Genomic DNA, 41,263 nt, shown 5'->3' on the forward strand with positions numbered 1-41,263 from the left:
GACACACCGTGCACCTCGCCGTGCTGGAGGAGGGCGAGGTGCTCTACATCGACAAGGTCGAGAGCCGCTACCCGGTGCGGATGTACTCGCGGATCGGCAAGCCGGTCGCCGTCACCGTCGCCGCCGTGGCGAAGCTGCTCCTCGCCGACCTGCCCGAGCCGGAGCGGCGGGCCCTCGCCGGCCGGCTCGACTACCCCATGTACACGGCCCGTTCGACACCGAACGCCGAGGCGTTCCTCAGGGAGCTCGCCAAGGTGCGCGAACAGGGCTGGGCCACCGACCTCGGCGGCCACGAGGAGTCCATCAACTGCGTGGCCGCACCGGTGCGCGGTGCCGACGGGCGCGTCGTCGCCGCGCTGTCGGTCTCCGCGCCCAACGTCGTCGTCACCGCCGACGAACTCCTCACCCTGCTCCCGCAGGTGCGCCGGACGGCGGACGCGATCAGCGGCGAGTACTCAGGCAGAACCCCGATCCAGGAAGCCGGCAACAGATGACCGAGAAGACCGCTCTCACCCCGAAGACCCACACCACCCCGCCCGCGAAGTTCTCGCACGGCGTCCGCAAGGGCAACCTCCTCCAGGTCGCCGGCCAGGTCGGCTTCCTGCCCGCCGAGGAGGGCAGGCCCCCGACTCCGGCCGGCCCCACCCTGCGCGAGCAGACCCTGCAGACCCTCGCCAACGTCAAGGCGATCCTTCAGGAGGGCGGCGCCTCCTGGGACGACGTGATGATGATGCGCGTCTACCTGACGGATGTCGGCCACTTCGCCGAGCTGAACGAGATCTACGACCGCTACTTCGACGAGCAGGGCCTCACGCAGGCCTACCCGGCGCGAACGACGGTGTATGTCGGCCTGCCCGCGGGACTGCTGATCGAGATCGACGCGCTGGCCGTGCTCGACTCACCGGACCAGGCATCCTGACGGCCTGTTCGGGTAGGCGTCTCATAACGAAGTTGGGGTCGACTGTGTCCGGCACAGGTTCTTCGACCATACTGCCCGCTGTGGAGCAGCGCATAGGAGCCAACAGCCAGCCCCTGGAGGGCGCCGGATTCGACCCGGCCTTCATCCCCGGGCTCACCTCACCCGCGTCCGCCCGGCCGCAGGACGCGGAGCCGCAGGACGCGGAGCCGCAGGACGCGGAGGCGAAGGCCGTCGAGGCGGCGGACGCCGAGGTCGCCGAGGCCGGCACCGTCACCGACGCGGCCGCACCGGCCGCACCGGCCGCGGAAGCCGGGGACGAGGCCGAGCGGGCCGACGCCGAGGACGCCGAGGGCGAAGGGGCCGAGGCGTCCGCCGAAGGGCCCGTCTTCGAGGCCGCCGACCGCCGTGCGCGGATAGTGGCGGACGCGACCGGTGTGCGGCTCAGTCTCGACGAGGAGAAGTGCGAGTTCCGCTGGGACGAGATCGGCGCGGTCGAGACCGAGACACCACGCTTCGGCAAGCGCTTCACGATCACCGTCCACACCCCGGACCGCCGCTGGTACCCCATCGAGATCGAGGCGACGTCCCGCTCCCGCTTCCAGGAGTGGGAGGAGCAGCTGGACGCCGTCCTGGACGCGTACTTCGAGGACGGCGGGGACGGCGGGGACGGTGGGGAAGCCACCGACGCCGAGTCCGACTGAACGGCGGCCGGCCCGACGGCCGCCGTGCAGAAGGGCCGAACGAAAGCGCCGCACTATAGCCCACCCGCAGCCCGGGGACCCGGCCCTTCCCGAAGTGCACTCGCCGGCGTGACCTCCGCCTGTCCCTCCTCGGCCCACCACGGCACCGTGGACCCACGGCCAAGAGGAGGGCTCGCTGATCATGGGCGGACCGGCGCCGAGCGGGGGCTGCCACCTGCCGGTCGAGACGACCAGCTTCGTCGACCGGCGGGACGAACAGGCCGCCGGCCGTGAGCTGCTGGCGAAGGCCCGCCTCGTCACGCTCACCGGCCCCGGCGGCGTGGGCAAGACCCGGCTCGCCGCACACATCGCGGCCCGGGTCGCCCGCGCCTTCCCCGACGGCGTCCGCCATGTCGCCCTCGCCGGCCTGCACGACCCGGAACTCGTCCCGCTCGCCGCCGCCGACGCCCTCGGACTGCACGACCACTCCGCCAGGCCGCCCCTGGACGCGCTGGTGGCGCGGCTGCGCGACCGCCGCCTGCTGCTCGTCGTGGACAACTGCGAGCACCTGCTCGCCGCCTGCGCCGGTCTCGCCGCCGCCCTGCTGCACGGCACCACCGCCGTCCGGGTCCTCGCCACCAGCCGGCACCGCCTCGGCCTCACCGAGGAACACCTGCTGGAAGTGCGGCCGTTGGCGGTGCCCGACCCGGACGGCGACCTCTCGGCGGCTGGCTCCCACCCCGCGCTCGCCCTCTTCGCCGACCGCGCCGCCGCGGTAGTGCCCGGCTTCCGGCTCACCCCCGCCAACCGGGCCGCCGTCGCCCGGCTGTGCCGTCGCCTGGACGGGCTGCCCCTCGCCATCGAGCTCGCCGCCGTCCGGATGCGCGTCCTCGGCCTCGACCAGCTCCTCGCCCGCCTCGACGACCGCTACCGGCTGCTGACCGCCGGCAGCCCCGCGGCCCTGCCCCGTCACCAGACGCTGCGCGCGGCCGTCGACTGGAGCCATGAACTGTGCACCGGTCCTGAGCGGTCGGCGTGGGCGCGGCTCTCGGTGCTGGCCGGCGGCTTCGACCTGGAGACGGCCGAGGCCGTCTGCCACGACCTGCGCCCGCCGGACGTCCTGGAAGCCGTGGCCGGGCTGGTCGACAAGTCCGTCCTCACCCGGGAGGAGGGCCCGGCCGGGGGCGCCGCCCGCTACCGGCTCCTCGACACCCTGCGCCAGTACGGTCTCGACCGGCTCCGGGAGCGCCCCGGCGAGGAGGCCGCCGCCCGGCTCCGGCACCTGAACCGGGTCCAGGAACACGCGGACGCCTGCGAGGCGGCCTGGTTCGGGCCCGGGCAGCGGGAGACCGTCGTCCGGCTCCGCGCCGACCAGGACAACCTGCGCGCCGCCCTCGACTTCAGCCTCGCCGCCCCCGGCCGGGCGCACGCCGGGCTGCGGCTCGCGGGCACCCTCTGGTTCTACTGGCATGCCTGCGGCGCTCCGCGCGAGGGCCGCTACTGGCTCGACCGCGCCCTCGAGGCCAACCCCGAGCCGACCCCCGAACGCGCCCGTGCCCTGTGGGCCTCCGCCCTGCTCGCCGGCAGCCCCGAGGACCTCACCCGGGGCCTGCGCCGGGCCCGCGAGGCCCGTGCCCTCGCCGAGCGGCTCGGCGACCCGGCGGAGGCCGCCCACGCCGACTACGTGATCGGGGTCGTCCAGCTGTTCGCCGACGACCTGCCCGCCGCCCGCGCCCACTTCGAGACCACCGTCGCCCGGGGCCCGGTACCCGGCCAGCACCTCAGCCTGCACGGCCTGGACCTGGTCGAACTCGCCTGCGCGCACGCCTTCCTGGGCGGTGCGGAGCGGGCCGTCGCCGTCTGCGAGCGGGCCCTGCGGCTCTGTGCGGCGCACGGCGAGGACTGGGTCCGCTCCTACGTGCTGCGCATCCTCGCCCTCGCCCACGCCGTCCGCGCCGACTGGCGCCGGGCCGAGCCGCACGCCCGCGAGGCGCTGCGCCGCAAACTCGACGTCCACGACGTGATCGGCATCGGGCTCACCCTGGACCTGCTCGCGAGGATCGCCGACGGACTGGGCGCCGCCGAGCGCACCGCCGTACTCCTCGGCGGCGCCGACCGCGTCTGGGCCGACATCGACCGCGACCGCTGGGGCTCCACCGCCCTCAACTCGGCCCGCCGCGCCTGCGAGGAGCACGCGAGGACCGCCCTCGGGCGGGACGGGTACGAGGCCGCGTACGGCAGGGGCGGCGCGTCGGCTCTGGAGGAGATCGTGGCCTACGCGCTCGACGAGCGGCCGTCGAGGTCCCGGACGGGGCCGGGGTCCGGGACGGCTCCGGTCCGGCTCACCCGCCGGGAGACCGAGGTCGCCGAACTCGTCGCCGAGGGGCTCGGCAACCAGCAGATCGCCGACCGCCTGGTGATCGCCCGCCGTACCGCCGAGGGTCACGTGGAACGCATCCTCGGCAAGCTCGGCTTCCGCAACCGCAGCCAGATCGCCGCCTGGGTGACCGCCCGGCGCTGACGCACAGGAGACCCGATGAGCAGCAGTACGAGCGCCCGCCCCGCCGCGGCCCAGGGGCGGTTCGACCACCGGATGGCCGTGTTCGGCTCGGACGACGCGTTCCTCGCGGCCGCTCTGCCCTTCCTCGCCGAGGGCCTGGCCGCGCCGGACGAGCCGCCGCCGGTCGCCATCGCCGCACCGGCCAACCTGGCCGTGCTGCGCGACGCGCTCGGCACCGGCGCCAAGGACATCGGTTTCATCGACCACACCGACTGGTACACCGGCACGGCCGCCAACGCCGTCGCGCAGGGCGCCGGTTTCCTCGCGGCGAACGCCGGACCCGGCGGCCGTGTCCACCTGCTCATGGAGCCCGACTGGGCGGGACGCGCGGGCCGTTCGGTCCGGGAGAGCGCCGAGTGGATCCGCTACGAGTCCCTCGCCAACCTGCTGTTCGCCCCCTTCGCCACCACGGCCATGTGCGCGTACGACACCCGGACGGCGGGCGAGGCGGTGGTCGACGCGGCCCGCCGGGCCCACCCCGGCACCGGGGTGTACGAGCAACCCGCGGTGCTGGTCAAGGAGTTGGACGCGGTGCCGTTGGCGCCGTCACCGCGGTCGGCCGTCCGGCTGACGGCTCCGGAAGGGGTACGGGACTGGGCTGCCGGGCGGGGTCTCGCGCCCGCGGAGGCGGAGCTGTTCACGCGGGCGGTGGCCGAGGCGGCCGAGGCGCACGGGCCCGTCATCGAGTTCCTCGCCTGGGGGGAGGCCCCGGGCTGCGTCTGCGAGCTGCGGCTGTGCCGGGCCGTGGCGGATCCGCTGGCCGGGTTCGTCCCGCCGGGGAGCGGGGACCCGGAGCCCGGTCAGGGGCTGTGGTTCACCCGCCAGGTGTGCGCGTACGTCGACGTGCGGGACGGGGTGATGGGCGACGGGGCGAGGATCCGCGTCCAGTACGCGTGAGCGGGACGCCGTACGCGCGTACTGCCCAGCCCCGGCGGACGCGGGTACCCGATCAGGTATTCCTCCCCCTGCGCGGGGAGCCGGGCACCGGCACGCTGGAGGGCATGCTGCAACCCTTCGGTGGCCGGCTCCCGGACACCGGCCCCCAGTACGCCGCGTATCCGCAGCCACCCACCCGGGCCGGTCACCTGAGTGTCGAGTACGAGCCGCGTCCGACGGCGGCGGGCGACGCCCGGGCGGCGGTGCGGCGGCAGCTGGAGGAGTGGGGGCTGGCCGACCAGGACGACGTGGCGTACGTGTGCGAGCTGCTGGCGGGCGAGCTGGCGGCGAACGCGCTGTGCCATGCGGCGAGCCGGTTCCGGCTCACCCTGTCGGCCTCGCACGGACTGCTGCGCTGTGAGGTCACCGACGAGGACCGCCGCCCGCCGCGGGTGCTGGACGCGGGCCTCGCGGAGGGCGGCAGGGGGATGTACCTGGTGGACGCGCTCGCCCGGCGCTGGGGCTGCCACCAGGACGGGCCGGGCAAGACCGTGTGGTTCGAGCTCGGCACCTGCGGGTGCGACGGCTGCGGTCGGGGGCAGCCGTAGCGCCGTACGGCCCGGGTCCCGGCGGCGCGGTCGGCCGCCGGGACCGCTCGGCGGTTACGGCAGGGCGTGCACGTGGGCGCCCACCGAGGACGACCACGCGTTCCCGGAGGCCGCGTCCCAGTTGGTCGACCAGGTCATCGCACCCCGCAGGCCGGGGTACGTGCCGGACGGCTTGAAGGAGCCGCAGTTGGTGCCCTTGGCGAGGCAGTCCAGCGCGTTGTTCACCACGGTCGGCGACACGTAGCCGCTGCCCGCCGCGCTGGTCGAGGCCGGCAGCCCGAGGCCCACCTGGGACGGGGCGAGCCCGCCCTGCAACTGGATGCACGCCAGCGCGGTGAGGAAGTCCACCGAGCCCTGGCTGTACACCTTGCCGTCGCAGCCCAGCATCGAACCGCTGTTGTAGTACTGCATGTTGACGACGGTGAGGATGTCCTTGATGTTCAGGGCCGTCTGGAAGTACGCGTTGGACGTCGACTGCATGTCGATCGTCTGCGGGGCCATGGTGATGATCAGCGACGAGCCCGCCTTCGCCGACAGCGCGCGCAGCGCCTGGCTCATGTAGGTGGCGTTGAGGCCGTTCTCCAGGTCGATGTCGACGCCGTCGAAGCCGTACGTCTGCATCAGCGCGTAGACGGAGTTGGCGAAGTTCGTGGCGGACGCCGAGTCGCTCACCGAGACCGTGCCGTTCTGGCCGCCGATCGAGATGATCACCTTCTTGCCGGCCGCCTGCTTGGCCTTGATGTCGGCCTTGAACTGGTCGACGGTGTAGCCGCCGAGCCCGGCCGAGTCGAGGCTGAAGCTCACCGCGCCGGGGGTGCCGGTCGCGTCCGCGAAGGCCACGGCGATGATGTCGTACGAGGACGGCACGTCCGAGATCTTCTGGACGGTGGCGCCGTTGTTGAAGTTCTGCCAGTAGCCCGTGACCGCGTGCTTGGGCAGGGCGCCGCCACCCGTGCCGGTCGCGGTGGTCGTCGCCGTCACCGCCGACGACTTCGCCGACTCACCGGCCGAGTTGGTCGCGGTGACCTGGAAGGAGTACGACGTCGACGCGGCCAGTCCGGTGACGGTGGCCGAGGCGCCGGTGATCGCCGAGACCTTGGTGCCGTTCTGGTAGACGTTGTAGCCGGTCGCGCCCGAGACGGCGCCCCAGGACAGGGACGCCGAGGACGACGTCGTACCGGAGACCGCGAGGCCCGCGGGGGTCGCCGGGACGGTCGGGGCAGGTCCTGAGCCGCCACCGCCGTCGGGGCCGTACACCGAGACGTCGTCGGCGTAGTAGGCGGCCTGGCCGTACCAGCCGTGGGTCCAGACCGTGACCGAGGTGGTCGAGGAGCCGGTGGTGAACGTCGTCGACAGCTGCTTCCAGGACGCGGAGTCCGGGGTCCAGGTCGAGACGTCCGTGGTGCCGGTGCCGGTCACGCCCAGGTAGGTGTAGCCGCCCTGCACCCAGGCGCTCAGTGTGTACGTCGAGCCGGGCTTCACCGCGACCGTCTGGCTGCACTGGGCGTAGTCCTGCCCGGCGGGGGTCGCCTTCAGCGCGGCGCTGCCCGAGTGGACGGGTGAGGAGACCGTCGTACCGCTGCCCGCGGAGCAGGTCCAGCCGGACAGGGACGACTCGAAGCCGGGGTTCTTCGCGTTGTTGACGTCGGCGGCGGAGGCGGGGGCGGCGGTCAGTCCCGCCATCGCGAGGGCCGTGGCGAGGGTGGCCACGGCCGACCAGGTGCGGATGCGTCGCCGTCCGGTGTGGGGGGACGCCGGTCGGGGGATGAGTCTGGGCATGACAAACAAGTTGGTCCAGACCAATTCGCCTGTCAATAGGTCCAGACCAAATTCGTACCGCCTCAGGCCCCGGTCATATGCTCAACCTGTCCCGATTTGGCGCTGGTTGTGTGGTCACAGATCCCAGACAGCTGCACAAACGCTGTTCTCCGGCCACAGAGGCGTGGTTACAGTGCTGAGGTAGTCACGCAATGAAGTCGTCCCGGCTCTCTGGAGTAACACCGGTGAGCCGCCGGGGTGTGAAGAGCGGGGAGCTGCGCGTGCCAACTGCCATTGCCGTGACCAGCGCCGACATGGCGCTGCCGGTGCAGGACGAGCGGACCATGCCCGCGGTCGTCCTCAAGGACCTCGACAAGCGCCCGCTCGAACAGACCCTCGCCGAGTTCGTGGCCCTCATCGAGCAGCACGGACATGTGGTCGTCGTGTACTCCGGCGCCGTACCGGACGCCGTCACCCGGCGCCTGCACACCCTGCGCTCCCTCCTGGAGAGCGACCGGATCGCGCTCTTCCGCCCCGACCTGCCGCCCCTCGGCATCGCCGTGCTGGCCCGGCAGTTGCGGCAGCTCGCCACCTGCGACCTGAGCCCCGGCGTGCTCGCCTCGGCCGGCCGGCTGCTCACCCACTACCTCCACTGCGGCGCCGTCCTCGGCTCGGTCGCCAAGCTGGACCGGGTCCCGGTCACCCTCAAGGCGCACGCCAAGTCCTGGATGCCCGGCACCCAGTTCGCCGTCGTCGCGCATCCCGAACCCCAGCTGGTCCGCGTCGGCCCGGACGCCGTGCTGGGCGGCCCCGAGTTCAGCACCTGGATGCTCGTCGCCAAGGGCCAGTTGCAGTCGGACTGGATCGGCGGCCTCGCCAAGTCCTGGGGCGCGCACGGCCTGCGCGAGACCCCGCTGCCCGCCGAGTCGGCCGAGTGGTGGGGGACCGGCCGGCTGATCGAGTTCACCAGTTACCTCGCCGACCTGTCGGTCCTCTACCAACTGGTCACCTCCGTACGGCAGACCAGTTGTCACTGGTGCGGTATCGACGTCATCGGCGACCGCTGCGTCTTCTGCTCCGCCACCCCGCCCGTCTACGATCCGCCCGCGCCCCGCGTCCTGGAACAGCGCACGCCCGCCTGACCGCCGGGGCGGCGGCCGCCCCGGACGAACCCGTACCGCCCACCGCACGGTTCCCCCACATCCTCCGCTTCCCCGATGAGGTCGCACGGTCCATGAACTCCCGTCAGCGCCGCGGCGTGATACTCCTGATCCTGTCGGTGATCTGCGCGCTCGGCGCGTTCGCCGGCGTGCTCTCCGTCATCGACGACGTGAAGTCGCAGGTCGGCCCCGAGGTCACCGCGTACAAGGTCCGGTCGGACGTCAAGCCCTACACGACGCTGACCGCGGGGCAGTTCCAGAAGGTCCAGATGCCCAAGCGGTGGCTCTCCGCCAACGCCGTCACCAGCCTCGGTGAGATCCAGGGCAAGATCGCGGTCACCACGTTGAAGAAGGGCTCCCTGCTCCAGACGGACATGGTCGTCGACCAGCCCGAGCTGAAACCGGGCGAGCAGGAGGTCGCCATCATGATCGACGCGGCCACCGGCGTGGCCGGCAAGATCACCCCCGGCGCCCTGGTCAACGTCTACGCCACCTTCCAGGGCAAACAGTCCAGCATCCCCGACCAGTCGAAGATCATCGTGACCAACGCCCGGGTCCTGGACGTCGGCGCCCAGCTCAGCTACGTCGACCCCGACAACCGGAACCAGCAGCCCACCGACGCCGTCCCCATCACCTTCGCGCTGTCCACGCTCGACGCCCAGCGCCTCACCTACGCGGAGTCCTTCGCCCAGCGGGTCCGGCTCGCCCTGGTCGCCCCCGGCACCACGACCAGCGTGCCGGACAAGGACCGTACGTACGAACTCGCGACGGACAAGTGAGAGGCGCCTCGCATGCCCATCAGGATCCTCCCCGCCGTCGGTGACGCGGACGCCGCCCGGTCCCTGGTCTCCCTGCTCAGCCAGCTCCCGGACGCCGAACCCCTGGCCCCCGTCGTGGACTCCACCCAGCTCGTGGACCTGCTCGCCCGGTTCGCCGCCGAGTCGGTCGACGAACTCCCCGAGGTCGTCGTCGTCCACGAACGCATCGGCCCGGTCCCGGCCCTGGAACTGATCCGCGAGGTCGCACTCCGCTTCCCCGCCGTGGGCGTCGTCCTCGTCACCACCGACACCAGCCCCGGCCTGTTCGCCGCCGCGATGGACTCCGGCGCCCGCGGCCTGGTCGGCCTACCGCTGAGCTACGAGGAACTGGCCGGCCGCGTGCAGGCGGTCGCCCAGTGGTCCACGGGCGTACGACGGCACCTCGGCCACGGCGCCGACGTCTTCGCCGGCGTCGGCGGGACCGTGGTCACGGTCAGCGGAGCGAAGGGCGGCACCGGCGCGACCCTGGTCGCGGTCCAGATCGCCCTCGCCGCGCAGGCCTCCGGCCACCCCACCGCCCTGGTCGACCTCGACCTCCAGACCGGGGACATCGCCTCCTACCTGGACGTCCAGTTCCGCCGCTCGGTCGCGGACCTCGCCGCGGTGGGCGACATCTCCCCGCGCGTCATGGCCGAGGCCGTCTTCCGCCACGACTCCGGGCTGGCGCTGCTGCTGGCGCCCGCCGAGGGCGAACGCGGCGAGGAGGTCACCGACCGCGCCGCCCGCCAGATCCTCAGCGCCCTGCGCTCCCGCTACGAGGTGGTGGTCGTCGACTGCGGCGCCCAGCTCGGCGGGGCGGGGGCGGCGGCCGTGGAGACCGCGGACCTGGCCCTGCTGGTCACCACGCCGGACGTGGTCGCCGTACGCGCGGCCAAGCGCACGGTCCGGATGTGGGACCGGCTGCAGATCCGCAAGGCCGAGGAGACCACGGTGGTGGTGAACCGGTACACGAGGGCCACCGAGATCCAGCCCGCCCTGATCCAGCGGATCACCGGGACGGCGGTCGCGGGCACCCCGGTCCCCGCCAACTTCAAGGAACTCCAAGGGGCGGTGGACGCCGGGCGGATGCACGAGCTGGACGCGCGGAGCACGGTGCGGCAGGCGCTGTGGGCGCTGGCGGGGGAGCTGGGGCTGGTGCGGACGGGGGAGCGGACGGTGCCACGCAGGGCGGCGGTGGGGTTCAGACGACGGAAGGAACTCCCATGAGGGGGCGGCGGACGGGGCGTGCGGGTCGTCGGTCGGGTGCGGGTGCCTGGGGGCCGATCGCACAGTTCCCCGCGCCCCTGAAAGCAGGGCGCCAGGGTGAGCGCCCCTCCAGGGGCGCGGGGCTGTATCGGATGTGCGGCTGCCGCCGCGTGGGCGCGAGCAACCGCCACCGGGCCGCACCCGACCGACGACCGCGCGACCGCGGTCAGGTCTCCATCGAGCTCATCGGCATGACGCCGGTCATCATCCTCACCCTCGTCCTCGTCTGGCAGGCCGTCCTCACCGGCTACGCCTTCACCCTCGCCGGGAACGCGGCCGACGAGGGCGCCCGCGCCGGCACGGCCGTGCCGAGAGGCGAACGCTTCGGCGTCTGCCAGGCCGCCGCCCTGAAGGACCTCTCCAGCGCCTGGCGGGAAGGCGCCACGGTGGACCGCTGCGGCGGCACCGGCACGGTCGTCGCGGACGTCTCCCTGCGCGTCCCGGTCCTGTTCCCCGGCACGATCGACTTCCCGGTCACCGTGCACGGCCACGCCGGCACGGTGGAGGAGGTGAAGCGCTGATGAACCCCCGTCCGCACTCCCGTCGGCGGCCCCGCGACCGCGGCCAGGTCGCCGTCGAGTACCTCGGCTTCGTCCCGATCCTCCTCGTCGTCGCCCTGGCCGGCATCCAGCTCGGCGCCGTCGCCTACGCCGCCGAGCAGGCCGGGACGGCGGCCCGGGCCGGTGCCCGGGCCGCCTCGCTGCAGCAGGACGTCGGCGCCGCCTGCGCCGACGCGGTCAGCGGCGGGATCGACGTGAGCTGCGCCTCCTCGGGCGGCGGCGACTCCGTCACCGTCACCGCCACCGTCCACATCCCGAAGATCGTCTGGGACCTGGGCAACGCCACCAAGTCCGCCACGATGCCCGTCGACCACGGAACGAGGAGCACGGCACCATGAGCGTCTCTGATCAGCCAAATGATCCTGTGTCAGACGTAGTGTCCGGGATCGTTTCCCACCGGGGCGGGGATGCGTGAGCGTGGAGATGGAATCCTGCGCCCAGTGCTGCTCCGCGTGGCCTGTGTCGGCCGTATGGCGGTCTCCCGGGCCGGAGGCCGGTGGTGGGTGTGCTGATCGTCGTCACGCCCTGGTGCCGGTGGGCTGCGCGGGGCAGCCGCATCCGGCCCGATGGTACGTGCCCCTCCGGACCCGAAGGGCTGGTGGGGGAGGGTACCCTGCGTCGCCTGGGCGCGGGGCGTGTGCTTCGTCGCCGGGTGGGACCTGTCTGATGATCGGAGACTTCGCCGATGAGTCGCCGGTAGTGGTCGGCTTTGGCATGCAGACACTCGGACAGTCGGCGCAGCCTGTGTTGCTTGGCCAACACGCCGGCGGCCCGGAACTGTGCGCCGGTGCCGAGGGCGGTGATGCGGCCGTCGTCGTGCAGGTGGGCGGCGCCCGCGCTGAGGAGCGTGTTCAGGCCCCAGTCCACGCCCAACGCGACCCGGTGGCCGGAGCGCTGGGCCTTCGGGACGGCGTGGGTGTAGGCGACGTCGGCGCGAACGACTCCCTGGTGGAGGCGCAGGGTGGGCAGGTGCAGTACCGCGTGGGCCGGGATGGCGGGCGGCAGTGCGATTGGGCAGGACACCCACGTCCAGTCCCGGTAGGAGCGCGGGTCGGGGCAGGTGGGCAGTTGCAGGCGCAGCAATGCCCGCGCGGGGTCGTCGCCGCGTTCGATGGTGGCCTGCTGTCCGTCGCAAGCGGACAGCAGCAGCATTCGCGCGGCGCGCGGCACTGCCTCGGCCTCGAACACGTCGCCAGGCAGTCGCCCGTGCTCGCGCTCGAAGGCGGCGATGTGCCGGGTACGGGACTTGATGACGCTTCCCGGCAGATGCTGCCCTCCCGGCACCGCCGCGCGGACGGCATCCCACTCCTCAGGAGTGCGCCTGCCCGGATCGGCGGGCCACGTCGCCAGCACACCGGAGGTGAGGTCGGCCCGCCACTTCGCGGAGCGCAGAGTCCGCCCGGCCTGCTCCTGCGCCATGCGCACGAGACGGTCGTTGACCTGGACGCCTTCCGGCGCGGCAGTTGCCCAGCCCAGGCGGCGCAGTGCCATGGCATTGGACGGCAGCTTCCTGCCGCCCGCGTCCTGACCGGAGGCCAGCACGTCCACATCGGTGCTGTTCCAGTGCGCGGCCAGCACGTCGGACACCAAGCCGGACACCAGGTCGGAGGCCCAGCCGACCCTTTCAGCCAGCACAGCAGCAGACAGGAGTCCGCCGCTCTTCTCATCCCGCCCTGTACGCAGCACACCTGGGGCACAGGCGGTACGGGATGTCTCGCCCTCGGCGACCAAAAGTCTCCGGCTCATTGCTGCCCCCTCCCACCCGTGATGCTGTCATCCGATCAACGACACCCGCCCTGAAAGGTCACGCATTCGACCCGCGCACTTACATACGCCCCCGACCTCGGTGCCGTACATACGGCATGAGTCCGATGGCTGAGGTGCAACTACAGATGCCGAAGGAAACGCATGAGCCTGCGGGCACGCATCAACTCCCCCGAGGAGAACGGCAGCCGGGGCGAGGACGGCCACCTGGTCTCCTCGTACCGGGCCAAACTCCTGGAGGAGATCGACCTCGCGGAGATGAGCGCGCTGGCCGCCGCCGAGCGCCGGGCCCGTCTCGAACGTGTCCTCGGTCACATCATCAGCCGCGAGGGCCCGGTCCTCTCCACCGCGGAACGCTCCCAGCTGATCCGCCGCGTGGTCGACGAGGCACTCGGTCTCGGCATCCTGGAACCGCTCCTCGAAGACGCGTCGATCACCGAGATCATGGTGAACGGCCCCGACGCGATCTTCGTGGAACGCGGCGGCCGGGTGGAGCAGCTGCCGCTGCGCTTCGTCTCGGCGGACCAGCTGATGCAGACCATCGAACGGATCGTCTCGACGGTCAACCGCCGCGTCGACGAGTCGAACCCCATGGTCGACGCGCGCCTGCCCTCCGGCGAACGCGTCAACGTCATCATCCCGCCGCTCTCGCTCACCGGCCCCACCCTCACCATCCGCCGCTTCCCGCGCTCCTTCACCCTCCAGGAACTGATCGGCTTCGGCTCGCTCGACCAGCACATGGTGTTCCTGCTGGCCGGCCTGGTGCAGGCGAAGTTCAACATCATCGTCTCCGGGGCCACCGGCACCGGCAAGACGACCCTCCTCAACGCCCTCTCCGGTCTCATCCCCGCCCACGAACGCATCATCACGATCGAGGACTCCGCCGAACTCCAGCTCCAGCAGTCGCACGTGGTCCGGCTGGAGTCCCGGCCCGCGAACGTCGAGGGCAAGGGCCAGGTCACCATCCGCGACCTCGTCCGCAACTCGCTGCGGATGCGCCCCGACCGGATCGTGGTCGGTGAGGTCCGCGGCGGCGAGTCCCTCGACATGCTCCAGGCCATGTCCACCGGCCACGACGGGTCCCTCGCCACCGTCCACGCCAACAGCGCCGAGGACGCCCTGACCCGGCTCCAGACGCTGGCCTCCATGTCGGACGTCGAGGTCCCCTTCGTCGCCCTGCACGACCAGATCAACAGCGCCGTCGAAGTCATCGTCCAGCTCACCCGGTTCGCCGACGGGGCCCGCCGGATCACCGAGATCGCCGTACTCGACAGCCACGGCAGCGAGCCGTACCGGATCGCCACGGTGGCCCGCTTCGACGCCCGGCCCATGACCCACGACGGCCGGGTGCACGGCTCCTTCCAGTACTTCCCGCTCCCGCGCCGCACCGCCGACCGCCTCTACATGGCGAGCCAGCCGATCCCGCAGGCCTTCGGCGTGGCCCAGCACCTCGACCAGCTCACCACCCGAGAAGCGAGGTAGCCCCATGCCTCTGCACGACCTCGTCACCCTCACCACCGGGGTCACGCTGCTGGCGTGTCTGCTGACCGTGGCGGGCCTGCACAGCTACGCCTCCGGCCGGGCCGAGCGCGCCGCCCTGGTGGACCGCCTCTCCCACACCGGCCAGGTGCCGTTCTCCGGCCGCCGGCGCCGCTTCCGCACCCTCGACCGCCGGCTGCGCGGCACCGGGATCGGCCGCCGCCTCGAACTCCGCCTGGCGGCCACCGGCCTGGACGTGACGCCCGGCGAGTTCTTCGCCTACATGCTGGCGGCCGTCGCGGCCCTCTGGCTCATCGGCCAGGCCGCCCTCGCCCCCTTCTTCGGCCCGATCGCCGGTCTGCTCGGTGTCTTCGCCGCCGTCCAGTTCCTCAACTGGCAGCGCCAGAAACGCATCGAGCGGTTCATCGGGCAACTCCCCGAACTGGCCCGCATCCTGGCCAACGCCACCCACGCAGGCCTCGCGCTGCGCACCGCGATCGGCATGGCGGCGGAGGAACTGGAGGCCCCGGCCGGCGAGGAACTGGGGAAGGTCGCCGACCAGTTGGCGGTCGGCCACTCCCTGGACGACGCGCTCGGTGAACTGGCCGAACGGCTCCCGTCCCGTGAACTGGTGGTCCTCGTCACCACCCTCGTCCTCTCCAACAGGGCCGGCGGCCAGGTGGTGTCCGCCCTGCGCAACCTCACCGAGACCCTGGAGGAGCGCAAGGAGACCCGCCGCGAGATCCGCACCCAGCTGTCCCAGGTGACGATGACGTCGTACGCCGTCCCGGTGCTCGGCATCGGCGCCCTGTTCCTGATGAACGGGGTCAAGAGCGGCACGCTGGACCGCATGACGGGCTCCGCGCTCGGCCAGGGAGCGGTCATCATCGCCTTCGGCCTGTACGCGGTCGGCTTCGTCCTCATCCGGCGCCTGAGCCGGATCGACGTGTAGGGGATCGTGACGATGGCACTCCTCCTGGCCCTCCTGGTGGCCCTCGGCGTCTACGGGGCGTTCGCGGGCGTCCGCATGTACCGCGCTGAGGTCAAGCTCCCCTCCGACCTGGCGATAGCCCTGGAGGTCGGCGCCACCCGCACCGGCGCCGCCAACTCCCTCATCGACCGCATGGGCATGCGCTACGCCCCCGCCGTGCTCCGCCTGATGGGCCCACGGCTGGTCGCCAGATACCGCCGCAAGATCGACCTGGCGGGCAACCCCGGCGGCCTCACCATCGACCGCTACGCGGCCCGCCGCGCGGTCTACGGCGCGCTCGGCGGGACCGGGTTCCTGGTCTTCCTCCTGCGCGGCCAGTACCTGATCGCCCTGATCCTGCTCCTGTTCGGCGCGTTCTGGACCGAGGTCGGCATCTGGTCGGCGATCCGCGTCCGCAAGGACGTCATCGAACGCACCCTGCCGGACTTCCTGGACGTCCTCGCGGTGGTGGTGGGCGCGGGCCTCGGCTTCCGCCAGGCACTGGACCGGGTCGCCACGCACTACGAGGGGCCGTGGGCGGACGAACTGCGCATCACCCTGCGCCAGATGGACCTGGGGATGAGCCGCCGCCAGGCCTTCACGGAGCTCAGGAGGCGGAACGACTCGGAACAGGTCGCGATGTTCGTGACGGCGCTCCAGCAGGGCGAGGAACTGGGCGCACCGATCGTGGACACCCTGGTCGCGCTGGCCAAGGACATGCGCCGCACGGATGCCCAGAACGCCCGCCGCAAGGCGGCCCGTGCGGTCCCGAAGGCGACGCTGATGATCACCACGTTCATGGTCCCGGCGACGATGCTCCTGCTCGCGACGGGCCTGCTGCTGGGCTCGGGCATCAACTTCGGGTCGGTCACGGGGAAGTAGACGGGGGTGACGACGACCGTGACGACGGGGGTGGCGACGACCGTGACACCGGGGGAGGAGGACGAGCGGGCCGAGCGGGGCACGAAGGTCGAGGTCCGGGCCCTCCAGGCGATGTGCCGGCAGGTCTTCGGCTTCCGGCTCGCGATGATCGCCGTGGCGACCCCCGCGGCCCTCCTCAACGCCACCCCCGGCCTGGGCGTCCGCCTGGCCGGCTCGGCGGTGGTCGTCACCTTCATGGTCTCGTACGTCCTGTTCCGGGACTGGCAGCGCTTCGGCCCCCTCCTCCTGCGCCACCCCGCCCTGCTGGCCGCCGACGCCCTCTTCGGCTCCCTCCTCCTGGTCTCGGCCGGGCCCGACACCACCCTCGCGTACGTCAGCGTCTGCACCCCGCTCCTCGCCGGCCTCCTCTACAGCTGGCGCGGAGCGGCCGTCTTCGCGTCGCTCGAATCCCTGATCCTGCTGCTCGTCCAGGCGACCCTGCGGCACCACACGGTCGTGGCCGAGTCCCTCCTGCTGCCCGGCCTGTGCGTCATCACCGGCGCGATGGGCTCGACCCTGCGCACCCTGATGCTCCGCTTCGGCACGGCCACCGAGGCCCTCGCCGAGACCAGGGCCCGGCTGGCCGCGACGGAGGCGGTGAGCGCCGAACGCGTCCGGCTGGCCCGCGAGATGCACGACTCGGTGACCAAGACGCTGTACGGCGTCGCCCTGATCGCGGACGGCCTCGCGCGGTCGGCGGCCGCGTCCCCGGACCGGCTGGACCCCGCCCTGATCGGCCGGCAGGCGGAACTGGTGGCGAACGCGGCCCGCAGAGCGGCCGCCCAGTCCCGTGACCTCCTGACGGACCTGCGCGCACAGCCGGACGCCGCGGCTCCCGACGTCCTGGCCCAACTGAGCACGCTGGTCACCGACTTCACCGCGCGTACGGCCCTGCGCGCGACGTACGACGGCCCGGCCACTCCCGTCCCGCTGCCCGCCGCCACCTCCCGCCAGTTGCTGAGCATCGCGGCGGAGGCGCTGGAGAACGCGCACCGCCACGCGCGGGCCACCCGGGTCGACGTACGCGTCGAGACGACCGCGACCCACCTGCTGCTGACCATCCACGACGACGGCCGGGGACTCCCCGCGAACGCGACGCCCGAAACGCTCGAAGACCTGGGCCGCGCCGGACACTTCGGCCTGCTCGGCATGACGGAGCGGGCGGCGTCGGTGGGCGCCCGTATCGAGTTGTCCGCGGACCGGGGCACGGAGGTCCGAGTGGAGCTCCCCCTGCCATGACGGAGACGAGAGGAGGCCCCCCGATGCCGCAGCACCCCTTCCCGGAGCACGCGGAACCCCCGCGGCCACCCCTGCGCGTCCTGGTGGCCGACGACAACCCGGTGATCCGCGCGGGTCTCACGACGGTCCTCTCCGCACCGGACGACCTGACGGTGGTCGCGGAGGCCGAGGACGGACGCGCGGCCTACGAGGCGGCCCTGCGCCACCGCCCCGACGTCGTCCTCCTCGACGTCCGCATGCCGGTCGTCGACGGCATGACGGCGCTGCCCCACCTGGTCAGGATCGCCCCGGTGATGATGCTGACGTACAGCGACGAGACGGACCTCGTCCAGGAGGCCGTACGCCTGGGCGCCGCCGGCTACCTGATCCACGGCGAGTTCACCACCGCCCAGCTGACCCAGGCGGTACGGGACGTGGGCGCGGGCCGACCGCACTTCACCCCGACGGCGACGAACGCGTTGCTGGCGCACATCAGGAGCTCTGCTACTGCACACGAGGGAGGAGAAATACTCTCCTCTCGGCGGGATTTCGTCCCCCGAATAGCTTCGCAAGTGCAACCTGATGTGAGACAGTCCCCTCAGTCCCGGTTTCAACTGAGCGGCAGGGAGGCGGAGATCATGGACCTCATCGCGACCGGCATGGACAACCGGCAGATCGCCGCCGTCTGCTTCATCAGCGAGAAGACGGTCAAGAACCACATCAACCGCATCTTCGCCAAGCTCCACACCACCACCCGCGCCCAGGCCACGGCCAAGTGGCTGGGGGTGAGCTGAGGATGAACTGGGTCCGGATTTGGGTCCTGAGACCCTCCGCCGAAGGGTATGTTCCGCCGTACGGTGCCACGATCGGTACCGAACCCGGAGGGGAGCACCATGAGCGACCTGATGCTGAGGATGCTTGTCGCGATGCAGCGGCGCACAAACGACCGGGGTCAGACCGCGGTCGAGTACCTGGGGATCATTGCGGTGGTGGTGGCGATCGTGCTGGCGGTTACGGGAACCAGCATCGGTCAGACGATCCTCACCAAGATCACCGCGCAAATCAACAAGATCACGTGACACGTCTGTGCCGTTACGGAGACTCAGGGCAGGCCTTCCCCGTCTACATCACCGTTGTGGGGGGCCTGCTCTTTCTCGCGTTCGCCTACCTCGCGGTCGGCCAGGCCGCGGTGAACCGGAACGGTGCCCAGACGGCCGCCGACGCCGCGGCGCTCGCCGCGGCCGTGAACACCCGTGACGAGCTTGCGGACCAGTGGGTGAAGGACGTACTCGACCCGACCAAGTGGCAGGACATCTTCGACGGGCACGTGGACGTCGCCGACTCCTGCTGGCGGGCCGCCGAACTGGCGGCACAGAACGATGCGACGGCCCAGTGCACGCCCGAGCCTCCGCTGAGTTACAAGGTCGATGCCGAGACGAACAAGACCGTCGGCGACTCCGTCGTCCCCGGTACCGAGAACATGAAGTCGACGGCAGCAGCCACCGCCGTGATCGAGCCGCTCTGCACGTTCACGCTGTCCGGTGCGGCGGGCGTGCTGCCCGAACTCACCTGCAGGGACCGGAACTGGACCCTGGACCCGACCGATCTCACGCATCTCCCGGGCCCCGAGGACCTCTTCGACGTCCACCTGGCCGACTGACAAGCGAATCGACGAGTGAAGGAGGAGGCTGAGCGATGAGTGTTCGGTTCACTGCGAAGGCTCGCAGGGGGATGGTCGCCCTGGCCGTTGCGGCCGGTCTCGCCGTGGGCGCCGCCGGTTGTGGCGGCGGTGGCGGGGGTGACGCCAAGAGCCCGAAGGCGTCCGCCTCCGCGTCCAAGAGCAGTGGATCGAACACGAGCGCGCAAGAAGGCCAGTCCGAAGCTCCGTTGGCGGAACTCAAGGGAACGGACGGACTGCTCCTCCAGGTCACCTCGGCTCAGCGGGACTCGGGCGGCTTCGTCACGGTGAACGGCGACATCAAGAACGACGGGGCCAACTCCGTCGTGATCCCGGCGCAGGTGAGCGGCGACGAAACAGAGATCACCAAGCACGGCTTCTCCCTCGGCGGGGCCACCTTGGTGGACTCCAAGGGCAAGAAGCGCTACTACGTCCTCCGTGACACGGAGGGCCGACCGCTCACCAGCACCGGCATCACGAACGTGGACGCCGGCCAGACCATCCCCGTCTTCATGCAGTTCCCCGCACCCCCCGCCGACACCACCGACGTGACCCTCCAGCTCCCCACCTTCTCCAGCGGCACGATCAAGATCTCCGGGTGAGGGCGAAGTGACCACACCACGCCTGCCCCTGACCCTGGGCGCCGCCACGCTCCTCCTCGTCACGAACCTCTACGGCGCGACGGCCGCCCGCGCCGACGGCGGCAGCCCGAGCGTCCCCCCGGGCACCGAGCCCTCCGCCTCCGCCCCCGTGAAGATCGACCCGACCGACCCCGACCTCAAGCTCCCCGAGGGCGCCACCCTCGCCGCGCCCAAGGTCCTGGACATCAAGTCGGTCGTGGAGGACCAGAGCGGCGACGAGCGCAGGGAGGACACCAACGCGGACGTCACCTTCGCCCTCCAGGCCGAGGTGCTGTTCAGCAAGGACAGCGCCAAGCTGAGCGACGCCGCGAAGTCGCGGATCTCGGCGATCGCGGACGAGGTCAGGAAGCAGAACGCGACCCAGGTCCGCGTCTTCGGCTTCACGGACAACCTGGGTTCCTCCGCCCACGGCGACATCCTCTCCCGCCAGCGCGCCAACGCCGTAGAAGGCGTCCTGGACCAGGACCTGAACGACCCGAACATCACCTTCGACGTCCGCGGCTACGGCGAGCAGTACCCGATCGCCGACAACTCCACGGAGGAGGGCCGCAAGAAGAACCGCCGGGTGGAGGTCACGTTCCCGAGGACGGACGGCTGACCGGGGTCACGGCACCTCGACGCCGACCCGGGCACCCACCACCACGCCCCACCCCGCCATGGTTCCGGCCTCCGCCTCCAGCACGTGCCGGGAGCGGAGGCGGGGAAGTCCGAGGCGGCCCGGTGGCATCGTGCGAACGGCGATGACGGTCAGGCGGCGGTCCAGGTAGGCGACGTCGATCGGCATCCGCATACGGAAGGTGTGCACGCTGCCGGCCGGTGAGAGCAGCATCGCGCCGTCGATCGAGTCGCGCCCCAGCAGCCCCTTCGTACGCGCGCGGTACGAGGCCGCGATCTCCAGCGGTACCCCGACGGGTTCGCCGTCCCCGTGTATGAGCAGCAGCCCCCGTCCGTCCCGCCAGCGCCCCACGCCCGACCCCTTCCACGGTGGTGACGCAGGCGATCGTACGGCCTGACGCGTCCCCCGGGGGCCGGCATGTCACCGAAGCTCCGCGGCGTCGTTGAACGGATCATGAGAGCTCCGGCCCCGCCTGCGGAGGGGCGCACATGGCGGATCGGCTGAAGGTCGACGGCACCGAGCTGGACAGGTTCTTCAAGGACCTGAGGAAGGCGCGGGAGTCGTTCACGGCCGTGCGGAAGGCGCTGCACGATCAGGGGGTCGAGGGCCTCGGCACGGACGACCTGGACAAGGCCTGCGACCGGTTCCAGGAGGACTGGCGTCACGGGGCCGAGGAGATCGCCGAGCAGATCGGGGAGCTCGCCGACATCACGCGGAAGGCGAAGGACGACTTCCACGAGGTGGACGTGGCCCTGGAACGGGCGTTGGCGAAGACGCGCCGGAAGGGCGGGGCCGGGTGACGGGGCGAGCGCCGGGGCGGGTCACGGTCGCGGACCGCTGTCCGCATCTCGGCTTCGACCCGGCGCCCGGCGACCCGGACCTGGTGCGGGACATGCACCGCAAGCTGTCCGACTGCGCCAGGGAGATGGAGCGGGCGCACTCCAAGGTCACGAAGCTGATGGACGGGAGCTACTGGGAGGGAGACGCCGCGGTCGCCTTCCGGGAGCGGTTGGAGGGCGGTCCGCTGCCGCTCACCCTGGAGAACGGCGCCCGCTCCGTCGGCGAGGCCGCCGGGCAGCTGGATCTGTGGGCGGCCGAACTGGACGAGTTCCAGCGGCGGGCGAGAAAACTCGACGGTGAGGCGAAGGACGCGCGCGAGGCGCTGCGGCGGGCCCGGCACCACGCTGAGGGGGCCGCCGCCCGTACGGTCACGGCGGCGCAGGGCGACCTGGACGACGTACTGCGGCGCGCGCGTTCCCTCGCGGGCGAGCACGAGGAGACCGCGCGCAAGCGGGCCCGGTACATCGGCGACGCCGCGTACAGGTCGGCGCCGCGCGAGCCCGGCGCGTGGGACAGGTTCACGGACTGGGTGGGCGACAACCTGCCGGACATCCTGAGCGCGTGCGCCGCGGTGCTGGGGGTGATCGCGCTGCTGGGTCTGACGGCCATCGCCCCCTGGATGCTGTTCCTGGCGGCGGGCCTGCTGAGCGCAACGGCCTTCACCCTGCGCGTCGGCGACCCCGAAGTCCTGGCGTCCCTGGAGGACGGCTTCACGAAGGGCGAACTGGACATCGACTTCTGGGGCAACCTGCTCGGAACCGCAGGAGACTTCCTGGGGATACTGCCGGGATTGGGGGCGGTGGCCAAGGGAACCATGAAGGCTCCCGAGCTGCTGTCGGCCACCGCGGGAGCGGCCGGTGGAACCGACGAGGTGCTGACTCTCGAACAGAGAATCGTCAGGGCCGGGATCAGAACGGGGACCTCGATCAAGACCGTGGGCGTTTCCATCCGGACAGAGGCTGAGGCGGCCGAGGGTGCTGTCAGCGTTCTTTCCCATCCTCGTGTGTTCGGTGGACGGCTCGCACCGATCGTCGAGAGGGTGGACAAACCGGCGACCATCCTGGGGGCCGGTACCGCCGTCTACGGTGTCGCGAGCAGCTTTGTCGACGCCTTGGACAACGACACGGCCAAAACGCTCACCAGTTTCCTCGACGGGCCCAGAACTCTCGCAGTCGACGTCCCGGCGACCGCGGGTGCGCTCCACTTCCTGCTGCGTGGTGCGGGTGAAGCTTCATGAGCGGTGGTGGCTACGTGATCGATGTCTCGGCCCGAAGCCCGGACGCCGATGTCTGGTTCGCGATGCCCCCGGGATTCGTGCCGATTCCACTCCAGGAGCTGACGGCGGCGGCACACGAGCCGGTACGGACGGCAGGACCGCTGACCGGTCTGGGCCCGGTACTCCGGTTGGCCCGACTGCTCCTGGGGGTCGGGGCGGTGCACTGCTGCCTGGGTCTCCACGCGGACGACCAGACGGACGGTGGACCACTGCTGTCGCTCTTCACGCTTGCCTGGCGTCCCACCGAGTGGGCTCCGCGCAGTGTCCTCGCGGCCCGCGCGGCCACCGCCCCCGAAGAGGCGGAGCACCTCGAAACCCTGGACCTGGCGTGCGGTCCCGCCTCGCTCGTACAGACAAGAGTGGCGGTGCCCTCGGAACTGGGTCTCGATGCCCCAGGTGGCCTGCTCCAGGTCACGGCACACGTACCGTGCCTCGACGGCCGGCGCATCGCGATCCTCTCGTTGGCCACGACGGCTGTCGAGCACGCCCGGCACTACCGCGATCTGCTCAGGGACATCGCCGCCACGGTCAGCTTCGAAGACCCACTTCGCGATGTGTCCGACGTACCCGACAAGGACTGACATGCCACCCACTCACCACTTGACGGCCTGGGACGACCCCGCGACCCGCCGCGCCTGGGCGAAGCTGGTCACCTGTGCGTTTCTCGGCCAGGCTCTATGGCCCGCCGTGTGGCTGGGCCTGCTGGCCTGGTACGTGGTCATGTCGATCAGCTGGACGCTGTGGCTCTTCTTCGTTCCCCTGCTATACACGTTCTACCGGGCGTTCCTCCAGCCCGCCTACATCTCCGGGGCCTTCCACACCCGGCGGTTGCTGCGCGCCTACCCGTGGCAGGTGTTCAAGGAGCCCGAGAGCGGAATCGGTGACATCCCCGGAGCCACCGCCGGGGACGTCTGGCTGCGTTTCCCCGATCCCGAGCAGCCGGCCGAGACACTGCCGATGATTCTCCAAGCGCACGTGCGGTCCATGTGGTGGCGGCGGCGTCTCGGACGCGGTTACACCACTGAGAAGACCGCGCAGGTCAGGGAGGTGTGGTTCGCCGGCGACCCGCGCTTCGCAGCTGTTGTCGCCGCTCCCGGTCCCCGGCGGTTCCACGTGATCCGACAGCGCCCGACGAACGATCGGGGCGTCGCCCATGTCCGCGGGGCGAGCCCAGCCGCCGTGGAGCGCGCCCGCCGCGCAGGAGTATGTCCACCGGATCCGAACTCCACCACCTCGTGACATGGCGTTGCACGCCGCCCCCCTCCGGGTAGGACCACCCCCATGACCGCACTAGGCGCAGTGTTCCGCCCCCAGCTTCCCCCCGAGCGGCTTCGTGAGGTGGTTCGGGTTGCTGAGGATGTGGGGCTCGAGGAGTTGTGGCTGTGGGAGGACTGCTTCCGGGAGGGTGGGATCTCGGCGGCCGCCGCCGCGCTCGCCTGGAGTGAGCGGGTGCGGGTCGGCGTAGGGCTGCTGCCCGTGCCGTTGCGGAACGTGGCCGTCACCGCGATGGAGGCGGCCGCGCTGCACCGGATGTTCCCCGGCCGCGCCGTACTCGGCGTCGGTCACGGCGTGCAGGACTGGATGGGCCAGGTCGGCGCCCGCGCCGAGTCCCCGCTGACCCTGCTGCGGGAGCATCTCGACGCCCTGCGCGCCCTGTTGCGCGGGGAGCGGGTGAGCGTGAGCGGGAGGTACGTCCGGCTCGACGACGTCGCGCTGGACTGGCCCCCGCCGGCCCCCGTCGGCGTCCTCGCCGGCGCCGAAGGGCCCCGCACGCTGCGGCTGTCGGGCGAGGCCGCCGACGGGACCGTGCTCACCTCCGCCACCTCCCCCGACGGGGTCCGCCGGGCGCGGCGGCTCATCGAGGAGGGGCGGGCCGCCGCGGGACGCGATCCCGGCGAACAGCACCCGGTCGTCGTCTACCTGCTCACCGCCACCGGCCCCGACGCCACCGCCCGGCTGCGGGCCGAACTCGTCGCGGAGGGGCTGGACTCCGTCCCCGGCCTCGGTGTCGCCGGCGACGCGGACGCCGTCGCCAAGGCCGTGCAGCGGCTCGCGGACGCCGGCGCCGACACCGTGATCCTCCAGCCGACCGGAGACGAACCCGACCCCGAGGGCTTCGTACGGTTCACCGCACAGGAGGTCCGGCCGCTCGTGCCGTGAGCCCGGGGAGTTGTCAGTGGCGGGTGCCACACTCGCCGGCATGACGACCGATGACGTACGTCTGCGCCCCGTACGGGACGACGACCTCGAACTCTTCCTCGCCTACGAGCACGACCCGGAGGCCGTCCGGCGGTCGAGGTTCACCCCTCGGCCGCGGGAGGCCTTCCTGCGGCACTGGAGGGACAGGGTGCTCGCGGATCCGGACTGCCTGGTGCGGACCGTCGAGGTGGACGGCCAGGTCGCGGGGAACATCGTCTCGTGGTGGGAGGGGAAGCGGCGGTTCACCGGCTACTGGCTGGGGCGCGCCCACTGGGGCCGGGGCGTCGGCAGCCGAGCCCTCGCCCTCTTCCTCCAGGAGGAGACCGTCCGCCCCCTGCACGCCGACCCGTTCGCCGCGAACACCGCCTCCGTCCGGCTGCTGGAGAAGAACGGCTTCGTGCGGTACGACGACCCCGAGCACCCGGTGGACGAGGGGTTCGTGCTCCTCGTGCTGCACGACCGGCACCCGGCCGGCGCTCCCACCGGCCAGGCCTCCTGATACCCGATCACCCCGTCTCCGTGGTCCGCGGGTGGTCGCCGGTCGCCCCGTCGATCAGCTCCCGCAGGATGTCCATGTGCCCGGCGTGCCGGGCCGTCTCCTCGATCATGTGCACCAGGACCCAGCGCAGCGACACCTCGTGGTCCCGCCAGCCCGGCCGGCCGAGCGCGTCCAGCGGCCGGCCGGCGATCACCCCGTCGGCCGCGGCGCGCGCACGGCCGTAGAAGTCCACGATCCGCCGGGTCGGCTCGTCCGGGCCGACCGACAGGTCCTCGTCGCTGTAGGGGTCGAACCAGAGCGGCTCGACCTCGCCGCCGAAGCTCTCCACGAACCAGCCGTACTCCACCGAGGCCAGGTGCTTGACCAGTCCCAGCAGGTTCGTGCCCGACGGTGTCATCGGCCGCCGGAGCTGTTCGTCGTCGAGGTCCCGCAGCTTCCACAGCACCGCGTCCCGGTGCCGGTCGAGGCTCGTGTGCAGGATTTCCTTCTCGTCAGCGGTGTACATCCCCTTGGTCTCCATGGCGGGCGAAAATATCAGCGGGCACCGACAGTCACCTGAAACCATGCGGCGCATGACAGAGCGGCAGCACCGCACCTTCGAGGATCTCGTCGCCGAGGGCGTCGCCGTGCCGACCGAGGGCTGGGACTTCTCCTGGTTCGAGGGCCGGGCCACCGAGGCGCGGCCCTCCTGGGGGTACGCCCGGGCGGCCGGTGCCCGGCTCGCCGGGGCGACCGCCGCCCTCGACATCGACACCGGCGGCGGTGAGGTGTTCGACCTCGCCCTCGGTACGGCGGCCCCGCACCGGCCGCGGCTGCTCGCCGCGACCGAGGGCTGGCCGTCGAACCTCAGGAAGGCGGGCGCACGGCTGGGCCCGCGCGGCGTGGTGGTCGTCGCCGCCGCCCCCGACGCCCCGCTCCCGTTCGCCGACGAGACCTTCGACCTGGTGCTCAGCCGGCACCCGGTGCGGGCGAACTGGACCGAGATCGCGCGGGTGTTGCAGCCGGGCGGCACCTATTTCGCCCAGCACGTGGGGCCCGCCAGCGTCTATGAGCTGATCGAGTACTTCCTCGGCCCGCAGCCGGAGGCCGCCCGCCGCGGCCGCCACCCGGACAGTGAGCGGTCCGAGGCGGAGGCGGCCGGTCTCGAGGTGGTGGACCTGCGTGCGGAACGGCTGCGGATGGAGTTCCACGACATCGCCGCCGTCGTGCATTTCCTGCGCAAGGTCGTGTGGCTGGTCCCGGGCTTCACCGTCGAGGCGTACGAGCCCCGACTCCGGTCCCTGCACCAGCGGATCGAGACGGACGGGCCCTTTGTCGCGCACAGCAGCAGGCACCTCTTCGACGCCCGCAAGGCGGCCCGGCGGCCCTGATGCACCGGCCTTGGAAAGCCAGGCGCCGAAGAATGGCCAAGAACCGCCGTCCGGCCCCGCGGACGTCCGCCCTGCCCGCACCGGACCACAACGATCATTGCGGCGCATGCCAGGACGGTCCGCACCAACAGGGCCAACTGGTGCGGATCGCTATGGAACTACGCATAAGCGAACACTGCGTCTCTTGGTTCACGTCATATTTTCACGACGTTCCCACATCGTTACCGTCGTGGCTTCATGTCGACCCGGAGATTCACGTAAGTTCAGACCAAGGCAATTCGCGTGAGCAAAGCTGCGCGGCGGTACCGCGCAGTGGAGGGGGCTGCGCGGTGCCGCGATGCGTCAGCCGCTCCCGTCAAGCCGCCGTTCGCGGCGCGGGTCGCCCGTCGGGGGGACGGGCGGACAACACGCCGAGGGGCCCTCAAGACGGCTCAAACCCTCTTGATCTCCTCGTTGGGGGCCACTTTCCCTGGGATTCCGCCGTGAATCGGCCATGCGAGGCCCCCGAATCCAGCATTTCCACCCCCTCATGGCGTCGTCGAATGACTGCGGAGAGTAGTGATGGCGCGCCGATGCGCGCAGCATCACTTACAAAGGGTTATGGTGGAAACCCCCCCTCGGGCCGGTCCGTCTCCCCCCCACGGACCGGCCCGTTTTTTCTGCCCCCGAATGCCGCTCCGGTTCCGGGAGCCCGGGTGCGGCCGTTCGGGCGTCACAACTCCCCGTCCGGCGGGCCTCCTCCCCGTGGAACCCCCCTCAACTCCCAGCGGGGTAGGCTTCGGCCCGCGGATTCCCGCACACTCCCGCAGCCGAATCACGAGGGGCGGACTTCAAGTGAACCTGCGCGACAAGCTGCGCGGCCTGCTCGTCAGGCTCTACGCACGCCGGGTGGAAGGCCACCTGGACCACGCTCAGGTGCCGAAGCACATCGGTGTCATCGTGGACGGCAGCCGACGCTGGGCGAAGGCCGCCGGCTCCACCCCCGTCGACGGTCACCGGGCCGGCGCCGAGAAGATCGAGGAGTTCCTCGGCTGGTGCACCGAGACGGATGTCGAGGTCGTCACCCTGTGGCTGCTGTCGACGGACAACTTCAACCGTCCGCCGGAGGAGCTGGTCCCCCTCCTCGGCATCATCGAGAACGTCGTCCGTACCCTCGCCGCCGACGGCCGCTGGCGTGTCCACCACGTCGGCACCCCCGACCTGCTGCCCTCGCAGATGCAGCACGCGCTGAAGGAGGCCGAGGAGGCCACCGCGCACGTCGACGGAATACTGGTGAACGTCGCCATCGGCTACGGCGGCCGGCAGGAGATCGCCGACGCGGTCCGCTCGATGATCCTCGACGCCCACGAGAAGGGCGTCTCGATGGAGGCCCTCGCCGACTCCGTCGACGTCGACATGATCGGCCGTCACCTCTACACGGGCGACCAGCCCGACCCGGACCTGGTGATCCGCACCAGCGGCGAGCAGCGGCTGTCCGGATTCATGCTCTGGCAGACCGCCCACTCGGAGTACTACTTCTGCGACGTCTTCTGGCCCGCGTTCCGCAAGGTCGACTTCCTGCGGGCCCTGCGCGACTACGCGGCCCGCCACCGCCGTTACGGCGGGTGACGTCTTCGTGACGGCGGGCGTCAACGCGACACAGGACCCGCCGCACCCCGGCCGCGCCGGACAACCCCGTCGTCACGGCAGACGGCCCCACCCCGCCCATGAGGCGTGAATCACCCTTTTCGGGGCACGGGTAACACGGAGTTCACCTTCTCGTCGTTGCAGACAGTGGCATGGCGGCGCATGTTCGAGGGCATAAGCCAAACAGGTCGATGCCCGAACCACGGGCATCGGATCTCAGCGGGCGGCTCGGGGCCGTCCGCCCGGGAGGCCCTTTGCACCAGCCCGACCGTGCGGTCACGGCACGGAAGAAGCAGCGGGGGGCCGGTTTTCGGCCCGTGCAGGGCGGCCGTCGACCGGTCGGGACTTCTCCCGCCCGGCCCAGCCCGGTCCCCATCCTCGTCGCTCCCCGACCTCATCCGAGGGGGTACGTCCTTCCGTGGTGACCAGCACAGCGCGCCGCAAGTCCGACCGGCGCACCTATGTTCTCGACACCAGCGTCCTGCTGGCCGACCCGAACGCCATGACCCGCTTCGAGGAGCACGAGGTAGTGCTCCCGATCGTGGTGGTCACGGAGCTGGAGGCCAAGCGGCACCATCCCGAGCTCGGTTACTTCGCCCGGCAGGCGCTGCGCCTGCTGGACGACTACCGGGTCCGGCACGGCCGCCTCGATGCCCCCATCCCGATCGGCGACCTGGGCGGCACCATCCGTGTCGAGCTCAACCACTCGGACCCCAGCGTGCTGCCGAGCGGCTACCGCCTGGGGGACAACGACTCCCGCATTCTGGCGGTCGCCCGCAACCTGCAGGCCGAGGGGTACGACGTCACCGTCGTATCGAAGGACCTGCCGCTCAGGATCAAGGCGTCCTCGGTCGGTCTCCTCGCCGAGGAGTACCGTGCCGAACTCGCCATCACTGACTCCTCCGGCTGGACCGGGATGTCCGAACTGACCCTGTCCGGCGAACAGGTGGACATCCTCTTCGAGGAAGGCCACGTGTACGCGCCGGAGGCCGCCGACCTTCCCGTGCACACCGGTCTGACCATCCAGTCCGAGCGGGGCAAGGCGCTCGGCCGGGTCACGGCCGAGGGCAACATCCGGGTGGTGCGCGGCGACCGTGAGGCGTTCGGCATCAAGGGCCGCAGCGCGGAGCAGCGCATCGCACTCGACCTGCTGCTCGACCCGGACGTCGGCATCGTGTCGATGGGCGGCCGGGCCGGCACCGGCAAGAGCGCGCTGGCGCTGTGCGCGGGCCTGGAGGCGGTCCTGGAGCGCCGCCAGCACCAGAAGGTGATGGTCTTCCGGCCGCTGTACGCGGTCGGCGGGCAGGAACTGGGCTATCTGCCGGGCAGTGAGGCGGAGAAGATGAGCCCCTGGGCGCAGGCGGTCTTCGACACCCTCTCCGCGGTCACCAGCCGCGAGGTCATCGAGGAGGTCACCGCCCGCGGGATGCTGGAGGTGCTGCCGCTCACCCACATCCGCGGCCGCTCGCTGCACGACGCGTTCGTGATCGTGGACGAGGCCCAGTCGCTGGAACGGAACGTCCTGCTGACCGTTCTGTCCCGGATCGGCGCGAATTCACGGGTGGTTCTGACCCATGATGTGGCGCAGCGGGACAACCTGCGCGTGGGTCGTTACGACGGTGTGGTCGCCGTGGTCGAGAAGCTGAAGGGCCATCCGCTCTTCGCGCACGTCACTCTCACCCGGTCCGAGAGGTCCCAGATCGCCGCACTTGTGACCGAAATGCTGGAGGACGGACACATCTGATCCCTGTGTCCAACTTGGGCTGATCAGTCATCAGTTGGCGCCGTCCGGCAAAGGCCCCGAGCCTAGCCGGGCGGCGCCTTCGCGTGTGCCGGTTTCCTGAAATCCCGTGGAGGAAACGGGATGTGAGCTTTCACACGCAACTCGGAATTGCCACCCGGCGTCCGGTTACGGCAGAGTCTCGTTCCTGTCAGGCCCCGCATACGACACACCTGTACCCCCAGCGGTACGGAACAACAGATGCAGCGCAGCTAATTCCATAGCGACGTCGTATGCCGCCCGAGCACCATGCGGCGCTCCCTCGCGGGAGCTGCCCACCGGGCCCGTGTCTCCCGTGACCCAGTAGTGAGGAGGCCAGCGCCAGGGGCACGATTGCGTCCGCCAGGGTCACCGAAGCGGGCGATGCTGGAAGGAAACCGTGTGAGCCGGATCTCGGTCCGGGGATTCGCAGTGGCTTCGGCCACGGCGGTCACCGCTGTCGGAAGCGTCGTCGGTGTTGCCTCGGGCAGCGTGGCGCAGCCGAACAACGACGCAGAGGCGACAGCAGCCGACACCACGCTCCTCGCCGACCTGCCCGCTGGTCAGCAGGCCCAGGTGCAGACCGCCTCCCTGACGCAGCAGGCCGACGCCATGGCCATCCAGGCCGACGCGAGCGCCAAGAAGGACGCCGAGCAGGCGGCCCGGGTGGCGGCGGCCAAGACCGCGACCGCCAAGAAGGCGGCGGCGGAGAAGGCGGCCGAGGACGCCAAGGCGCGCGCCGAGGCGAAGAAGGCGGCCAGCCGCTCCGCGTCCGTGGCCAGCTTCCCGGTCCAGAGCTCGTACACCGTGGCGCAGATCCAGGCGATGGCGCAGAGCATGGTGGCGAGCGGTCAGTTCCAGTGCTTCAGCAACATCGTGGACCACGAGTCCAGCTGGAACTACCAGGCGGTCAACGCCTCCTCCGGTGCCTACGGTCTCTTCCAGGCGCTGCCCGGCTCCAAGATGTCCTCCGTGGGCGCCGACTGGCAGACCAACCCGGCCACGCAGATCAAGTGGGGCCTCAACTACATGAACTCCCGCTACGGCAGCCCGTGCGACGCCTGGTCCTTCTGGCAGGCGAACCACTGGTACTAGAGCCGTTCGGTCTCTCAACCTCCGACAGCCCCTCCCCGTCCTTGGGGGAGGGGCTGTCGCCCTGTACGGTCGGAGCGGACGACTCCAGGGGGAGTGGTGCGGAGCAGAGGGCGGAACATGTCGCGAGTGCCTCAGTGGCTGGGCCGGCTCGGTGCCGGACTGACCGAGATGGGCGAGCGGTTGGACGAGCGGCGGGCCGAGGTGGAGCGGGAGCACGGCGAACCGGAACCGCACACGCCGTCCGCGCCGGCACCCGCCCCCGTGCCGGCCCAGAAGGCCGAGCGGCCGCGGCGGCCCCGGAAGCCCACCCTGCGCCCCGACCCCGTCACGGCCGTCCCCTGGGGAGTGCGGGTCGCCGCCGAGGCCGGCTGGCGGCTGCTGGTGCTCGCCGGCACGGTCTGGGTCCTGATGCGGGTCATCAGCGCCGTGCAACTCGTGGTCTTCGCCTTCGTCATCGCGCTGCTGATCACCGCGCTGCTCCAGCCCACGGTCGCCTGGCTGTGCCGGCGCGGCGTGCCGCGCGGCCCGGCCACCGCGCTCACCGCGATCTCCGGGTTCGTGGTGATCGGCCTGATGGCCTGGTTCGTGACCTGGCAGGTCATGGAGAACATCGACACGCTCTCCAACCAGATCCAGAGCGGCATCGACGATCTGCGCAACTGGCTGCTGAAGAGCCCCTTCCACGTCACCGACAAGCAGATCAACCAGATCGCCAAGAACCTCCGCGAGGCGATCGGCGCCAACACCGACCAGATAACGTCCTTCGGCCTTGAGGGCGTCCAGGTCGTGGTCGAGGCGCTGACCGGCCTGCTGCTGGTCTTCTTCTCGACACTCTTCCTGCTCTACGACGGTGCGCGCATCTGGCAGTGGTTCCTGAAGCTGGTCCCCTCCGCCGCCCGCGAGGGTGTGGCCGGTGCCGGACCGCGGGCCTGGCGCACCCTGACCGCCTACGTGCGGGGCACGGTGCTGGTCGCCCTCATCGACGCCATATTCATCGGCCTGGGCATCTACTTCCTGGACGTCCCCATGGCCGTCCCGCTCGCCGTCTTCATCTTCCTGTTCTCGTTCATCCCGCTGGTCGGCGCGGTCGCCTCGGGTGCCCTGGCCGTGGTCGTGGCCCTCGTCACCCAGGGCGTGTTCACGGCGGTCATGACCCTGGTCGTCGTCCTCGCCGTGCAGCAGATCGAGGGCCACGTCCTGCAGCCGTTCATCCTCGGCCGGGCGGTCCGGGTGCACCCGCTCGCGGTGGTCCTCACGGTCGCGGCCGGCGGCATGGTCGCGGGCATCGGCGGCGCGGTGGTGGCCGTACCGCTGGTGGCGGTGACGAACACGGTGGTCGGTTATCTCCACCAGCACGCGCACGAACGGTACCTGGAGGACGAGGACGAGGACGCCGAGGCCGAAGCGGAGCCCGAGGACGTGCTCCCCAGGGAGGCCGAAGACCCCGCCCTCTGACGGTGGACGGGGTCCGCGGGGAACCGCGCCTACGCGAACGCGGCGCGGACCCCTTCGGCTTCCACGGCGGTACCCACCGCCTATTCGGTCCGCAGGCCGTCGGGGCGCATCAGCCGCAGCAGCGGCGGCAGACTGAGCAGGGTCACCGCGACGACGACTCCCGCGCCGAAACCGGTCATCGACAGCACGCTCACCCAGTCCACCCGCAACGGCACCGCCGTCATCTTCATCAGCACCCCGCCGAGCGTCAGCCCGACCGCCGTCGCGAGCAGCAGGCCCAGCGTGATGGGGATCGCCGACTGCCAGAGCACGGACAGGGTGAGGGTGCGCCGCCGGGTGCCGAACGCGATCAGCGCCGACAGCAGCTTCCTGCGCTCGCGCAACTGCTCCAGCTGGGAGACCAGCAGGCTCGCCCCGATGAGGGCGAGGACGGCGGCAGCGCCCACGAACAGGCCGGTGCGGATGGTGTCGTACTTCGGGTCGCGGGTGGTCGCCGCCCAGGTCCAGGCGTCGGCGAGCGGGTCGATGCCCATGGCGACGGTGCGCACCTGCTCCTCCGCGTCCGGCTCCGCCGTGTCCAGCCGCAGGTACACATTTCCGCGCAGGGCCGTCAGCGCCTTCGCGGGCAGTGCGGACGGGGTGACCAGGACCCCGCTGAGGTCGGTGCTCAGCGCGTCCTTGCGGGTGGGCACCTTCGGCAGCTTCGCCGGTACGGTCCACCGCGCCTCGGCGCCGGGGCTGCCGCTGTAGGACGGGCCGACCCACACCGTACGGCCCGGGGCCAGCAGCTTGCGCGCCGTCGGGTCGTCGGCCCAGGAGGCGGACAGGAAGGCGTCCCCCTCGCGGCAGGAGGGCAGGACCGCCACCTCGCGCAGGGCCGCGCAGTCACCGACGATCACCTGCATGCTGGTGTCCGGGTCGAGGCGCTTGTCGCTGTACTCCGTCCGGGACAGCGTCACCGCCGCCTTCACCCCCTTGGCCGCCTTGAGCCTGGCCCCCGCGGCGGCCACCTGGACGCCGTCCGGCAGGTCCACCTCCATCTGGGCGCGGTTCGGGTCCTTCCCAGTGTTCTTGGTGTAGTCGGCCTGCACACCGGAGAACAGCATCTGCAGGGCGATCGCGCCGGCCACCGCCACCGCGACGCCGTTGACCATCCGGGCGGCCGTACCGCTGCTCAACTGGAGCCTGCGTACCGCGAGTTGCCAGGAGACGGCGCCGTCCCCGAGGCGGCCGACGGCGCGTTCCACCACCCAGGGCAGCAGCGCGGTGACGCCGACCAGCAGCGCCAGGACGCCACCGGTCACGAGGTACTGGTTGAAGTCCCCGCCGTCGGCGCCCTTTCCGATCATCGGGTAGAGCATCGCGAGGCCGCCGACCGGCAGCAGCAGCCGCCACCACAGCCGGCGCCGCGCGGGCCGCGCCGTGCGGACCACGCCGAGCGGTTCGATGACGACCCGGCGCATCGCGAACAGGGTGACCAGGACCGCGGCGGCGGGCACCGCGACGGCCACCAGGGCGGCCAGGGCCGGCGTCGGGGTGAGGTAGTCCGGGTAGACGCTGACGTCGAACAGCTCGATGGTGGCCGCCGCCTGGCTGCCCAGCAGGAAGAACCCGGTGCCGAGCACCAGGCCGAGCACCGCGCCCGCCAGTGCCTCCCCGGCGGCGATCCGGCGGACCATCCGGCCGTCGCAGCCCACCAGGCGCAGCGCCGCGAGCCGCCGGTCGCGCCGCTCGCCGCCGAGCTGTACGGCGGTGCCGATGAAGATGCCGACCGGGGCCAGCAGCACCACGAAGACGAGCAGCACGAGCAGCAGCAGAATCGGGTCCAGCCCCTCCGACGACTCACCGGAGACGTCCCCGAAGCGCTTGATGCGGCCGACCTCCGGACTGTGGCCGATCTGCCGCTCCAGCCCCTGCGCACCCATGTAGTAGGCGAGTTCGGTCGGGCCGATCAGCCCCCGCTCGCCGATCGTCCCGACCACCTTCGCGGGCAGCCGCTGGCGCAGCAGCCCGTTGCCGGGCGCCTTCAGCAGCTTCTCCAGAGCGGGGGAGACGTACATCTCGCCGGCCGCCGGGACGCGGTCGATGCCCACCGGCACCGGCGCGTGCGGTCCGTCGGGGTCGACCAGCCGGGCCCGGATGTCCGCGCCGTACCACGAGGTGTTCACATGGGCGACGACGATCGTGTCGTCGGCCGCCGGGATCCTCGCCGGGGTCAGCGAGTAGTCCTTGCGCACGGCCTCCTTCGCGTGCCGGGCGTCCAGGAGGTTCGGCACCGCAGCCGTGAGCAGCAGCAGTGCCACGCCGAGTCCCACGCCGACCGCGGTCAGCAGGGCCCGGATCCAGCCCTCGCGCCCGCCGGTGAGGGCGAACCGCGCCCCCATGGCCAGATCCCCGGCCCAGCGCCCGCTCATACGGTCCGCTCCATGTCCCGGGACTTGCCGTCCCGTACGACGATCTCGCGGTCGGAGTAGGCGGCCACCCGGGCCTCGTGCGTGACCAGCACGACGGCCGCGTTGGTGGACCGGGCGGCGTCCGTCAGCAGCTCCATCACACGCTCGCCGTTGAGCGAGTCCAGCGCGCCGGTCGGCTCGTCCGCGAACACCACCCGTGGCCCGGTCACCAGCGCCCGTGCCACCGCGACCCGCTGCCCCTGGCCGCCGGAGACCTCGCCGGGCCGCTTCTTCGCGAGGTCGTCGACCTCCAGCCGTGCCATCCACCCGAGAGCCGCCTTCTCGGCCTCCTTGCGGGACGTGCCGTTCAGCCGCAGCGGCAGCGCCACGTTCTCCACGCAGGTCAGCTCCGGCACCAGCTGCCCGAACTGGAAGACGAACCCGAACTCGCTGCGCCTGAGCGCACTGCGCTCGGCGTCGTTCATGGTCGCCATCTCCCGCCCGGCGTACATGATCGAACCCGCGTCCGGCGGCACGATCCCGGCGAGGCAGTGCAGCAGGGTCGACTTGCCGGACCCGGACGGACCCATCACGGCGACCACCTCGCCGGCGTGTATCGAGAACTCGGCCCCGTCGAGTGCGACGGTCGGGCCGTAGGCCTTCCGCAGCCCCTCGGCCGCGAGCAGCGAACCAGCGGGAGCACTCACCGGGCCACCTCCGCCCGGAGCTTGTCGAGTCGTGCGGCCGTCAGTTCCAGCCACCGCAGATCCGCCTCCAGATGGAACAGGGCGTGGTCGCAGATGAGCTGGTCGGCGAGATCGCCCCGGCGCTTGCGGTCGGTCAGGATCCGCATGCTGCGCAGGTGCTCGGCCCGCTGGCCGTCCAGGATGTCGGCGGCCTCGCGGTGCGTCAGCAGCGCGAGCACGACCTTGGTGTACAGCGTCGACTGGAGGTACTCCTCCGGCTTCTCGGGCGTCGCCAGCCACCGCTCCACGTCGGTGATCCCGGCGTCCGTGATGGCGTACCGCTTCCGCTCCGGGCCGCCGCCCGCCTCGATGCCGTCGACCTCGACCAGGCCGTTCTTCAGCAGCCGGGACATCGTCGAATAGACCTGGCCGTAGTGGAGCGGCCGGTCGTGACCGAACTTCTCGTCGAAGGCCCGCTTGAGGTCGTAACCATGGCGCGGGCCGGACTCCAGGAGTCCCAGGAGGGTGTGACCGATGGACATGCGGAGCACTCTACACACGGTGTATACGCGGTGTGTATACGCATCGTGGGCAGCTGGTCGCCCGCTGTCCTCCCGCAGGGACCGCCCTGGGTTTCCGCGCAGGTGGGGGCCGAATGTCACGGTTCTGCGACATCGCGATGTCACAGCGGGCCGGGGCTGTCTCGTCCTTGACGCCAAGACGGTTTCTCGTACCTGGAAGGTGATCGCCGTGCGGGTGTTCGTGGCGGGTGGCAGCGGGGTTCTGGGACGGCGGCTGGTGCCGCAGCTGGTGGCGCGGGGGCATCGGGTGACGGCCACGACGACCAGCGCGGACCGACTGGAGCTGCTCGGGGGAATGGGCGCCGAGGGCGTCGTGATGGACGGGCTCGACGCGCTGTCGGTCGGGGCGGCGGTGGCCGAGGCCCGGCCCGACGTGATCGTCCACCAGCTGACGGCGATCTCCCTGGCGCACGCGGGCAAGCCCGACATCCGCCGCCCCGACCGCTGGTTCGCCCTCACCAACCGGCTGCGCACGGAGGGTACGGACCATCTGCTGGCCGCCGCCGAGGCGACCGGGGTGCGCCATGTCGTCGCCCAGGGCCACGCCAGCTGGAACGGGATCCGCGAGGGCGGCTGGGTGAAGACGGAGGAGGACCCGCTGGACCTGATGGCGGGGACGGCCGCGCACCAGGGGATGCTGGCGCTGCGCCACCTGGAGGAGACGGTCCTCGGAGCCGGCGGCGCGGTGCTGCGCTACGGCGCCTTCTACGGCCCCGGCGCCATCGACGACCAGGTGGAGCTGGTCCGCAAGCGCCAGTACCCGCTGGTCGGGCGGGCCACCGGCTACAGCTCCTGGATCCACCTGGACGACGCGGCGAGCGCGACCGTGCTGGCCGTGGAGCAGCAGGCGCGGGGTGTCTTCAACGTCGTCGACGACGAACCGGCGCCGGCCGCCGAGTGGCTGCCCCACCTCGCCGAGTGCGCGGGGGCCAGGCCGCCGCTGCGGGTGCCGGTGTGGCTGGCGCGATGGCTGGCCGGGGAGCAGGCGGTGGTCATCATGACCGAGGGCCGCGGCTTCTCCAACGCCAAGGCGAAACGTGCACTGGGCTGGCAGCCCCGCCACCCGTCCTGGCGCCAGGGCTTCAAGGAGGAGCTGGCGTGAGCGCGGTGGTTCAGGCCGACGGGGGTCTCGGGCCGGAACCCCCTGGTGGCCGGCCCCGGCGCGGCAGGGGGCCCACCTCGCCGGGGAGACGGCCCGCTTCCGCGAGGGCGCGGCGCAGCAGGAACTCGATCTGGGCGTTGGCCGAGCGCAACTCGTCACCGGCCCAGCGCGCCAGCGCGTCGTACACCGACGGGTCCAGCCGCAGCAGCACCTGCTTGCGCTGCTGCGGCCGGCGCCGCGGCGGCTCCTCGGGAGAGGGCGAGTCCGTCACTGGTAGAGCGTCCCGGTGTTGAGCACCGGCTGCGGCGCCCGGTCCCCGCACAGCACCACCATCAGGTTGGACACCATCGCCGCCTTGCGCTCCTCGTCCAGTTCCACGATGTCCTGCTCGGCGATCCGCGCGAGCGCCGCCTCCACCATGCCCACCGCGCCGTCGACTATCTGCCGCCGCGCGGCCACCACCGCGCCGGCCTGCTGCCGCTGGAGCATCGCGGAGGCGATCTCCGGAGCGTACGCGAGATGCGTGAAGCGTGACTCCACGATCCGCACCCCGGCCGCCTCCACCCGCGCCTGGAGTTCGACGGCCAGCTTCTCGGTGATCTCCTCGGCGTTGCCGCGCAGCGAGAGCCCGCCCTCGTCGTGGGCGTCGTACGGGTACTCGATGGCGATGTGCCGTACCGCGGTCTCGGTCTGCGTGGCGACGAACTCCGTGTAGTCGTCGACCTCGAAGACGGCCTGCGCGGTGTCCTGCACCTTCCACACCACGACCGCGGCGAGCTCGATCGGGTTGCCGTAGGCGTCGTTGACCTTGAGGACCGCGGTCTCGTGGTTGCGCACCCGGGTGGAGATCCTCGTGCGCGAGGTGAAGGGGTTCACCCAGCGCAGCCCGTCCTGCCGGATCGTGCCCCGGTATCGCCCGAACAGCTGGACGACCCGCGCCTCGCCCGGCGCCACCGTGTTCAGTCCGCGCATCGCGATGACGGCGGCGAGGAAGACGAGGACGCCGCCGACCGCGAAGGCGGGGGCGACGGAGGCGGCGGCGAAGAGCGCCACGGCGGCCGCCAGCCCCACCAGGCCCAGCAGCAGCGCGAGCCCGCCGCCGATGCTGTGCGCCGTGAACTCCCGCACGCGCGGGGCCGGCATCTCGGGTACGTCGGCGGTCAGTGGCGAGTCGTGGTCGGACATGGGTTCCCCCTCGAGTGACGATGCCTAGCTCGGTTCTAGCTAAGTGATATCACTTTATCGCGCGGAGCAACCCTGCGTCTCCCCTGGTCGTCGGTTCCGTTGGGCAGGGTGCTGATTGTCACGTCCGCGAAAGGCGTGATCGTGCGTCCTTTGTCATAGAGAGCGGTGTTAGCTTTCTGGACTGACCTGAGCCAAGTGCTTGTGTGACAGCCGCACACACGTGTGACAGCCGAGACGAAGCGGAGCAGACGGACTCATGGGACGAGCGGAAGAGAGAAAAGCGCGGCAGCGGGGTGGCCGCCGCGCCGCGCCCCGGAACCGCCCCTCCCCGCCGCCCGAGTCCGAGACACCCGCGGCGGGCGGCACCACCACCGTCGAGGCCCCGTCCGCGGCCGAGGGCGCCACCCGCGCGGAGCGCCGCAAGGCCGCCGCCAGGACCAGGCCCGGCAAGCCGGGCAAGGACGGCAAGCCCGCCAAGGGCCGGATACGCCGGCTGTTCACCTGGAAGAAGATGCTCGGCACGTTCCTGGGCGTCTGTCTGCTGGGCATCGGCGCCTTCATCGCGCTGTACGTGATGGTGGGCATTCCCGAGGGCAACGCCCTCGCGCAGACCCAGAGCAACGTCTACAAGTACAGCGACGGCACGGTCCTCGCCCGCAAGGGCACCGTCAACCGCGAGATCGTGGACCTCTCCAAGGTCCCGAAGGACGTCCAGCACACCTTCGTCGCGGCCGAGAACAAGACCTTCTACAACGACAACGGGATCAACCTGCGGGGCATGGCCCGCGGCCTCTACAACACCGCGATGGGCCGCGGCACCCAGGGCGGTTCGACGATCACCCAGCAGTACGTCAAGAACTACTACCTCGACCAGAACCAGACCGTCACGCGCAAGCTGAAGGAACTGGTCATCACGCTCAAGGTGGACCGGGAGAAGTCGAAGGACTACATCCTCGCCGGTTACATCAACACCAGCTACTACGGCCGGGGCGCCTACGGCATCCAGGCCGCCGCCCAGGCCTACTACCACGTCGACGCCCAGGACCTGAACGTCCAGCAGGGCGCCTACCTGGCCGCGCTGCTCCAGGCGCCGAGCCAGTACGACTGGGCGGTGGCGGGGCCCGTCGGCAGGAAGCTGGTGCAGGAGCGCTGGAACTACGTCCTGAACAACATGGTCGGCCAGGGCTGGCTGGACAAGTCCAAGCGGGACGCCATGAGGTTCCCGATCCCCAAGGCGCCGAAGGCCGCCTCGGGCCTCGAGGGCCAGAAGGGCTACCTGGTCGAACTGGCCAACACCCAGCTGGAGAACCAGCTGATGAAGCAACAGGGCATCACCCGGTCCGAGGCGGAGGCCCTCGTGGTCGACCAGGGCTGGACCTTCACCCTGAACATCGACCCGAAGAAGCAGGCCAGGCTGGAGGCGGCCGTCAAGAGCCAGCTCACCAGCAAGCTCGACGGCAAGAAGCGCAAGGTCGACAAGAACGTCCAGGCCGGCGCCGTCTCCGTCGACCCCAAGACGGGCAAGGTCCTCGCCCTGTACGGCGGCACGAGCTACTACGACCACTACACCGACAACGCCACCCGCGCCGACTACCAGCCCGCGTCCACCTTCAAGCCGATCATCCTCGCCGCCGCCCTGGAAGAACAGGCGAAGACGCAGGACGGCAAGGACATCAACGCGAACACGATCTACGACGGCACCAGCGGCCGTCCGGTCAAGGGCAGCGACATCGCGTTCTCGCCGCCGAACGAGGACAAGGCCGACTACGGCGACATCACCGTGCAGACGGCGATGAACAAGTCCGTCAACTCGGTGTTCGCGCAGATGGGTGTGGACGTCGGCATGAAGAACGTCATGCAGACCGCCGACCAGCTGGGCCTGGACACCACGGGTCTGCAGGCGGTGCCCGCCATGACCCTCGGCAGCATGGGCGCGAGCCCGCTGGAGATGGCCGGGGTGTACGCCACCTTCGACAACCACGGCAAGAAGGTCACCCCGACGGTCATCGCGTCGGCGGAGAAGACCGGCCGCAAGGTCGACATACCGAACCCGATCGGCGAACAGGTCATCAGCCGCACCGCGGCCGACCAGGTGACCTCGGTGCTGACCGGCGTGGTCGACGACGGTACGGCGAAGGTGTCGGTGGCCCAGAACCCGCTGCGCAACGGCCAGCAGGTGGCGGGCAAGACAGGTACCTCCGACAACAACAAGTCGGCCTGGTTCACCGGCTACACGCCCGACCTCGTCACCTCGGTCGGCCTGTTCGGCGAGGACGCCAAGACCCACAACCAGGTCCCGCTGACCGGCGCCACCGGCCTGATCCCCGGCACCGGCCGCATCAACGGTGGCGGTTACCCGGCGCAGATCTGGGCGACGTACACCTTCGGCGTCACCAAGAAGCAGAAGTTCGACCTGCAGACCGACCTGGGCGCGGCGGTCCAGCCCACCGTGACCCCGTCGAAGTCGGCGACCCCCTCGCAGACGCCTTCCCAGACGCCCAGCGAGACCCCGTCGAAGTCGGCGACCCCGTCCCAGACCCCGTCGCGGACCCCGTCCCAGACCCCGACGACCTCCCCGCCCCCCACGACGAACGAGCCGTCGCTCCCGGTGGAGACCCCGACGGGCGGCGGCGACACGAACAACCCGCTGGACCCCGGCAACGCCGGCCAGTAGCAAAGCCGTAGGGGCAACCCCCAGGAGCTGCTGCACTCGGTGCTGGCCACCC

At 71.3% G+C, this 41,263-nt stretch carries 42 protein-coding genes; 33 read left to right on the top strand and 9 right to left on the bottom strand.

All coding sequences use genetic code 11. The features are described 5' to 3' along the window. The 6 genes from ABZ646_RS02960 to ABZ646_RS02985 all read left to right on the top strand — a co-directional run. Positions 1 to 494 (top strand): IclR family transcriptional regulator (locus tag ABZ646_RS02960; protein WP_360512306.1); only part of this gene is annotated, 494 nt, incomplete at its 5' end. Further along, complete coding sequence (locus tag ABZ646_RS02965; protein WP_360512307.1) at positions 491 to 919, top strand: RidA family protein; 429 nt, start codon at positions 491 to 493, stop codon at positions 917 to 919. The genes ABZ646_RS02960 and ABZ646_RS02965, both read left to right, overlap by 4 nt. Positions 920 to 999: 80 nt before the next feature. Beyond that, complete coding sequence (locus ABZ646_RS02970; protein ID WP_360512308.1) at positions 1,000 to 1,620, top strand: hypothetical protein; 621 nt, start codon at positions 1,000 to 1,002, stop codon at positions 1,618 to 1,620. A gap of 181 nt (positions 1,621 to 1,801) precedes the next feature. Continuing rightward, entirely contained in the window at positions 1,802 to 4,120 is a 2,319-nt protein-coding gene (locus ABZ646_RS02975; RefSeq protein ID WP_360512310.1) for a LuxR C-terminal-related transcriptional regulator, read from the top strand. Positions 4,121 to 4,135: 15 nt separating this feature from the next. Next, a complete protein-coding gene (locus ABZ646_RS02980; RefSeq protein ID WP_360512312.1) occupies positions 4,136 to 5,056 on the top strand; it encodes an MEDS domain-containing protein in 921 nt (306 codons plus the stop codon). Positions 5,057 to 5,160: 104 nt separating this feature from the next. Beyond that, the gene (locus ABZ646_RS02985) at positions 5,161 to 5,643 is read left to right on the top strand and encodes an ATP-binding protein (protein WP_360512314.1); all 483 of its coding nucleotides are present in this window, start codon (positions 5,161 to 5,163) and stop codon (positions 5,641 to 5,643) included. Positions 5,644 to 5,697: 54 nt separating this feature from the next. On the opposite strand, the gene ABZ646_RS02990 is transcribed toward ABZ646_RS02985, so the two are convergent. Continuing rightward, complete coding sequence (locus ABZ646_RS02990) at positions 5,698 to 7,422, bottom strand: glycoside hydrolase family 18 protein (RefSeq protein ID WP_360512316.1); 1,725 nt, start codon at positions 7,420 to 7,422, stop codon at positions 5,698 to 5,700. 191 nt (positions 7,423 to 7,613) lie between these two features. Between ABZ646_RS02990 and ABZ646_RS02995 the strand changes: the two genes are divergently transcribed. From ABZ646_RS02995 to ABZ646_RS03015, 5 genes are all read left to right on the top strand, one after another. After that, the gene (locus ABZ646_RS02995; RefSeq protein WP_360512318.1) at positions 7,614 to 8,543 is read left to right on the top strand and encodes a hypothetical protein; all 930 of its coding nucleotides are present in this window, start codon (positions 7,614 to 7,616) and stop codon (positions 8,541 to 8,543) included. A 92-nt stretch (positions 8,544 to 8,635) separates the two neighbouring features. Then, on the top strand, positions 8,636 to 9,340 hold the full coding sequence (gene cpaB, locus ABZ646_RS03000; protein ID WP_360512320.1) for a Flp pilus assembly protein CpaB: 705 nt from the start codon (positions 8,636 to 8,638) through the stop codon (positions 9,338 to 9,340). A 12-nt stretch (positions 9,341 to 9,352) separates the two neighbouring features. Further along, a complete protein-coding gene (locus ABZ646_RS03005; RefSeq protein WP_360512322.1) occupies positions 9,353 to 10,585 on the top strand; it encodes a P-loop NTPase in 1,233 nt (410 codons plus the stop codon). Between the two features lie 230 nt (positions 10,586 to 10,815). Continuing rightward, positions 10,816 to 11,145, top strand: coding sequence for a pilus assembly protein (locus tag ABZ646_RS03010; protein WP_132891213.1), 330 nt, complete (start codon positions 10,816 to 10,818; stop codon positions 11,143 to 11,145). Then, complete coding sequence (locus ABZ646_RS03015) at positions 11,145 to 11,522, top strand: TadE/TadG family type IV pilus assembly protein (protein WP_360512324.1); 378 nt, start codon at positions 11,145 to 11,147, stop codon at positions 11,520 to 11,522. Before ABZ646_RS03010 ends, ABZ646_RS03015 begins: the two co-directional genes overlap by 1 nt. A 10-nt stretch (positions 11,523 to 11,532) precedes the next feature. Here the strand turns inward: ABZ646_RS03015 and ABZ646_RS03020 are convergent, their stop codons facing one another. Beyond that, positions 11,533 to 12,819 (bottom strand): hypothetical protein, encoded by a 1,287-nt coding sequence (locus ABZ646_RS03020; RefSeq protein ID WP_360512325.1) that lies wholly within the window; start codon positions 12,817 to 12,819, stop codon positions 11,533 to 11,535. Positions 12,820 to 13,092: 273 nt separating this feature from the next. On the opposite strand from ABZ646_RS03020, the gene ABZ646_RS03025 reads away from it, so the two are divergent. From ABZ646_RS03025 to ABZ646_RS03065, 9 genes are all read left to right on the top strand, one after another. Further along, positions 13,093 to 14,430, top strand: coding sequence for a CpaF family protein (locus tag ABZ646_RS03025; protein WP_360512327.1), 1,338 nt, complete (start codon positions 13,093 to 13,095; stop codon positions 14,428 to 14,430). A gap of 4 nt (positions 14,431 to 14,434) precedes the next feature. Continuing rightward, positions 14,435 to 15,379 carry a type II secretion system F family protein gene (locus tag ABZ646_RS03030; protein ID WP_360512329.1) on the top strand — a complete coding sequence of 315 codons (945 nt, stop codon included), beginning with the start codon at positions 14,435 to 14,437 and terminating at the stop codon, positions 15,377 to 15,379. A 12-nt stretch (positions 15,380 to 15,391) separates the two neighbouring features. Further along, entirely contained in the window at positions 15,392 to 16,279 is an 888-nt protein-coding gene (locus ABZ646_RS03035) for a DUF5936 domain-containing protein (protein WP_360512331.1), read from the top strand. Positions 16,280 to 16,390: 111 nt separating this feature from the next. Continuing rightward, positions 16,391 to 17,557 (top strand): ATP-binding protein, encoded by a 1,167-nt coding sequence (locus tag ABZ646_RS03040; protein ID WP_360512383.1) that lies wholly within the window; start codon positions 16,391 to 16,393, stop codon positions 17,555 to 17,557. Positions 17,558 to 17,580: 23 nt separating this feature from the next. Continuing rightward, positions 17,581 to 18,330 (top strand): response regulator transcription factor, encoded by a 750-nt coding sequence (locus ABZ646_RS03045; RefSeq protein ID WP_360512333.1) that lies wholly within the window; start codon positions 17,581 to 17,583, stop codon positions 18,328 to 18,330. 99 nt (positions 18,331 to 18,429) lie between these two features. Then, the gene (locus ABZ646_RS03050; RefSeq protein ID WP_360512335.1) at positions 18,430 to 18,615 is read left to right on the top strand and encodes a hypothetical protein; all 186 of its coding nucleotides are present in this window, start codon (positions 18,430 to 18,432) and stop codon (positions 18,613 to 18,615) included. Beyond that, positions 18,612 to 19,196 carry a pilus assembly protein TadG-related protein gene (locus tag ABZ646_RS03055; protein ID WP_360512337.1) on the top strand — a complete coding sequence of 195 codons (585 nt, stop codon included), beginning with the start codon at positions 18,612 to 18,614 and terminating at the stop codon, positions 19,194 to 19,196. The genes ABZ646_RS03050 and ABZ646_RS03055 overlap by 4 nt, the downstream gene beginning before the upstream one ends. Before the next feature lie 35 nt (positions 19,197 to 19,231). Next, positions 19,232 to 19,816, top strand: coding sequence for a hypothetical protein (locus tag ABZ646_RS03060; RefSeq protein WP_360512339.1), 585 nt, complete (start codon positions 19,232 to 19,234; stop codon positions 19,814 to 19,816). Between the two features lie 7 nt (positions 19,817 to 19,823). Then, positions 19,824 to 20,453, top strand: a complete 630-nt coding sequence (locus ABZ646_RS03065; RefSeq protein WP_360512341.1) for an OmpA family protein — start codon at positions 19,824 to 19,826, stop codon at positions 20,451 to 20,453. Positions 20,454 to 20,459: 6 nt separating this feature from the next. Here ABZ646_RS03065 and ABZ646_RS03070 read toward each other — a convergent pair whose 3' ends face one another. After that, complete coding sequence (locus tag ABZ646_RS03070) at positions 20,460 to 20,822, bottom strand: DUF192 domain-containing protein (protein WP_360512343.1); 363 nt, start codon at positions 20,820 to 20,822, stop codon at positions 20,460 to 20,462. A 137-nt stretch (positions 20,823 to 20,959) separates the two neighbouring features. On the opposite strand from ABZ646_RS03070, the gene ABZ646_RS03075 reads away from it, so the two are divergent. The 6 genes from ABZ646_RS03075 to ABZ646_RS03100 are packed head-to-tail and all read left to right on the top strand — an operon-like array spanning position 20,960 to position 25,285. Continuing rightward, on the top strand, positions 20,960 to 21,271 hold the full coding sequence (locus tag ABZ646_RS03075; RefSeq protein ID WP_360512345.1) for a hypothetical protein: 312 nt from the start codon (positions 20,960 to 20,962) through the stop codon (positions 21,269 to 21,271). Then, the gene (locus tag ABZ646_RS03080) at positions 21,268 to 22,548 is read left to right on the top strand and encodes a hypothetical protein (protein ID WP_360512347.1); all 1,281 of its coding nucleotides are present in this window, start codon (positions 21,268 to 21,270) and stop codon (positions 22,546 to 22,548) included. Before ABZ646_RS03075 ends, ABZ646_RS03080 begins: the two co-directional genes overlap by 4 nt. Before the next feature lie 14 nt (positions 22,549 to 22,562). Further along, a complete protein-coding gene (locus ABZ646_RS03085) occupies positions 22,563 to 23,168 on the top strand; it encodes a hypothetical protein (RefSeq protein WP_360512349.1) in 606 nt (201 codons plus the stop codon). Between the two features lies 1 nt (position 23,169). Continuing rightward, positions 23,170 to 23,826 carry a hypothetical protein gene (locus ABZ646_RS03090; protein ID WP_360512351.1) on the top strand — a complete coding sequence of 219 codons (657 nt, stop codon included), beginning with the start codon at positions 23,170 to 23,172 and terminating at the stop codon, positions 23,824 to 23,826. A 42-nt stretch (positions 23,827 to 23,868) separates the two neighbouring features. Continuing rightward, positions 23,869 to 24,747 carry an LLM class flavin-dependent oxidoreductase gene (locus ABZ646_RS03095; RefSeq protein ID WP_360512353.1) on the top strand — a complete coding sequence of 293 codons (879 nt, stop codon included), beginning with the start codon at positions 23,869 to 23,871 and terminating at the stop codon, positions 24,745 to 24,747. Positions 24,748 to 24,787: 40 nt separating this feature from the next. Further along, the gene (locus ABZ646_RS03100; protein WP_360512355.1) at positions 24,788 to 25,285 is read left to right on the top strand and encodes a GNAT family N-acetyltransferase; all 498 of its coding nucleotides are present in this window, start codon (positions 24,788 to 24,790) and stop codon (positions 25,283 to 25,285) included. A gap of 7 nt (positions 25,286 to 25,292) precedes the next feature. Here ABZ646_RS03100 and ABZ646_RS03105 read toward each other — a convergent pair whose 3' ends face one another. Further along, entirely contained in the window at positions 25,293 to 25,805 is a 513-nt protein-coding gene (locus ABZ646_RS03105) for a DinB family protein (protein WP_360512357.1), read from the bottom strand. Positions 25,806 to 25,857: 52 nt separating this feature from the next. Between ABZ646_RS03105 and ABZ646_RS03110 the strand changes: the two genes are divergently transcribed. From ABZ646_RS03110 to ABZ646_RS03130, 5 genes are all read left to right on the top strand, one after another. Further along, positions 25,858 to 26,655, top strand: coding sequence for a methyltransferase domain-containing protein (locus ABZ646_RS03110; RefSeq protein ID WP_360512359.1), 798 nt, complete (start codon positions 25,858 to 25,860; stop codon positions 26,653 to 26,655). An 834-nt stretch (positions 26,656 to 27,489) separates the two neighbouring features. Next, a complete protein-coding gene (locus tag ABZ646_RS03115; protein ID WP_360512361.1) occupies positions 27,490 to 28,263 on the top strand; it encodes an isoprenyl transferase in 774 nt (257 codons plus the stop codon). Positions 28,264 to 28,699: 436 nt separating this feature from the next. Next, on the top strand, positions 28,700 to 30,025 hold the full coding sequence (locus tag ABZ646_RS03120) for a PhoH family protein (protein ID WP_360512363.1): 1,326 nt from the start codon (positions 28,700 to 28,702) through the stop codon (positions 30,023 to 30,025). Positions 30,026 to 30,424: 399 nt separating this feature from the next. Continuing rightward, positions 30,425 to 31,135 carry a transglycosylase SLT domain-containing protein gene (locus tag ABZ646_RS03125; protein ID WP_360512365.1) on the top strand — a complete coding sequence of 237 codons (711 nt, stop codon included), beginning with the start codon at positions 30,425 to 30,427 and terminating at the stop codon, positions 31,133 to 31,135. A 117-nt stretch (positions 31,136 to 31,252) separates the two neighbouring features. Then, positions 31,253 to 32,590, top strand: a complete 1,338-nt coding sequence (locus ABZ646_RS03130; protein ID WP_360512367.1) for an AI-2E family transporter — start codon at positions 31,253 to 31,255, stop codon at positions 32,588 to 32,590. An 80-nt stretch (positions 32,591 to 32,670) separates the two neighbouring features. On the opposite strand, the gene ABZ646_RS03135 is transcribed toward ABZ646_RS03130, so the two are convergent. The 3 genes from ABZ646_RS03135 to ABZ646_RS03145 are packed head-to-tail and all read right to left on the bottom strand — an operon-like array spanning position 32,671 to position 36,211. Then, complete coding sequence (locus tag ABZ646_RS03135) at positions 32,671 to 35,004, bottom strand: FtsX-like permease family protein (RefSeq protein WP_360512369.1); 2,334 nt, start codon at positions 35,002 to 35,004, stop codon at positions 32,671 to 32,673. Then, on the bottom strand, positions 35,001 to 35,690 hold the full coding sequence (locus ABZ646_RS03140; RefSeq protein ID WP_360512371.1) for an ABC transporter ATP-binding protein: 690 nt from the start codon (positions 35,688 to 35,690) through the stop codon (positions 35,001 to 35,003). The genes ABZ646_RS03135 and ABZ646_RS03140 overlap by 4 nt, the downstream gene beginning before the upstream one ends. After that, a complete protein-coding gene (locus ABZ646_RS03145) occupies positions 35,687 to 36,211 on the bottom strand; it encodes a PadR family transcriptional regulator (RefSeq protein WP_360512373.1) in 525 nt (174 codons plus the stop codon). Before ABZ646_RS03145 ends, ABZ646_RS03140 begins: the two co-directional genes overlap by 4 nt. Positions 36,212 to 36,410: 199 nt before the next feature. Here ABZ646_RS03145 and ABZ646_RS03150 point away from each other — a divergent pair, with 199 nt between their 5' ends. Beyond that, on the top strand, positions 36,411 to 37,352 hold the full coding sequence (locus tag ABZ646_RS03150; RefSeq protein WP_360512375.1) for an NAD(P)-dependent oxidoreductase: 942 nt from the start codon (positions 36,411 to 36,413) through the stop codon (positions 37,350 to 37,352). A 10-nt stretch (positions 37,353 to 37,362) separates the two neighbouring features. Here ABZ646_RS03150 and ABZ646_RS03155 read toward each other — a convergent pair whose 3' ends face one another. After that, positions 37,363 to 37,623 (bottom strand): hypothetical protein, encoded by a 261-nt coding sequence (locus ABZ646_RS03155; protein WP_360512377.1) that lies wholly within the window; start codon positions 37,621 to 37,623, stop codon positions 37,363 to 37,365. Further along, a complete protein-coding gene (locus ABZ646_RS03160; RefSeq protein ID WP_360512379.1) occupies positions 37,620 to 38,537 on the bottom strand; it encodes an SPFH domain-containing protein in 918 nt (305 codons plus the stop codon). Before ABZ646_RS03160 ends, ABZ646_RS03155 begins: the two co-directional genes overlap by 4 nt. Positions 38,538 to 38,793: 256 nt before the next feature. Between ABZ646_RS03160 and ABZ646_RS03165 the strand changes: the two genes are divergently transcribed. After that, positions 38,794 to 41,211, top strand: a complete 2,418-nt coding sequence (locus tag ABZ646_RS03165) for a transglycosylase domain-containing protein (protein WP_360512381.1) — start codon at positions 38,794 to 38,796, stop codon at positions 41,209 to 41,211. Positions 41,212 to 41,263 lie beyond the last annotated feature (52 nt).

The sequence above is a fragment of the Streptomyces sp. NPDC007162 genome, assembly GCF_040634175.1.
In the GTDB taxonomy this organism is placed as follows: Bacteria; Actinomycetota; Actinomycetes; order Streptomycetales; family Streptomycetaceae; genus Streptomyces.

Coding starts and splice junctions, on each gene's coding strand:
- ABZ646_RS02965 (WP_360512307.1), top strand. CDS start 491: ATGACCGAGAAGACCGCTCTCACCCCGAAGACCCACACCACCCCGCCC.
- ABZ646_RS02975 (WP_360512310.1), top strand. CDS start 1,802: ATGGGCGGACCGGCGCCGAGCGGGGGCTGCCACCTGCCGGTCGAGACG.
- ABZ646_RS02980 (WP_360512312.1), top strand. CDS start 4,136: ATGAGCAGCAGTACGAGCGCCCGCCCCGCCGCGGCCCAGGGGCGGTTC.
- ABZ646_RS02985 (WP_360512314.1), top strand. CDS start 5,161: ATGCTGCAACCCTTCGGTGGCCGGCTCCCGGACACCGGCCCCCAGTAC.
- ABZ646_RS02990 (WP_360512316.1), bottom strand. CDS start 7,422: ATGCCCAGACTCATCCCCCGACCGGCGTCCCCCCACACCGGACGGCGA.
- ABZ646_RS02995 (WP_360512318.1), top strand. CDS start 7,614: ATGAAGTCGTCCCGGCTCTCTGGAGTAACACCGGTGAGCCGCCGGGGT.
- cpaB (WP_360512320.1), top strand. CDS start 8,636: ATGAACTCCCGTCAGCGCCGCGGCGTGATACTCCTGATCCTGTCGGTG.
- ABZ646_RS03005 (WP_360512322.1), top strand. CDS start 9,353: ATGCCCATCAGGATCCTCCCCGCCGTCGGTGACGCGGACGCCGCCCGG.
- ABZ646_RS03010 (WP_132891213.1), top strand. CDS start 10,816: ATGACGCCGGTCATCATCCTCACCCTCGTCCTCGTCTGGCAGGCCGTC.
- ABZ646_RS03015 (WP_360512324.1), top strand. CDS start 11,145: ATGAACCCCCGTCCGCACTCCCGTCGGCGGCCCCGCGACCGCGGCCAG.
- ABZ646_RS03025 (WP_360512327.1), top strand. CDS start 13,093: ATGAGCCTGCGGGCACGCATCAACTCCCCCGAGGAGAACGGCAGCCGG.
- ABZ646_RS03030 (WP_360512329.1), top strand. CDS start 14,435: ATGCCTCTGCACGACCTCGTCACCCTCACCACCGGGGTCACGCTGCTG.
- ABZ646_RS03035 (WP_360512331.1), top strand. CDS start 15,392: ATGGCACTCCTCCTGGCCCTCCTGGTGGCCCTCGGCGTCTACGGGGCG.
- ABZ646_RS03040 (WP_360512383.1), top strand. CDS start 16,391: ATGTGCCGGCAGGTCTTCGGCTTCCGGCTCGCGATGATCGCCGTGGCG.
- ABZ646_RS03045 (WP_360512333.1), top strand. CDS start 17,581: ATGCCGCAGCACCCCTTCCCGGAGCACGCGGAACCCCCGCGGCCACCC.
- ABZ646_RS03050 (WP_360512335.1), top strand. CDS start 18,430: ATGAGCGACCTGATGCTGAGGATGCTTGTCGCGATGCAGCGGCGCACA.
- ABZ646_RS03060 (WP_360512339.1), top strand. CDS start 19,232: ATGAGTGTTCGGTTCACTGCGAAGGCTCGCAGGGGGATGGTCGCCCTG.
- ABZ646_RS03075 (WP_360512345.1), top strand. CDS start 20,960: ATGGCGGATCGGCTGAAGGTCGACGGCACCGAGCTGGACAGGTTCTTC.
- ABZ646_RS03090 (WP_360512351.1), top strand. CDS start 23,170: ATGCCACCCACTCACCACTTGACGGCCTGGGACGACCCCGCGACCCGC.
- ABZ646_RS03095 (WP_360512353.1), top strand. CDS start 23,869: ATGACCGCACTAGGCGCAGTGTTCCGCCCCCAGCTTCCCCCCGAGCGG.
- ABZ646_RS03100 (WP_360512355.1), top strand. CDS start 24,788: ATGACGACCGATGACGTACGTCTGCGCCCCGTACGGGACGACGACCTC.
- ABZ646_RS03105 (WP_360512357.1), bottom strand. CDS start 25,805: ATGGAGACCAAGGGGATGTACACCGCTGACGAGAAGGAAATCCTGCAC.
- ABZ646_RS03110 (WP_360512359.1), top strand. CDS start 25,858: ATGACAGAGCGGCAGCACCGCACCTTCGAGGATCTCGTCGCCGAGGGC.
- ABZ646_RS03125 (WP_360512365.1), top strand. CDS start 30,425: ATGCTGGAAGGAAACCGTGTGAGCCGGATCTCGGTCCGGGGATTCGCA.
- ABZ646_RS03130 (WP_360512367.1), top strand. CDS start 31,253: ATGTCGCGAGTGCCTCAGTGGCTGGGCCGGCTCGGTGCCGGACTGACC.
- ABZ646_RS03135 (WP_360512369.1), bottom strand. CDS start 35,004: ATGAGCGGGCGCTGGGCCGGGGATCTGGCCATGGGGGCGCGGTTCGCC.
- ABZ646_RS03145 (WP_360512373.1), bottom strand. CDS start 36,211: ATGTCCATCGGTCACACCCTCCTGGGACTCCTGGAGTCCGGCCCGCGC.
- ABZ646_RS03160 (WP_360512379.1), bottom strand. CDS start 38,537: ATGTCCGACCACGACTCGCCACTGACCGCCGACGTACCCGAGATGCCG.
- ABZ646_RS03165 (WP_360512381.1), top strand. CDS start 38,794: ATGGGACGAGCGGAAGAGAGAAAAGCGCGGCAGCGGGGTGGCCGCCGC.